Genomic DNA, 57,671 nt, shown 5'->3' with positions numbered 1-57,671 from the left:
CGCACCAGACGCTGATCGACGACATGGAGCGCACGGCCTTTAGCCCTGAACTGGAAAAAGCCGCGATCCGCGACGGGCAAGAGCCGCAGCTGAAATCCTTACAACACTACTGGCACTCCCAGCTGGAGCCAGGGTTAAAGCGGGCAAAAAGCCCCGAAACCGTGGCCCAGGACGTGGCCGGTTTTGTCTCACGCATTGATAAGCTGGTCTCCTCTTTTGATCAAACGACCGAACTGCGTATTGACCGGGTGGTCATGGTCCACCGGGCGATGGCGGCATTTATGGGCCTGCTGCTGATCTTCACCATCGTCTGGCTGCGCGCGCGCCTGCTGAATCCTTGGAAACAGCTGCTGGCGATGGCCCGGGCGGTTGCCGAGCGCGATTTTTCCCAGCGCGCCCACATCAGTGGCCGTAACGAAATGGCGATGCTGGGACAGGCCCTCAACACCATGTCCGAGGAGCTGTCCGAGAGTTACGCCGTGCTGGAGCAGCGCGTGCAGGAAAAAACAGCCGGGCTTGAGCAGAAAAACGAAATCCTCTCGTTTCTGTGGCAGGCAAACCGTCGCCTGCATATGCAGGTTCCGCTGTGCGAGCGGCTCTCGCCGGTGCTTAACGGCCTGCAAAACCTGACGATGCTCCACGACCTTGAACTGCGCGTTTACGACGTGGAAGACGAAGAAAACCATCAGGAGTTCACCTGCCAGTCCGATCTCTCCTGCGATGAGAAAGGGTGTCACCTCTGCCCGCGCGGTCTGCCGCCGCTCTCCACCAGCGGGACCACGCTGAAGTGGCGTCTGACCGACAGCCATACGCAATACGGGATCTTACTGGCTACGCTGCCGGCAGGCCGACATCTCAGCCACGATCAGCAGCAGCTGGTTGATACGCTGGTGGAACAGCTGACGGCCACCCTGGCACTTGACCGGCATCAGGAGAAACAGCAGCAGCTGATCGTAATGGAGGAGCGTGCCACCATCGCCCGCGAGCTGCACGACTCTATCGCCCAGTCCCTCTCCTGCATGAAAATGCAGGTAAGCTGTCTGCAGATGCAGGACACCGGGATGCCCGAGAGCAACAAACAGCTGCTGAGCCAGATCCGCAATGAACTGAACACCTCCTGGGTGCAGTTGCGAGAACTGCTTACCACGTTCCGCCTGCAACTTACCGAGCCTGGCCTGCGCCCCGCGCTGGAGTCCAGCTGCCAGGAATTTAGCGCCCGACTGGGGTTCCCGGTGAAGCTGGATTACCAGCTGCCGCCGCGGTTTGTGCCATCCCATCAGGCCATCCATTTACTGCAAATCGCCCGTGAAGCGCTGAGCAACGTGCTCAAACATGCTAACGCGACGGCGGTCACCGTCACCGTCAGCCCGCACGATAATCAGGTCAGGCTCACGGTTCAGGATAACGGCTGCGGCGTGCCGGAAAATGCCGAGAGAACTAACCACTATGGTTTAATCATCATGCGAGACCGCGCGCAAAGCCTGCGCGGTGATTGCCAGGTTCGCCGGGGAGAGTCTGGTGGTACCGAAGTAGTGGTCACTTTTATACCCGAAAAGTCCCTTATCACTTCTCAAGGAGAAAACCATGACTAATCAGGAACCGGCCTCTATCCTGTTGATCGACGATCATCCGATGCTGCGTACCGGCGTGAAACAGCTCGTCAGCATGGCACCGGATATTACCGTCGTCGGCGAAGCCAGCAACGGCGAACAGGGTATTGAGCTTGCCGAATCGCTCGATCCTGATTTGATCCTGCTCGATCTTAATATGCCAGGCATGAACGGTCTGGAGACGCTCGACAAGCTGCGTGAAAAATCGCTTTCAGGCCGCGTGGTGGTGTTCAGCGTGTCGAACCATGAAGAAGACGTGGTCACGGCGCTGAAGCGCGGCGCGGATGGTTATCTGCTGAAAGATATGGAGCCAGAAGATCTGCTCAAGGCGCTGCAGCAGGCCGCCGCCGGTGAAATGGTTCTGAGCGAAGCGTTAACCCCGGTGCTGGCCGCCAGCTTACGCGCGAACCGCGCCACCTCTGACCGCGACGTCAGCCAGCTTACCCCGCGCGAGCGCGACATCCTCAAGCTGATTGCCCAGGGGCTGCCGAACAAGATGATCGCTCGTCGCCTCGACATCACCGAAAGCACGGTTAAAGTGCATGTGAAGCACATGCTGAAAAAAATGAAGTTAAAATCCCGCGTAGAAGCCGCCGTGTGGGTTCATCAGGAGCGTATTTTTTAATTTCAGTCATCAGGCAGCAGCTTCCACCGCGGGTCGTCGTCAGGCATGACCACAAGCGGCTGCACCACCGTTAGCGTGATCTCATTGGAAGAGACGCGCTGCCCGTCTTTATCTTCCGCCACTACCGACAGCCGCCAGCGGTTGGTCGCCCCTTCGCGCGCGTCCCATGCCGGGATAATAATGCTCCAGCCGTCGCTGCTGGTACTGTTGGCCGGCGACGTCAGGCTCAGCGCCTGCGTATCTCCCTGCCAGTGAAGCTGACGAATACCGTGCGTGCTGCGGATCTGCAGCTTGAGCATCACCGTTTCGCCACCTTTTAAATCCCACGGCGGCGTCGCCAGGTAGACCGACAGCGTTTTGCGCTGGCGGAACTCCATTACCGGCAGGCTGTTACGTTCGGCAGGATCATAGCGGCTGCCCCGAAGCGATCGCGTTGCCGCCACCTCTCCGGCAGACAACTGCTTCGCCAGCGGTACGCCAAACCGATAGTTGAGCTTCAGCCCAAGGTTGTTCTGGCTGACCCCGCTCTCCCCCTGCTTGTGGGCGGCAGAGATTGTCACCAGCGGCACGGGGGTGTAGTCCAGCCCCAGATTGACCGCCATCGGATTGTGATAGCCGGTTCCGCTGTTAAAGAGATCCACGCTGTCGCCAAAATACTGCTCGAAGCTGACGCTGGTATTCAGATGATGGAACCACGGCAGCCAGGCTTTAGCCGTGACGTCGTACCCGCGGGCCATACGCTGCTCCTGCACGTCTGAATCGTCTCGCCAGCCGGCAAACGGCTGATAGTAGTTGGCGGAAAGCCGCAGGTTTTGCCCCCAGGCCTCTGCCCCCAGCCCGGCGCGCTGAAGATTTTCGTCCAGCAGGTTGTCATAAAAGGTGTTGTAGCCCAGCAGCCAGTTTCCGGCGACCCAGCGCTGGCCGACCCCGGCGTTGCTTACCAGCCCGTCGGTTTGCTGCGTCAGGCCAAGCTGACTCCAGCTCAGATAGCGGTTGTTATCGTTCCAGGGGATAAACCAGCTCCCGCTGCTGCCGTTGAAGGTTCCGTTATCGTCCACCCGCACATTGACGCTGGCGTTGCCCCAGGGCGAAAGCCAGGATTCAATCTGCTCATTCACCTCGCCGCTCACCGCATCACGCACCTTGCCAAACGCAAACTGCCGGGCCTGCTCGCCCGTCGTCAAGCCGTTATCGGTCATGCTGGCCTCGCCAAACGCCTTTGCCATTTCGGCGAGGTGCTTTTCGCCTTCGGAAGTGGGTTTGGCAAGTCCGAGGTCCGGCAGCGAATCTCCGTTGTTATCAAACGGATTTTGCGCCTGCTGGACAAAGGAATTCGGCGCACCGTAAACGGCTCCGGCCGACAGGAGAGGAAGGAAAAACAGCGAACGAATGCGGGGCGATACAACCATCAACGTCGTGATAAGCGCCTGTTTGAGTAAGAAGACGGTTATAGCTTAACGTCCCGGGCGAAGAAATACAGCCTGAACGCGAATTTCAGGAATAACCTGAAACGCCCACCGCCTTTACGCCTTCACCCCAAAGAAGCCTTTCAGCTCCGGCACGCAGGATCCGCAGTTGGTCCCACAGCGCAGCTTTACCCCCAGCGCCGCAGCGGAATCGCAGCCACCGGCAATCGCCTCGCGAATGGTGTTTTCGCCGACGTTAAAACAGCTACAGATGATGCGCCCCGGATCCAGGCGTGCGCCGGGCGGCTGGCCGTGGAGCAACGCATGACGTTCCGCCAGCTGAACGGGGGCGGCGCGGAACGCCTCTTCGATAAACCCGTGCGCCAGTTCCGGCAAACCGGAGCTTTCCCAGAAGCCGAGCATCAGCGCCCCGTCGTGCCAGGCCAGTACGCTCCCCCGCTCACCGGCACGGGCAATTTGTACCTGCCAGCCCTGCGCGGTGCTGTAATCAATAGCCCACGCCAGCAGCGGCTTATCTCCCGCGACCGTCAGCCGTGTCGCCTTGCGCCACCCGTGTACGAAAGGTGGCAGCGCGGGCATTTCGCGGGCATACAACTCGCCCTGCCAGGCGGGCTGCCAGGGCGCGATCCGCACGGCGGTTTGCTTGCTCTCCGGCTGGCCGGATAACGGGTCGCAACGCCCGGCAACCAGGGCGTTCACCTTGCCCTGCCGGGCAAACTGGTTGTTCCAGTGCATCGGGGCAAACAGTTCCCCTTCGCGCGGGTGGGTAGTGATGCACACTCTGGCGACCATCACGCCGCGCGGCGAGCTGATCCGCGCCAACCCGCCGTCGTGCAGGGCAAAACGCAACGCGTCGGTCGGAAACACCTCAACCTGCGGCTCGGCAATGTGCTGCATCAGCCTGGGAACGTAGCCCGTGCGGGTCATGGTATGCCACTGATCGCGGATGCGTCCGGTGTTCAGCACCAGCGGATAGAGCACATCCGGCGTTGCGCCGTGCGGCTGAGGCTCTACCGGTACGATGTCCCGGCGCGGGAACGCCCCTGTCGGCCACTGGTACGGTTCCAGGTCATCCCACGCCTCGCGCGTCAGGGCGGCAAGCGCGTGCAGGTTTAGCGCCCGCTCGCCGTTGTTCTCAAAGGCGGTCAGCGCGGCATGCTCGCAAAAAATCTCATGGGGATGTTCCCAGCCAAACGCCGCGCTGTAGCCGAGGGCCGTGGCCACCTGCGCGATAATCCACCAGTCCGCTTTCGCCTCGCCGGGTGCGGGCAGAAAGGAACGCTGGCGCGAGATGCGACGCTCCGAGTTGGTCACCGTTCCGTTTTTCTCTCCCCATCCCAGCGCCGGGAAGCGAATGTGGGCCAACCGGCTGGTATCTGTCTCCTGCATGACCTCAGAGACGATCACCAGCGGGCAGGCTGCCAGCGCCTGACACACGGCGTGGCTGTCCGGCATCGACACCGCAGGGTTGGTGCCCATGATCCACACCGCTTTCACCTCCCCTCGCGCGATGGCGTCGAATAACTCCACCGCCATCAGCCCCGGCGTTTGCGCCAGCCTTTCCGTTCCCCAGAAGCGGGCGACCCGCGCGAGATCGTCCGGCTCGAAATGCATATGTGCCGCGAGCTGATTCGCCAGCCCGCCGACTTCCCGGCCCCCCATGGCATTTGGCTGACCGGTCAGAGAAAACGGGCCGCAGCCCTGCCGGGCGAATTTACCGCTGGCGAGATGCACGTTAATGATGGCGTTACATTTATCACTGCCGCTGGCCGACTGGTTGATCCCCATGGTGTAAAGCGTGATGGCGCGGGGTGCGGTGATAAACATGTCGTAAAACTGGTTAATCGCTGCCGCTGAAAGATCGCAAAATTCCGCTACCCGCTCAGCCGGCCAGTCAGCGGTTCCCTGGATGCGATTGAGCAGGCCGACGAACAGCCCGGCGTCGCTGCCGGGTCTGAGCGCCAAATGCAGGTCGGCGATATCGCAGGTAGCGGTTTTACGCGGGTCGATCACCACCACCCGCATCGCCGGATGACTCTGGCGCGCCTGCACCAGCCGCTGATACAGCACCGGATGCGTCCAGGCCGCGTTCGACCCGACCAGCACCACCAGATCGCTGTTTTCGATGTCCTCGTAACTGCACGGCACCACGTCTTCGCCAAACGCCCGCTTGTAGCCCACGACGGCGGAGGACATACACAGCCGGGAGTTGGTATCGATATTGGCCGCGCCGATAAACCCCTTCATCAGCTTGTTGGCCGCGTAGTAATCCTCGGTGAGCAACTGGCCGGAGGCGTAAAAGGCCACCGCCTGAGGGCCATAGCGGTCGATAATGTCCCGCAGCCGCTCGCCCGCGGCGTGCACCGCCTGCGGCCAGTCGGCCTCCTGGCCGTCGACAACGGGCCGCAATAAGCGCCCCTGCAGGCCGGTGGTTTCCCCTAACGCCGAGCCTTTCACGCAGAGCCTGCCATAGTTGGCGGGATGGCGCTCGTCGCCGCGCACGGTGACCTTCTCACCTTCCGTTCGGGCGATCACCCCGCAGCCCACCCCGCAGTAGGGGCACGTGGTCCGGGTCTCGTTCATGATGCCTCCGCGCGCATAACCAGCTCTTCGTTGCCCACCCACACTTTGCCGTTCTCAATTTTTACCGGCCACGCGCGCACGGCAGGCTCGCCGCTGTCAAACTGACGCCCGTCGCGCAGGCGAATACGCAGCTTATACAGGGGCGAGATCACCACGGGTTCGCCGCCCGCATCGCCCAGAATACCGCGCGAGAGCACGTTGGCGCGGCTGCCTGGCTCGCGGTCATCAAGGGCATAAACCGACTGACCAAAGCGGAACAGCGCGATCGATTTCCGCCCCAGGCGCGCGCCGATCCCCGCCTGCTCGGGAATATCCTCCAGTCCGCAGATCGCCTGCCAGCGTTTGTTTTCATCCGTGGGCTGACTGTTCACTTCGGTGCGGAACAGCGCCAGGCGGTTTGGATCGCTGAGCGTGGTTTGCCATTCGCACTGGTAGGTGTCCACCACCCGGGCCATCTCCTGCTCCAGTTCGTGCGCAATACCCAGGCTGTCATCAATAATGACCTGGCGCAGATAGTCGAGGCCGCCCTCAAGATTGTCCATCCAGGTGCTGGTGCGCTGCAGGCGATCCGCCGTGCGGATATAGAACATCAGGAAGCGGTCGACGGTGCGGATCAGCGTCTCTTCATCCAGGTCGCTGGCGAAGAGATCCGCGTGGCGCGGTTTCATCCCGCCGTTGCCGCAAAGGTAGAGATTCCAGCCTTTGTCCGTGGCGATCACCCCGACATCTTTGCTCTGCGCCTCGGCGCACTCGCGGGTACAGCCGGAAACCGCCATTTTTATCTTATGCGGTGCCCGCAGGCCTTTGTAGCGGTGCTCCAGTTTTACCGCGAGACCCGTGGAGTCCTGCACGCCGTAGCGACACCAGGTGGACCCCACGCAGGATTTCACCGTGCGCAGCGACTTACCGTAGGCGTGCCCGGTCTCAAACCCGGCCTCCACCAGCGCCTGCCAGATCGCCGGCAGCTGGTCGAGCGTCGCGCCAAACAGGTCGATACGCTGCCCGCCGGTGATCTTACTGTACAGGCTGTAGCGCTTCGCAATCTGGCCGATGGCAATCAGCCCGTCGGCAGAGACCTCCCCGGCAGGCATACGCGGCACGATGGAGTAGGTACCGTCTTTCTGGATGTTGGCAAAGTAGCGGTCGTTGGTGTCCTGCAGCGGCAGATGTGCCGGTTTAAGCAGATACTCGTTCCAGCACGAGGCCAGCACCGAGCCAACCAGCGGTTTGCAAATTTCACACCCGTGCCCGTGACCATAGCGACCAATCAGCTGTTCGAAGGTGCGTATATGATTCACGCGAACGAGGTGGTAGATCTCCTGACGCGAGTACGGGAAGTGTTCGCAGATATCCTTTTTCACCTCTACGCCCTGCCCGGCAAGCTGGAACTCCATCACCTGTTTAACCAGGGCACTACAGCCGCCGCAGCCCGTAGCCGCTTTGGTGCACTGTTTAATGGCTCCCATATCCATCGCCCCGTCGCTTACGGCCCGGCAGATATCGCCTTTGCTGACGTTATGGCAGGAACAGATCTGCGCGTTTTCCGGCAGCGCCGCGACGCCCAGCGCTTTTGGCGCACTGCCGGACAACGCAGGCAGAATCAGCGTTTCCGGCTCTTTCGGCAGGCTAATCCCGTTGAGCATCATCTGCACCAGGGTGGCATATTCACTGGCATCGCCCACCAGCACGCCTCCGAGCAGGGTTTTCCCGTCGTGGCTGACCACAATTTTTTTATAGACTTGCTGCGGGCCGTGGGTCCACTGGTAGCTTAACGCCCCCGGCGTACGGCCATGGGCATCGCCAAACGAGGCCACGTCCACGCCGAGCAGCTTCAGTTTGGTGCTCATGTCGGCACCCGTAAACTGTGTTTCTTCTCCTGCCAGCGCCGCCGCCGCGACGCGCGCCATCTGGTATCCTGGTGCCACCAGGCCGAAGATTTTACCTTCCCACAGCGCGCACTCCCCGACGGCGAACACGTCAGGATCGGATGTCCGGCACTGGTCATTAATGCCAATCCCTCCGCGCTCGCCTGTCGTCAGGCCGCTGGTGCGCGCCAGCGCATCCTGCGGGCGGATCCCGGCGGAAAAGACCACGATATCCGTTTCAAGCGTGCCACCGTCGGCGAAACGCAGAACCAGACCATCATCGGTGCGCGCAATCTCAGTGGTGGCTTTCCCGGTGTGGACCCCTACGCCGAGCGCCTCAATTTTCTTACGCAGCATTGCCGCGCCGTCGTTATCGAGCTGCACCGCCATCAGATTGGGCGCGAACTCCACCACGTCGGTCTTAAGCCCAAGCTGCCTGAGGGCGTTGGCGGCCTCCAGCCCCAGCAGGCCGCCGCCGATCACCACACCACGACGCGCATGCTTAGCCCGTGCGGCAATGCTATCGAGGTCGTCGAGGGTGCGGTAGACAAAGCAGCCCGGCAGATCGTTGCCCGGCACCGGCGGAACGAACGGATACGAGCCGGTGGCGAGCACCAGTTTGTCCCAGTGGGTTTCGTGCCCGCTGGCGGTTCGCACTACGCGTGCGTCGCGATCGATAGCCACCACCTGCTGCGACAGGCGCAGCTCAATGCCGTTATCGGCAAAGAAATCGCCTTCGACCAGCGAGAGGGAGTCGGCGCTGCGCCCGCCAAAATACTCTGACAGGTGGACGCGGTCGTAAGCGGCATGGCGCTCTTCGCCAAGGACCACAATCTGATAAGCCGTGTGCACGTTACGGTTAACGCACTCTTCAAGGAAATGATGGCCGACCATACCGTGTCCAACCACCACCAGCGTAGGTTTTGTCATAGCGTTGTGTCCTGCAACCTGCGGTTGCGTCGTCGTGAATTGATCGAACAGCCAGTCCACGCGTGCGGGAGCAGCCGTAGCCAGTAAATCGGTAAATGTCGCCGCGCTGCGGCAGTCCCCCATCAGCAGCACCCCTGCCAGCGCGCCGCGATGGATCAGTAAACGCCGGTAGTGCCGGGTCAGCGGGTCCCACGTGCTCCAGACCACATCGTCAGGCTGCATGGCCGCGCGTCCGGCGGTGAACAACTCCACGCCGGTAACCTTGAGACGCATGCCGCCGTCGGTCAGCGCAAAGGGTGACGCCACCTCTCCGGCAAGCCGGGCGGCGAGGATATCCGCCTGGGCAAGACAGGGGGCGACCAGGCCAAACGTCTGCCCGTCAATTTCGCAGCATTCGCCTATGGCGCTCACCTGCGGGACGGAGGTTTGCATCTGATGGTTAACCACAATGCCCCGGGCGCAGCGCAGACCGCTGGCCTTTGCCAGGGCGACGTCGGGCTGAACGCCGGTAGCGAGAACAACGCGAGCGGCATCAAGTCGCCGCTGGTTAAGCAACGTGACCGAGTCGGTCGCCACGGCTACGATCCCGGTTGAGAGTTCGCAGCGAACGCCGCGCGCCGCCAGCGCCTCTTCCAGCAACAGCCCTGCCTGCTGGTCAAGCTGCTGATCCATCAGCCACGGCCCGCGATGCACCAGCGTGACGTTGTCACCGGTTCGCGCCAGCGCGGCAGCCGCCTCGACGCCCAGCACGCCGCCGCCCAACACCACCGAAGGACCGTCCGTGGCGAGAATCGCGCGGGTATCCTCTAGGGTGCGAAACGTGAAGACGTGCGGTGCCTCAAGCCCGGGTATCGGCGGAACAATGGGCTGTGATCCGGTGGCAAAGACCAGTTCATCCCAACGCAGGGTCTGGTGCCGGGTGTGCACTTCCCGCCGCACCCTGTCCACTGCAATTGCCTTTTCCCCTCTGAGGACGGTGACGCCGCGCTGGCGATACCAGTCATCGTCCTGCAGGCGAAGGGTCGCCGCCTGTTTTTCCCCGCCAAGCACCGGCGAAAGCTGGATGCGGTTGTAGGCGTGTTCAGGCTCGTCGCCAATGACCGTGATGGCAAAGCGACCGGGCGCGCGCTCGGTCAGGGAGGCAATCAGCCGCGTTGCTGCCATTCCATTACCGATAATCACCAGTCGCATCGTGGCCTCCTCGTTACGCCGCCTTAGGCTGTTTTTCATAGAGGAAATGCAGGATCTGCTGGCGCATGTGGTGATAGCGGCTGTCGTCAGCCAGCTGCACCCGGTTTCGCGGACGCGGCAGGTCAACCTGGAGGATCTCCCCGACGGTGGCCGCCGGGCCGTTGGTCATCATCAGCACACGGTCAGAGAGCAGCACCGCCTCGTCGACATCATGGGTGATAAGCACGATGGTGGTGTTCAGCGCCTGCTGAATTTTCATCACCGAGTCCTGAAGGTGCGCGCGGGTCAGGGCATCCAGCGCGCCGAAAGGCTCATCCATCAGCAACACTTTGGGCTTCATCGCCAGCGCGCGGGCGATGCCGACGCGCTGTTTCATCCCACCGGAGATCTCCGACGGACGCTTGTGCAGCGCATGGCCCATCTGCACGCGATCGAGATTGTGTTCGATCCACTCCCTGCGCTCGGCCTTACTCATGGTGCGGCGAAACACCTGGTCCACCGCCAGCGCCACGTTGTCGAAGCAGGTGAGCCACGGCAGCAGCGAATGGTTCTGAAACACCACCGCCCGCTCTGGCCCCGGCCCGGCGATTTCACGGTTATCGCAGATAATCCCGCCCTCCGTCGGCAATGCGATCCCGGCGATAAGGTTCAGCAGCGTGGATTTACCGCACCCGGAGTGACCAATCAGGCTGACGGTTTCCCCTTCATGGATATCAAACGAGACGTTTTGCAGCGCCAGAAACTCACCGCTGGCGGTGGAAAAACGCTGGCTCACGGCCTGCACCTGAATTAACGGTTTCATAGTCACTCCTTATTTTTCCTGCCAGCTAAAACGGCGGGCGATCAGCATCAGCCCCTGCTCCAGCATCAGCCCGACCACACCAATGATGACGATGGCGATGAGAATGTTTTCAACGTTGAGGTTGTTCCACTCGTTCCAGATCCAGAAGCCGATCCCGACGCCACCGGTCAGCATTTCGGCGGCGACGATCACCAGCCAGGCGATCCCTATCGACAGACGCACCCCGGTCAGTACCGCAGGCAATACCGCCGGGAAAAGAATGCGGCGCAGGATGGTCCATTCGGAAAGCTGCAGCACGCGGGCAACGTTAAGGTAATCCTGCGGGATCCGGCGCACCCCTTCGGCGGTGTTGATCACCATCGGCCAGATGGAGCAGATGAAAATGGTCCAGCTGGAGGCCGGCTCCGCTTTCTGGAACAGCAGCAGGCCGATGGGCAGCCAGGCCAGCGGGCTGACGGGGCGCAGCAGCGCAATCAGCGGGTTGAACATGCGCGAGAAAAAGGTGAAGCGGCCAATCAGAAAGCCCAGCGGAATACCGGCTATCGCCGCCAGGCCAAAGCCCACCGCCACGCGCTGGAGCGAGGCCAGCACGTTCCAGCCGATGCCCATATCATTCGGTCCGTCGCGGTAGAAGGGATCGGCAAACAGGGTTAACGCTGAATCCAGGGTGCTGAGCGGCGTCGGAAAGCCTTTACTGTTAATGGCGGCGAGCTGCCAGAGCACCACCATCAGCCCGAGACCGAGAAAAGCCGGGATAATACGTTGCAGGAGGTCATTCATCCGGCGCGTAAACCCCGGTCCACGGCGGCGAACCGGCACCGGTGGCAGCGCGATCACCTCAGCGCTGACCGGCGTCTCTTGTGGCTGTGTATTTTGCAGATGCGACATAATCAGGCCCCTTTACGGTGAATAGCGAAGCGGTTGGCGTAACCGTCCGGATCGGTGCCGTTCCAGACGGTACCGTCCATCAGCGTGCTGCTGCGAAGCGGTGATGACGGCGTGGAGATGCCGCCGACGGCGGTTGCCGCGTCCTGCCAGACCGCGGTCTGGTTGATGCGTTGCGCGATGGCGTGATAGTCCGGGGCGGTCTTTAGCAAGCCCCAGCGGCGGAACTGGGTTAAGAACCAGGTACCGTCGGAGAGATACGGGTAGCTGACGGCCCCGTCATTGAAGAAGCGAATCGGGTAGTCATCCTGCCAGCGCTGCCCCAGACCGTTGTCGTACTCGCCCAGCATACGCCCGGTGAGATACTGCTCTTTGCAGTTAAGCCATGCCCGACGGGAGAGGATCTGCGCGGTTTCGCGTTTGTTTTCCGGCGAGGCGTCTATCCAGCGGGCGGCTTCCAGCACCGCGCTCACCAGCGCCCGTGCGGTATGCGGGTTCTTCTCTACCCAGGCGCGGCGGGTGCCGAGGATTTTTTCCGGATGATCGGCCCAGATGGACTGGGAGGTGGCGGCGGTAAACCCGATGCGGTCATTAATGGCGCGCGCGTTCCACGGCTCACCGACGCAAAAACCGACCATGTTGCCAATGCGCATGTTCATCACCATTTGCGGGGGCGGCACCACCACGGTACGCACATCGTCAAACGGATTGATCCCGGCGCTTGCCAGCCAGTAGTACAGCCACATGGCGTGGGTGCCCGTCGGGAAGGTGTGGGCAAAGGTGTAGGTGCCGGGAGGCTGCTGAGCGACCCGCTTTTTCAGCCCGTCGAGATCGCGCACGCCCTTCTCTGCCAGATCGCTTGAGAGCGTAATCGCCTGGCCGTTCTGGTTAAGGGTCATCAGGTTTGCCATCTCCTGCGGCTTGCCGGCGATGCCCAGCTCAAGCCCATACAGCAGGCCGTAAAGAATGTGTGCGGCGTCCAGTTCACCGGCAACCAGCTTGTCGCGTACAGCCGCCCAGCTCGCCTCTTTGGTCGGCACGATGGTGATGCCGTACTTTTTATCAAACCCCTTCAGCGCCGCGATAACCACCGGCGCGCAGTCGGTGAGCGGGATAAATCCGATCCGCACCGTCTGCTGCTCCGGCCTGTCCGACCCCGCCGCCCACGCGGCCTGCATGATGCCGGGTAACAGCATTGCGCCGCTCGCCAGCATGCTGGCCTGCAAAAACCGCCGTCTCGACAAATCCGCCATAACCACTCCCGAAAAAAAGCCAAAAAAAAGCGCCCGTCGGTGCCGGAGCACCGCTGGACGCCTTTATCCTGAAAACGCATGCGCCGCCGTTGGCGCACCGTCAATCTTTGTTAATCTGATAATGCAAAGGGGATGCCAGGTTTTAAACTGTTGTTTTCAGGGCTTCCCCGCCCGTTGCCCTCTCACGGCGCACCTCAATCAGGCATGACATGCCCGCTGATTGTGCAACTACGCTTTCGGCACGGGCTGCCAGAGGTTCTTCACGGTGAGCAGCGCATGGGCGATATCCACCATGCGCTGATTTTTGTCCATCGCCATTTTGCGCAGCGTTGTCCACGCCTGCTCTTCGCTCATAGCGTGATGCGTCATCAGGATGCTTTTGGCTTTGTCGATGGTCTTGCGCTCCTCCAGCGTTTCGCGCAGGGAGGCCAACTGACGGGAAAGACTGTCGATCTCACGTGCCTGCTCGCGCACCAGCGGCAGCAGAGGTTTATCCGGGAAATGGGTAAACGCCTCGTTGTCCTCGCAGACCCGCAGCGTGCGTTCATTCGCCCCGTGAATACGTTCATCCACCATCGCCATGAGATCGGCGATGGCTAACTCCTCCAGCGTGCGAAGGTGTTCCAGGCGTGCCGTCTGCAACGCAAACCACCTCAGGGCGGTGTTTCCCTTGTCCGCCGCCGGCTGACGGGTACAGGCCACGCGCCTGAGCTGCTCTGTTTCGAGGTCCGGCATACAGTTAAGCGCAAACGTCTCCTGCACGTCGGCCCGGCTGTAAGACAAAAAAACCTCGAAGCAGGCCTGCTGCCCGTCGATACGGTCCACCAGCCGCTGGCGGGTTTCATCATCAAAAAAGCCCTGCGTGAAGCCCGTTGCGCCCAGCGCACGCTCCTGCCCTACCCACTCTTTGCCCTGCATCAGGCTATAAAGTGCGACAAACCGGCCCGCGATTTGCGGATCGTCAATGCTGTCATTGAGCTGAGGAATGATACTGAGCAGATGGCGAAGTATCCGGCTGTAGCGTTCCATCGCCTGCGGGGCCGTCACGTTTTGCCGTTCGACGTCGTCACGCAGCGCCGGAAGCGACGCCAGCGCGTGAAGCGCACCGGCAATGCGTTCGCACACCGCGCTGCCGGGCATCGGCGTTTGCAGGTTAAGCTGACGGTTGAACGCCGTCAGATTTTCATCGACCAGCGCCTTGCTGGCCCGACATTCCGGGCCGTAGAGCTGCCCCCGGGAGCAGAGCCAGACGTTTGACGCCCCGCGCTCGCACTGTAGCATATGCACCAGTCGGCTGATGCCGTTGACCAGCGCCCCCAGAACCGCCAGGGTATTAAGCTGCTCGCGGCGCATCACCGTGGCACGATGAAGCCATTCATTTGCGCCCGATAAACTGTCAGCCTTTATCGTCATACTCGCTCTCCGGTTCCCTATTCCCCGTAGAGCTAAGCAATATTCATGCCTTTTAACCGAACAGGAGTTTCCATGCAGAAGATTACGATTGTCGCCAACGGAGCGGCCTACGGCAGTGAATCCCTTTTTAACAGCCTGCGCCTGGCAATCGCCCTGTGCGAGAAAGAGCATCGCCCTGAACTGCGCCTCTTTTTGATGTCGGATGCGGTCACCGCCGGGCTGAAGGGGCAAAAACCTGCCGAGGGGTACAACATTCAGCAGATGCTCGAGATCCTGACGGCGCAAAACGTGCCGGTTAAGCTGTGTAAAACCTGCACCGACGGGCGCGGCATCACCGGGCTGCCGCTGATTGACGGGGTGGAAATTGGCACGCTTGTTGAGCTGGCAGACTGGACTCTGTCCGCCGATAAAGTATTAACTTTTTAATAATAAACCCGGTTTAATATTATTTTCTAATGGACGCGGTTTCAGCATCAAGTTTGCCTGCCACATTGCCGATAGGCATGGAAACAACACAGCAGGTATTTCACTTATGTTCAGATCCATTCGCGCTCGCATTATCGCCGCGACGACGGGTTGTCTCGTCGTCGCCCTTCTTCTCAACACCATCATCAACTTTCAGGTCACGCGTCAGGATAACCAGCAGTCGCAGCGGGATATCCTCGCCAGCACCAGCGCCAGCCATAACATGGCCATTGCGGAGTGGGTAAAGGGTAAAATGACCGTGATCGCTTCCGCCCAGACCGTGGCGCTGAGCGACGATCCGGTTCCGACCTTTAAGCAACTCGCGCAGGCGGGTGGATTCACAAACGTCTACGTTGGCTATGCCAGCAAAACGGCAAAGTTCTCGGATCCTGCGGGGGTTCCGGCGGATTACGACCCGACCATCCGGCCGTGGTATCAGCAGGTGGTCACCGCCGACGCGCCTGTGGTTACCGCCCCGTACGTCGACGCCGGCACCGGCAAGCTGGTTGTGACGTTTGCCGTCCCGGTGAAAGAGAATGGCGTGCTGAAAGCGGTTGTTGCCGGTGATGTGGCCATGGACAGCGTGGTGGCGAACGTGCGCGGTATTCATCCTACGCCTGAGAGCAGCGGGCTTTTGGTCGACAGCGATGGGACCGTGATTGCCGCCAACGACGCGGCGCTCACGCTCAAACCGCTCGGTGAATCCGTTAAAGGGATTGATTTTGCCGCCCTGAAAAACGGTGCGCCCGTCGACGGCACGTTTAACGGCATAGCGAAAACCTTTGTGGCGACGGCCATTCCCGGCACGCACTGGATGCTGATTGTGGCGCTGGACAACAACGATGCCACTTCCGGCATGCGCGCGCTGCTGAAGGCCTCTGCGCTGTCGCTGGTGATCCTGGTCTTGCTGAGCGGCGCGGTGGTTCACATTGCCATTGCCCGTCTGCTGAAAAGGCTGTCGGATATCCGCGACGCGATGCACAGCATCGCCAACGGTACCAACGACCTGTCGCAGCGTCTGCCGGACAACGGCGACGATGAGGTAGCGCAAATCGCCCAGGCGTTTAACGCCTTCAGCGACAAACTCTCGGTGGTGATGGTGCAACTGCGCGATGCCAGCGCATCCGTAAAAAATGCGGCGAAGGAGATTGCCGCAGGCAACCAGGATCTTTCGGGGCGCACCGAGCAGGCCGCCTCCAGCCTGCGTGAGACGGCCAGCGCCGTAGAGCAGATCACCGCGTCGGTGACCCAGTCCAATGCGTCAGCGGCGCAAGCCAACGATCAGGCGAGCAAGGCCTCCGCCGCCGCTTCTCGCGGGGGCGAGGTGGTCTCTCAGGCCATCAGTACCATGCAGTCGATTGAGGTGGCGTCAGCAAAAATTGGCGATATCACCAGCGTGATTGACGGTATTGCCTTCCAGACCAACATTCTGGCGCTGAATGCCTCGGTCGAAGCGGCGCGCGCCGGCGAGCAAGGACGTGGGTTTGCCGTGGTGGCCGGGGAAGTGCGTAACCTTGCCAGCCGCAGTGCGCAGGCGGCGAAAGAGATCAAATCGCTTATCGACTCCACCACCGACAGCGTGGCAACCGGATCGCGCTATGTGCATCTGGCGGGTGACAGCATGAATGAGATCCGGGCCAGCATCGGCAGCGTCTCGGGCATCATGCGCGAAATCTCCATCGCCACCAGTGAGCAGATGAAAGGTATTCACGAGATAAACCACGCGGTGACGCATCTGGATCGGATGGTGCAGCAGAACGCGGAACTGGTGGTCGAGTCGGCCGCTGCGGCCAGCGCCCTGCAGAGCCAGGCGGGCGATCTGGCGGAAACGGCCGGGCATTTCCGCATTTAAACCTTCTGGCGCGCGAAGGCGTTAACGCGCGCCCGCCGGGGTCAGGCATAGCCCCGGCGCATTTCCTTCCAGCAGCGCTTTCACCTTCACCACCAGCTCATTCAGGCAATCATCTTTCATGCCGAGGCGGGTCAACTCCTGGTCGAGGGAGAAAAGGTACTGCGCGTTAGTGCCCAGTGGGCCGCTGGCGGCCGCGATCAGCGGAGCAATCACCTGCGTGCGGGTATCGGCTTCATACAGTGGATGGCGTGGGTCCATGATAAACACCAGCGCGTTGACGGTGCGGCCGTCGTCGAGTTCCAGCTTGCACCAGCTGGGCATGTAGCACCCGGTGATCATCTCGCGCTTCCAGAGCAGCGTCAGCTCCTCCTGCAGCGTGGCATCCGGCAGGCGGTAGGCCACGCCCGTGGTGCGCCCGCCCTCTTTCAGTGCAAGCATGCGCCCTGGCTGACAGGCACTGCCGCGGCCCGCGGTCAGGCGCAGGCAAAACGCGCGATGCCAACCGGGCAGCGTGCCCGTCGCCGATTCGACAAATTCGAGGGCCGGGTTCCACATCAGCGAACCATAGCCAAAGATCCATACCGGGCCATCGTCAGGACGGCAGGAAAGCGTGGCAGCGAGCGACGCCGCACGTTGTTCAGCCGACCAGAGAAGCGATTCCTCAATAGCACCAAATGCCGTCTTACAATCCGCTTTCATCAAGAAATCACGCGTTAACACTTTATACCTCCGCCACTGCATGCTTCCTTGCGACCGCTGTAATCCGCCTTCCCGACATTATCTACTGGTCATTTTACCAGCAGGGGATTAACGATAAGCAATTCGCGGGCCAGTTGCAATACAACGGAAGTTCAACCGCCTTAAAAGTCAAAACCGGGCCAGGTAAGGGTTTCGCGGCTATTTCTTTTTATGCCATTTATCATCGTCTCCTTTCTCGTAATCATTTTTCACTGCCGCCCAGGCGACTTTATGAGCGGTCTCTTCCCGGCTGGCATCATCCCGGCGGTCGTCTTTATCTTTATACTGATCCCAGGCGCTGTTAAACGCTTCTTTGTAGATATCCTGGGCATGGGCTGGCAGGACGTGCTGTACGCTATCGGGCAGTTCGCTTTTCGATTTATAGGGCATGGTTTACCTCACTTTTGTGTAAAAGGTTAAGTGTGGACGACGATGCCACAGGTTGCCACGCCGATGAGTAATTTGGATTAACATAAAGATTAATTAGCTGTTATTTATGAAGTATTCTTTTAAAAATGATCTTTTTAACCATCAGCCTTAAATTTCTGCTAAAAGGGTAAAATTAAGTAAAAAATAAAGGGGAAATAGCAGAATTCTGTTAGTTTATTGACCTTAAAATTCTATCTATAATGACAACACCTGCATTGATGGAGAAGCACATGACAGCAGCACACGAGGCGGTTAAGACCCGCCACAAGGAGACGTCACTCATTTTCCCGGTTCTGGCACTGGCTGTGCTGCTCTTCTGGGGAAGCAGTCAGTCACTGCCAGTGGTGGTTGGTATCAATATCCTTGCGCTGGTCGGGATCTTAACCAGCGCCTTTAGCGTAGTCCGCCATGCCGACGTATTAGCCCACCGCCTGGGCGAACCTTACGGCTCCTTAATCTTAAGCCTTTCGGTCGTTATTCTCGAAGTCAGCCTGATCTCCGCCCTGATGGCAACGGGCGACGCCGCGCCTACGCTGATGCGCGACACCCTGTATTCCATCATCATGATTGTGACCGGCGGTCTGGTGGGCTTTTCGCTGTTACTGGGCGGGCGTAAATTCGCGACCCAGTATATGAATCTGTTTGGCATTAAACAGTACCTGATCGCCCTTTTCCCGCTGGCAATCATTGTGCTGGTCTTCCCGATGGCGCTGCCGGGGGCGAACTTTACCACCGGGCAGGCGCTGCTGGTTGCCCTGATTTCCGCAGCCATGTACGGCGTGTTCCTGCTGATCCAGACCAAAACGCACCAGAGCCTGTTTGTCTATGAGCATGAAGATGACGGCGACGACGATGATCCGCATCACGGCAAACCCTCGGCCCACAGCAGCGCGTGGCACACCGTCTGGCTGATCGTGCATCTGGTTGCGGTTATCGCCGTGACCAAGATGAACGCAAACCCGCTTGAAACGCTGTTAACCGAGCTGAATGCCCCGGTTGCCTTTACCGGCTTCCTGGTAGCGCTGTTGATTCTCTCTCCGGAAGGACTGGGCGCGCTGAAAGCGGTGCTGAACAATCAGGTGCAGCGCGCCATGAACTTGTTCTTCGGTTCGGTGCTGGCAACGATCTCCCTCACCGTGCCGGTGGTGACCTTAATTGCCTTTATGACGGGTAATGATTTGCAGTTTGCGCTGGGCGCGCCGGAGATGATTGTGATGCTGGCCTCCCTGCTGCTGTGCCAGATTTCGTTCTCGACCGGGCGCACCAACGTGCTGAACGGTGCGGCGCACATGGCGCTGTTTATTGCGTATTTGATGACGATATTTGCGTAGCGTGTTTGCCGGGTAAGCGCAGCGCCACCCGGCAATAAACGCCATAAAAAAACCCGCCGAAGCGGGTTTTTTTATTAGTTGCTGGTATCCAGCTCGTCGAAGCTCTTCACCAGATCGTCAATCGCTTTGATCTGTTTCAGGAAGGGTTCCAGTTTGTCCAGCGGCAGTGCGGACGGGCCATCGCACTTGGCGTTGGCAGGATCCGGGTGCGCTTCAATGAACAAGCCCGCCAGACCTGTCGCCATACCGGCGCGCGCCAGTTCGGTAACCTGAGCACGACGGCCGCCGGACGCCGCACCAAACGGGTCGCGGCACTGCAGGGCGTGGGTTACGTCGAAAATCACCGGAGACTGGTTAGAGACGTTCTTCATCACGCTAAAGCCCAGCATATCAACCACCAGGTTGTCATAGCCGAAGTTGGCTCCGCGATCGCACAGGATAACTTGGTCGTTACCGCCTTCGATAAACTTATCCACGATGTTGCCCATCTGCCCTGGGCTCACGAACTGCGGCTTCTTCACGTTGATGACGGCACCGGTTTTCGCCATCGCCGCCACCAGGTCGGTCTGGCGCGCCAGGAACGCAGGCAGTTGGATAACGTCTACCACGTCTGCCACAGGCTGCGCCTGTGAGGCTTCATGCACGTCGGTGATCACTTTAACGCCAAAGGTCTGCTTCAGCTCCTGGAAAATTTTCATCCCCTCTTCCAGGCCCGGGCCACGGTAAGAGTTGATGGAGGAGCGGTTGGCTTTATCAAAAGAGGCTTTGAACACGTACGGGATGCCCAGTTTCTGGGTCACGGTCACGTAGTGCTCGCAGATACGCATCGCGAGATCACGGGATTCCAGCACGTTCATACCGCCAAACAGCACGAACGGCAGGTCGTTTGCCACGTTGATATCACCAATGCTAACCACTTTTTGTTTCATAGGATCGCCTTATTCAGGTGTGAATCGGAATTAAGATTAATGCAGTGTAATTTGTTTGTGCGAGATCGCGTTAATCTGCGCGCGGATCATTTCGCTAATCGGATCTTCCGGGCACTGTTCAACGAAATAACTCAAATCATTCAGCGCCACATGCTCGCAGTCGAGCTGGGCATAAATAAGCCCGCGGTCGCGAATTTCATACGGATCTTCCGGGTTAAACTGCAGCAGCACCTCGCTTGCGCGTAAGGCCAGCTCCATCTGCCGCTCTTCCATCAGCGCGGACTTCAGCGTATCGAGCAGCTTGCGGATCACTTCTGCGTTATCCGCTTCGTCGAGATCTTCGTTAAACAACTCGGCGACCGGGCTGATGTTGCCTTTAAGCCAGACGTCCAGCGTGTGTTCATCCAGCGTGTCGCCGTTAAACGGATTGATTAACCACATCTCACCGTCCAGCCACTCCGCCCGCAGGATCATCTGCGTCGGGAAGATGACCGGCACCAGCGGAATATCCAGACGATGGGCGACCCACAGTAAAATAGCGCCCAGCGCGACGGCGCTACCCTGACGATTTTTCAGAACCTGATCCAGCCATAAGGCGTCAGACAGGCGATACACGCCACGCGTGTCGCAAAAACCCCATTCGCCGTAGAAAAGCTCCACCAGCTTTTCAAGCTGCCAGTCCTGCGGACGCGCCTGATTGATCTCCTCACGCGCCAGGCTGACCAGCTTCTCCAGCTCCGCGTAAACGAACTGCGACGTAAAGTCGTCGCGGATCATCTCTGAAATCAGGATCATGCCATCGCAGAGCGGCACTTTATTAAATTCGAAATTGGCTAAGGACCTCATGACTTACCCCAGTATCGGTATTCTTGTGGTGGCGAGTTTAATGATGATGTACAGCACCACCAAACCCAGCAGAAAGGCGATAAACCCGGTCTGCTGGCTGCGCGGACGACGACGCCCAAGCGCGATAAAACCCAAAACGATGTAGATGATAACGCCAAACAGCTTTTCAGTCAGCCATGCGCCTTTATCAGTAAATGGCAGATAGCCCGTTTTCCACATCAACCCGGCCCCGGAAAGGAACAGCAGCGTGTCGATACAGTGCGGCGCAATACGCACCCAGCGGGCGTCAATCAATGGATTATTGCTGTAACGCCACGCGTAGCGGACGATAAAGAACGCTATCGTCAACGCGACACACACAAGGTGGACGGTAATCAGCACGGTAAAAAGACTCATGCCCATTGACCCAGCGTCAGGCGTTCGTTGCCGCCATAATCACGACAGGTTTCGACGCCCGTGTAGCCCGCGCGGGTGAACAGATCACGCACCGCCTCGCCCTGGGTCCAGCCATGTTCCACCAGCAGCCAGCCGCCGTGAAGCAAATGTTGTCGTGACGTTGTCACAATGTGATCGAGATCGGCAAGCCCCTCACCGGACGCCACCAGCGCCGTGCGCGGCTCAAAGCGGACGTCACCCTGCGCCAGATGGGGGTCATTTTCGTCGATGTAGGGGGGATTACTGACAATCATCCCAAAGCTGCGCGCCTCAAGCGCGCTGAACCAGCTGCTTTGAAGCACCGTCACGTTGCACAGCTCAAGGCGCTGGACGTTACGCTGCGCCAGCGCGACCGCATCAGGCATCAGATCGACGGCCGTTACGCTGCAATCAGGACGCTCGCTGGCAAGCGCCAGGGCAATCGCGCCGGTGCCGGTACCCAGATCGAGGATTGCCGTGCCCTGCTCCGGCAGACGGGCCAGCGCCTGTTCGACCAGACACTCGGTGTCCGGGCGGGGGATCAGCGTAGCGGCAGAGACATACAGCGGCAGCGACCAGAACTCGCGCTCGCCGACCAGGTGCGCCACCGGCTCACCGGTCTTACGGCGGGCAAGCAGCGCCGAAAGCGCCGCTTCCTGTTCAGCGGTCAGCGCCGTCTCGCCGAAGGCAAGCAGCCAGGTACGGGTTTTCCCCGTCACATGCTCCAGCAAAATTTCGGCGTCGCGTTTAGGGCTTTCACTCTCTGAAAGCGCACTGGCGGCGTGGCGTAACCAGTGTTGAAAATCCATTATTCCTGCTCGGACAAGGCCGCCAACTGGTCGGCCTGGTATTCCTGTACGATAGGCTCAATCAGCATATCGAGCTTGCCTTCCATGGTTTCATCCAGGCGGTAGAGCGTCAGGTTGATGCGGTGATCGGTCACGCGCCCCTGCGGGAAGTTGTAGGTGCGGTTACGATCGCTGCGATCGCCGCTGCCCAGCAGGTTGCGACGGGTAGAGGCTTCCGCCTGCTGGCGCTTCGCCACTTCGGCGGCACGGATACGTGCGCCCAGTACGGACAAGGCTTTGGCTTTGTTCTTGTGCTGGGAACGCTCGTCCTGACACTCCACCACGATGCCAGTCGGCAGGTGGGTAATACGGATCGCGGAGTCAGTGGTGTTAACGTGCTGACCGCCCGCGCCCGAGGAGCGGAAGGTGTCGATACGCAGATCCGCCGGGTTAATGTCCGGCAGTTCGGCTTCCGGCAGCTCAGGCATCACCGCAACGGTACAGGCCGAGGTGTGGATACGCCCCTGGGATTCCGTTGCCGGTACGCGCTGCACGCGATGGCCGCCCGATTCAAACTTCAGACGCCCGTACACGCCGTCGCCGCTGATCTTGGCGATAACTTCTTTAAAACCACCGTGTTCGCCTTCGTTGGCGCTCAGGATCTCGACGCGCCAGCGACGCGCTTCAGCATAGCGGCAGTACATGCGGAACAGGTCACCGGCAAACAGCGCCGCCTCGTCACCGCCGGTTCCGGCGCGCACTTCAATAAAGGCGTTACGTTCATCATCCGGATCTTTTGGCAGTAAAAGCACCTGGAGCTGCTGCTCCATCTCTTCAGAACGCGCTTTGGCGTCCTGCAACTCTTCCTGCGCCATTTCACGCATTTCAGGGTCGTCGAGCATCATCTGCGCGGTTTCAATATCGTCCTGGACCTGTCGCCAGTCGGTATAGCATTTTGATACATCACTTAACTGCGCGTATTCCCGCGACAGCGCGCGAAAACGTTCCTGGTCTGCAATGGTCCCGGCATCGCCGAGCAGCGCCTGGACTTCTTCATGGCGCTCGTGCAGAGCTTCCAGTTTGGCGACGATAGAAGGCTTCATAGGCGTAAGTGCACCTTGTAATGGAAAATGGGTATAGGGCGCTATTCCAGCCCGAGGCTGTTGCGCAGAATAGTCAGGCGTTCATCATCCCCGTCCCGGGCGGCCTGCTGAAGTGATTTGGTTGGTGCATGGATCAGGCGGTTGGTCAGTTTCCAGGCCAGATCCTGCATGATAGCGCTTGCGTCTCCGCCCTGTTCAAGGGCAGCCAACGCTTTAGCCGTCAGGTCATCACGCACCTGTTCGGCCTGTCCGCGATAGTCGCGGATGGTCTCGCTGACGCTTTGCGCGCGCAGCCAGGCCATAAACTCGCTGGTTTCCTGCTCAACAATGGTTTCCGCCTGCACCGCCGCCGCTTTACGCTGGGCGAGGTTGTGCGAAATGATGCTTTGCAGATCGTCCACGCTGTAGAGATAGGCGTTTGCCAGTTTGCCGACTTCAGGTTCGACATCGCGCGGGACGGCGATGTCCACCAGCAGCATCGGCTGATTACGGCGGGATTTCAGCGCGCGTTCCACCATCCCCTTGCCAATGATCGGCAGCGGGCTGGCGGTAGAACTGATGATGATGTCTGCCTCTTTCAGGCGTTCATCGATGTCGCTCAGCGCAATCACCTCGGCACCCACTTCTTCCGCCAGAACCTGCGCGCGTTCACGGGTGCGGTTGGCAATAATCATCTTTTTCACTTTGTGTTCGCGAAGGTGTCGCGCCACAAGTTCTATGGTTTCACCCGCGCCCACCAGCAGCACCGTCACGGTCGATAACGACTCAAAGATTTGGCGCGCCAGGGTACAGGCGGCGAAAGCAACAGAAACCGCACTGGCACCAATGTCGGTTTCGGTTCGCACACGCTTCGCCACGGAGAATGATTTCTGGAACATGCGTTCCAGTTCGCTGGCCTTAAGATGCCCTTTATGTGAATCCGCAAACGCTTTTTTCACCTGACCGAGGATCTGTGGCTCGCCCAACACCAGCGAATCGAGACCGCTGGCCACGCGCATCAGGTGGCTGACCGCGTCGTTGTCCTGATGCCAGTACAAACTGTTGCGCAGCTCTTCTTCGTTAAGGTTGTGGTAGTCGCAAAGCCAGCGGATCAGCGCTTCATGCAGGTTGTCCTGCTCTTCTACGCTCAGATAAAGCTCGGTACGGTTGCACGTCGAGAGTACCACGCCCCCCTGCACCATCGGCTGTGCAAGCAGGCTGTCCAGCGCCAGGTCGAGCGTATCCGGCGAAAACGTAACGCGTTCTCGCAGCGAAACCGGGGCCGTTTTGTGGTTAATGCCGAGTGCTAATAGGGTCATGTGAGCGGGAGTAGTACCAGCGTTAATAAGGTTAGCAGGTCGCATCATACAGGATGCGCGAGATCAATAAAAGAGACCGCATCCTTTCGGAGTAATAGCTTACAACGCGCTTTGAGACAATTTGAACGTAGACGCTGCCACTGCGGGACGCTAGCATTAACAGTTATAACTGCAACTTATCTCAAGGATTTGTCATCATTATGACCCGACTGATTCGCCTGCTGCCTCTGGCGGCCCTGGTTCTGACCGCGTGTTCTATCACCCCTCCTAAAGGGCCGGGCAAAAGCCCTGACTCACCCCAGTGGCGTCAGCACCAGCAGGACGTGCTGAAACTGAGTCAGTACCAGACGCGCGGTGCGTTTGCCTATCTCTCCGACGATCAAAAAGTGTATGCACGCTTCTTCTGGCAGCAAACCGGGCAGGACCACTATCGCCTGCTGCTGCTGAACCCGCTTGGCAGCACCGAGCTGGAGCTTATTGCTAAACCGGGTGAAGCGCAGATCACCGACAACAAAGGCCAGCACTACACCGCGACCGATGCAGAAGAGATGATTGGCAAGCTGACCGGGATGCCGATCCCGCTCAACAGCCTGCGCCAGTGGATCCTGGGCCTGCCGGGCGAGGCGACGGATTACACCCTTGACGATCAATACCGTCTGAGCCAGGTGAACTACACCCAGAACGGCAAAAGCTGGAAAGTAGTGTACAGCGCCTATGACAGCAAAACGCAGCCGTCACTGCCGTCAAATATGGAGCTGACGCAGGGGAGCCAGCGCATCAAGCTGAAAATGGACAACTGGATCGTGAAATGATGACCCAGTGGCCCTCTCCAGCAAAACTGAACCTGTTTTTATACATTACCGGGCGGCGAGCTGACGGGTATCACACCCTGCAAACGCTGTTTCAGTTTGTCGATTACGGCGACACAATAACCATCGACCTGCGTCAGGACGGGCAGATCTGCCTGCTCACGCCGGTGGACGGCGTGGAACAGGAAGATAACCTGATTGTGCGCGCCGCGCGTCTGCTGATGAAGGCAGCGCACGACACCGGGCGTTTACCTTCCGGAAGCGGAGCAGATATTAGCATTGTGAAGCGTCTGCCCATGGGCGGCGGCCTGGGGGGTGGGTCTTCCAACGCGGCAACGATTCTGGTGGCGTTAAATCATCTCTGGGGCTGTGGCCTGTCGAAAGACGAACTGGCGACTCTGGGGTTGACGCTGGGCGCAGATGTCCCGGTGTTTGTGCGGGGCCATGCCGCATTTGCAGAAGGCGTGGGCGAAGTGCTCTCGCCGGTAGAGCCGCCGGAAAAGTGGTATCTGATTGCCCATCCTGGCGTGAGCATTCCCACGCCCGTCATCTTCAACGATCCGGACCTGCCGCGAAATACCCCGACACGGTCAATAGAAACGTTATTAAAATGTGAATTCAGCAACGATTGCGAGGTTATCGCAAGAAAACGTTTTCGCGAGGTTGATGCCGTGCTTTCCTGGCTGTTAGAATACGCGCCGTCGCGCCTGACTGGCACAGGGGCTTGTGTCTTTGCTGAATTTGACACCGAGTCCGCCGCTCGTCAGGTGCTTGAGCAAGCGCCGGTTTGGCTGCATGGTTTTGTAGCGCGCGGGATGAATACCTCCCCGCTACAGCATGCCATTCTGGCGCAGACTGAGTTTCGGTGACAACGTCACCCTGTTCCAGACGTTGCATCGCGCTCTTTAATACACCGCCTGGATAGCTTTCGCTTAGGCCCCGCAGTTTGCGGCGAAGCTATCCACCACTGGACGCATGCCTGAGGTTATCTCGTGCCTGATATGAAGCTTTTTGCTGGTAACGCCACCCCGGAACTAGCACAACGTATTGCCAACCGCCTGTACACTTCCCTCGGCGACGCCGCTGTAGGTCGCTTTAGCGACGGCGAAGTCAGCGTACAAATCAATGAAAATGTACGCGGTGGTGATATTTTCATCATCCAGTCCACCTGTGCTCCAACCAACGACAACCTGATGGAACTGGTTGTTATGGTCGATGCCCTGCGCCGTGCTTCTGCAGGACGTATCACTGCTGTAATCCCTTACTTCGGCTATGCTCGCCAGGACCGTCGCGTCCGTTCCGCGCGTGTACCTATCACCGCAAAAGTGGTTGCTGACTTCCTCTCAAGCGTGGGCGTTGACCGCGTTCTGACCGTTGACCTGCACGCAGAGCAGATTCAGGGCTTCTTCGATGTTCCGGTTGATAACGTATTCGGCAGCCCAATCCTGCTGGAAGACATGCTGCAGCTGAACCTGGACAACCCAATCGTGGTTTCTCCGGATATCGGCGGTGTGGTACGTGCCCGTGCCATCGCCAAGCTGCTGAACGATACCGACATGGCGATCATCGACAAACGTCGTCCGCGCGCTAACGTTTCTCAGGTGATGCACATCATCGGTGACGTTGCTGGTCGCGACTGCGTGCTGGTTGATGACATGATCGATACCGGCGGTACGCTGTGTAAAGCGGCGGAAGCGCTGAAAGAGCGTGGTGCTAAACGCGTATTCGCCTACGCGACTCACCCGATCTTCTCCGGTAATGCGGTGAATAATCTCCGCAACTCCGTTATCGACGAAGTTGTGGTGTGCGATACCATCCCACTGAGCGACGAGATCAAAGCGCTGCCAAACGTGCGCACCTTGACTCTGTCCGGGATGCTGGCAGAAGCGATTCGTCGTATCAGCAACGAAGAATCCATCTCTGCAATGTTCGAACACTAATCGAACACGGCCGAAAAACCCGCTGCGGCGGGTTTTTTTGTCTCTGTATTTTATTTGTATGACTAATGCCTCCTTCACCTGCCATTTATATGACAGATGATGCGCACACGGATGATAGATAATTGTGAAAAACGTCACTTCCTCACATATTCTTCCCTTTCGCGCCCTCATCGACGCCTGTTGGAAAGAGAAATACACCTCGTCACGCTTTGTCCGTGACCTGATTGCCGGGATTACCGTCGGCATTATTGCCATCCCGCTGGCAATGGCGCTGGCGATTGGTAGCGGCGTCGCGCCGCAGTACGGGCTGTACACCTCGGCCGTTGCCGGGATTGTGATTGCCCTGACCGGCGGGTCGCGCTTTAGCGTGTCTGGTCCCACCGCCGCCTTTGTGGTGATCCTCTATCCGGTTTCTCAGCAGTTTGGTCTGGCAGGGCTGCTGGTCGCCACCCTGATGTCCGGCGTCTTTCTCATTCTGTTCGGTCTGGCCCGCTTTGGCCGCCTGATTGAATATATTCCCCTTTCCGTGACGCTGGGGTTCACCTCAGGGATTGGTATCACCATCGGGACCATGCAGATCAAGGATTTCCTCGGCCTGCAGATGGCGCATGTCCCGGAACACTATTTGCAGAAAGTGGGCGCGCTGTTTATTGCGCTGCCAACGGCTAATTTGGGCGACGCCGCCATCGGGATTGTGACCCTCGGCACGCTGATCGTCTGGCCGCGTTTGGGGATTCGCCTTCCGGGGCATCTGCCTGCCCTGCTGTTGGGCTGCGCGGTGATGGGCGTCGTGAATCTGCTCGGCGGCCACGTCGCGACCATCGGCTCGCAGTTCCACTATATTCTGGCAGACGGCTCACAGGGTAACGGCATCCCACAACTGTTGCCGCAGCTGGTGCTGCCGTGGGACATGCCCGGCTCGAGCTTTACCCTGAGCTGGGATTCTCTGCAATCGCTGCTGCCTGCCGCGTTCTCGATGGCGATGCTGGGGGCGATTGAATCGCTGTTGTGCGCCGTCGTGCTGGATGGCATGACCGGCACCAAACATAAAGCGAACAGCGAGCTGGTCGGCCAGGGCCTGGGAAATATCATTGCGCCGTTCTTCGGGGGCATTACCGCTACGGCGGCGATTGCCCGTTCTGCCGCGAACGTCCGCGCAGGTGCAACGTCACCGGTTTCAGCGGTCATTCACTCTGTGCTTGTGATCATGGCCCTGCTGATCCTCGCCCCGCTGCTCTCCTGGCTGCCGCTTTCCGCCATGGCCGCCCTGCTGCTGATGGTCGCCTGGAACATGAGTGAGGCGCATAAGGTCGTGAACCTGCTGCGTCGTGCGCCGAAAGACGACATCATCGTCATGCTGATCTGTATGTCGCTGACCGTGCTGTTCGATATGGTGATCGCCATCAGCGTTGGCATTGTGCTGGCCTCGCTGCTGTTTATGCGCCGCATCGCGCAGATGACGCGCCTTTCAGCGGTTAACGTTGAAGTGCCTGACGATGTGCTGGTGCTGCGCGTGATCGGCCCGCTGTTCTTTGCCGCCGCAGAGGGGCTGTTCAGCGAGCTGGAATCGCGCATCGCGGGCAAACGCATTGTGGTGCTGAAGTGGGATGCCGTCCCGGTACTGGATGCTGGCGGTCTTGATGCCTTCCAGCGCTTTGTTGCCCGTCTGCCGGAAGGCTGCGAGCTGCGGATAAGCAACCTTGAGTTTCAGCCGCTGCGCACCATGGCGCGCGCGGGCGTACAGCCGATCCCTGGCCGCCTCGCCTTTTATCCTAACCGTGACGCCGCATTAGCCGATCTGTAATCCATAAAAAAAAACGACTCCGAAAGGAGTCGTTCGCATATTCTTAAATCCGTTCTGTTAGCTGTGCTTATGCTGGTCGCGGCGGCATCGTTTATCATAATGGCGCACCCACCAGTATCGGTCGCTCACCTGCTCATGGCCGCTGACGCGAGCACCTGCCAGCCACAACACCGCACCGAGGAAAATGCTCAGCACCGCGCCATGCGCGAAGTATTGCGGGAGGTCAAGCTGCGGCAATTGGTTTAAAATAGAATAACCCACACCGGCTACCATCACGAACAGTCCCAACCCCATCAGCACGTTACCGAGTAACGAAGCGTTTTTGCGTTTCATGTGTCACCTCCGGAACCTTGGGTTGTAGGGAATAAGTCCCTATTCCTTGTGTGTAAAGTATAGACAACAGGGCTTATATGAGTTGAGTGAATGATCACATTTACGGAACATGCCCAGACAAAAGTTTACAAATAAGCCCCTGAACAGCTTGAAATTCTAATGGTTCAGATCCGCAATTATTCATCTTTTGGCGTTCCTGGCGCAGAACTTTGTCAAGCGCCTCGCCAGACAGTAAACTACGCCCCGGATCCAGAACCCATTAGGAAATGAATCGTGACGATTAAACTGATTGTCGGCCTTGCTAACCCAGGCGCAGAGTATGCGGCCACCCGCCATAACGCGGGTGCCTGGTACGTCGACCTGCTGGCTGAACGATTACGTGCTCCCCTTCGAGAAGAGCCGAAATTCTACGGCTACACCTCGCGCATCAACCTTGCCGGTGCGGACGTGCGTCTGCTGGTGCCTACCACCTTTATGAACCTGAGCGGAAAAGCGGTCGCGGCGATGGCGACGTTTTATCGCATCAATCCGGATGAAATTCTGGTTGCCCACGATGAGCTGGATCTGCCGCCGGGCGTGGCAAAGTTCAAACTCGGCGGCGGTCACGGCGGCCATAATGGTCTGAAAGACATCATCAGCAAGCTGGGCAATAATCCCAATTTCCACCGTTTGCGCGTGGGAATCGGCCATCCGGGCGATAAAAACAAAGTTGTTGGCTTTGTGCTCGGTAAACCCCCGGTTTCAGAGCAAAAATTAATTGACGAGGCGGTAGACGAAGCCGTGCGTTGCACCGAGATCTGGCTGCAGGATGGCTTAACAAAGGCAACGAACCGTCTTCATGCCTTTAAAGCGCAATAATCCGCGCCGTTTGGCATTTTTACCGCGCACCGTGCGGGTTACGTGTATAATAGGCGTAGTTATTTACTTTTCTTCAATCGGTTAACGCTAACGGATTGATTATCAAGATATTAAGGTGATTTAGAAATGGGATTCAAATGCGGTATCGTCGGTCTGCCAAACGTGGGCAAATCCACCCTGTTTAATGCGCTTACCAAAGCGGGTATCGAAGCGGCGAACTTCCCGTTCTGTACCATCGAACCCAACACCGGCGTCGTTCCAATGCCCGACCCGCGTCTCGATCAGCTTGCGGAAATCGTTAAGCCGCAGCGCATTCTGCCTACCACCATGGAATTCGTGGACATCGCGGGCCTGGTGAAAGGGGCGTCCAAAGGCGAAGGCCTGGGTAACCAGTTCCTGACCAACATCCGCGAAACCGAAGCGATCGGCCACGTTGTGCGTTGCTTTGAAAACGACAACATCATCCACGTTAACAATAAAGTGGATCCGGCTGACGACATCGACGTGATCAACACCGAGCTGGCGCTGTCTGACCTCGACACCTGCGAGCGCGCGATTCACCGCGTGCAGAAAAAAGCCAAAGGCGGCGATAAAGACGCGAAGGCCGAGCTGGCCGCGCTGGAAAAATGCCTGCCACAGCTGGAAAATGCTGGCATGCTGCGCGCGCTGAAAAACCTGACGGAAGAAGATAAGGCGGCAATCAAATACCTGAGCTTCCTGACCCTGAAGCCAACCATGTATATCGCTAACGTCAACGAAGACGGTTTCGAGAACAACCCATACCTGGACAAAGTGCGCGAAATCGCCGCGGCGGAAGGCTCTGTGGTGGTTGCCGTGTGTGCAGCCGTTGAATCTGATATTGCAGAACTGGACGATGCCGACCGTGACGAGTTCATGGCCGAGCTGGGTCTGGAAGAGCCGGGCCTGAACCGCGTGATCCGCGCGGGCTACGAGCTGCTGAACCTGCAAACCTACTTCACCGCTGGCGTGAAAGAAGTGCGTGCCTGGACCATTCCTGTTGGTGCAACGGCTCCGCAGGCGGCAGGTAAGATCCACACCGACTTCGAGAAAGGTTTTATCCGCGCACAGACTATCGCGTTTGAAGACTTCATCACCTACAAGGGTGAGCAAGGCGCGAAAGAAGCCGGTAAGATGCGTGCGGAAGGTAAAGACTACATCGTAAAAGATGGCGACGTGATGAACTTCCTGTTCAACGTCTGACGTTACCGTTTCACGAGAAAATCCACGCCACGGCGTGGATTTTTTTTATCGCGGCGTATTGCGCGTCAGCAGCACAATAATAAACGCCCCGCCTATCCCGGCGGTGATAATGCCGATCGGCAACTCCTGCGGGGCCAGTACCGTCCGGCTGGCGATATCTCCCCCGCACAACAGCACAGCTCCCCACACTCCGCACAGGGGAAGCAGCAGTAAATGCCTTACGCCCGCCACGTGGCGGCACAGGTGCGGCACCATCAGGCCGACAAAGCCGATCACCCCGGTCAGTGCCACCAGAAAAGAGGTCGCCAGAGCGCAGCAAAGGAAAATTTCGCCCCGCAGGCGGCTGACGTTGATCCCAAGGGAGAGCGCCGTTTGCTCCCCGGCCAGAATGCCGTCCAGCGCGCGCCATCGCAGCAGGACGAACCCGCCCAGCAGCAGCACGCTCAAGACAGCGAAAGGCAGGTTGCTCCACGACGCCAGCCCCAGCCCGCCCAGCGACCAGAACAGCACCGAGCTGGCCGCACGCTGATCGCCAGAAAAAATGAGATAGCTGGTCAGCGCGCCAAAGAGAAAAGAGATCGCCAGCCCGCAAAGCACCAGATGTTCCGCCCCACGCTGCTTTTTGAAGTGAAACAGCAGCATGACGGCAACCGCCGAACAGATGCCCCCGGCGAAGGCCGATGCGGGGAGCGTCAACGCGCCCAACCGGTCGCCAAAGCGGGTGATCACCAGCACCGCGCCTGCCGACGCGCCGGAGGAAAGCCCGAACAGAAACGGATCGGCCAAATCATTGCGCGTTGTGGTCTGCAGTAGCGCGCCGACCATGGCCAGCCCCGCGCCCGTCAGGGCGGCGAGGAGCGTTCTGGGCAGCCTAAGGTCAACCACAATGCGGGTCACCATCTCCGATACCGGGACATCCGCCAGCCCCAGGGCACCCAGAACCTGCCCCAGCGTGAGCGTAACGGTGCCCGTTGCCACGCTGAGCGCCATCAGCCCGAGCAGCACCAGCATGGCGCTCCCCAGCGCCCAGTGGTAGCGGTACGGGATGCGCATTACTTCCTGGCCTGCGGGTAGAGCGTCCGGGCCAGTTTTTCAACCGCCGCGATATTCGCCGGTCCCGGAGTCAGCTCGGCGTACTGAAGTTTAAGGTAGCGCCCCTGTTTTACCGCCGGCGTCATCTTCATAAGCGGATGATTTTCCAGCACGCGGCGCAGCGCGTCCGCCCCGCTTCCGGTCTGGTAATCCAGCAGAATAATAACATCCGGCTCGCTTGCCGCGACGTTTTCCCAGGAGGTGGTGCCCCAGCTGATATCCAGCGCCTCCATCGCGTTTTTGCCGCCCGCCGCCTCGATAATCGCCGTTGGCATCGCGTATCGTCCGCTGGTAAACGGCTTGTCCTCCCCGGAATCATAGACAAAGACCTTCAGGGGCCGCGCGCCCGTTGCCGGTTTCGGCAATGCGCTCAGCCGCTGTTTCCAGCCCTCGACCAGCGTTTGCGCTTCATTTCGCTTACCGAAAATGCGTCCCAGCGTCAGGACGTCGCCATAGAGCAGGTCCATGGTGGCCTTCTTTTTGTGGGCTGCGGTAAAGACGCAGCTTTCACTCAGCACAAAAGTCTTCACGCCGTATTTCGCCAGCGTCGCGGGAGTCACTTCCCCGCCGACCTTCATGCCGTAGTTCCAGCCAGCAAAGAAGAAATCAGGCTCGGCGGCCAGCAGAGTTTCCAGCGACGGGTATTTCGGCGCCAGCTCGGGGATCGTCCCCATCGCCTGCCGGAAGTCCGGGGTCATTTTGTACCAGCCGCTGATCCCGGTCAGCCCGACGATGCGATCCTGCAGATGCAGCGCAAAGGCCATCTCCGCCATATTTAGATCGTTAATGATTGCCCGCTTCGGCGGCGCGGAGAAGGTGATCGGTGTTCCGCAGCTTTCAACGGTAACGGGAAAATCCGCGGCGCTCGCGGCGTGGGCCGACGCCATCAGCGTCAGCGCGATTACAAGGTTTTTCATAGCAGGTTCTCAACACAGGGTTCACGCATAGCGCGGAACGTCAAAAATACGCAGCGATTTCCCGGTATGCGGATGCGCTACGGTAAAGCTGGTTAGCCCAAATATGGGATAGAGATGCTCAGACACCAGCACCTTTTCAGGCACGTCACAGACCACCGACCGCCCCCGGGACAGCAGAAGAATGCGGTCGGCAAAAGACTCCGCCAGGGTCAAATCATGCAGAACCGCCACAACGGTGATGCCCTTGCTTTTCACCAGCGACAGCAGTTCCACCCGCCCCGGAGGATCAAGATGGTTGGTCGGCTCATCCAGCAGCACCAGTTTTGGCGTCTGGGCAAGCACCCGCGCCAGCGCCGCGCGCTGGCGTTCACCGCCCGAAAGTGCAAACAGCGATCGTTCACGCAGCCGCTGCAGCCCGGTTTCGCGGATGGCGTCGTCGACGATGGCGTCATGGATATGTCGCGGGGCATCGCCCGCATGCGGTATACGTCCAAGGGCGACGTAATCCTCAACCGAGAGCCTCAAATCCGGCGCGTCGTGCTGGGAGAGCACGGCAACCTGTTTTGCCCGCTGCTGGCGAGTCAACGCAGTTACGGTGCGCCCCATCAGGCGGATGTCACCTTTCAGGTGCGTCAGCTCGCTTCCGATCGCCCGTAGCAGCGAGGTTTTACCGCTGCCGTTAGGGCCGATGACGGCCAGGCACTCTCCGGCTCTGGCTTCAAAACAGACGTCTGACAGCAGCGTCGTGCCGCCAGGGCTGGATAACGCCTGGATGGTGACGTCGAGCACGTTATCAACACTGCCTGATGACAGGCGATGGACGGAAACGGACATGGGGTGATCCTTTTACTTCAACGAAAAGCCAGTTTAAAACGCGTCGAGAAATATATGTTATAACATAACAATTAACAACCCTCTTGTGCTTGCCTCGTTTCTCGTTAAATGATGTTTTTTTGTTGTCATTAGGTTAATAAACGAGGTGTAGAATTGAATGACATACCGCACAGCAGGAGTCCTGATGAACAAGAAATACCGCCCGGTTCCCGGCATTCGCCACTACAACGGTCCTGCCGGCGGCTGGGGCGCGCTGAAAGCGACGGCGATTGCCGTGCGCACGCAAATGGACACCCTGGAAGCGCCTGCCACCCTGCTTCGCACTAACCAGCCCGACGGTTTTGACTGTCCCGGCTGCGCGTGGCCGGATAAAGAGCACAAGTCCACCTTCCAGTTCTGTGAAAATGGCGCTAAAGCCGTCACCTGGGAAGCGACAAACAAACGCGTGACGCCCGAATTCTTTGCCGCCAATACCGTCAGCTCGCTGCTGGCGAAAAGCGATTACGAACTGGAAGGCTACGGTCGCCTGACGCATCCGCTGGTTTACGACCGGGGGAGTGATACATTCCGCCCCATAGAGTGGCAGCAGGCCTTTGCGCAGATTGGTGAGAAACTGCGCGCGCTCGATCCGGACGCCGTGGAGTTTTATACCTCGGGGCGCGCGTCGAATGAGGCTGCTTATTTACTTCAGCTTTTTGCCCGTGAACTGGGAACTAATAATTTCCCGGATTGTTCCAACATGTGCCACGAAGCCACCAGCACCGGTCTGCCGCGTTCCATTGGGATTGGCAAAGGCACCGTTTCGCTCAACGATTTTGATAACACCGAGCTGGTTATCTCGATGGGCCATAATCCGGGCACCAACCACCCGCGGATGATGGGCACTCTGCACGAACTCTCCCGCCGCGGCGTGCCGATTATTGTGTTTAACCCGCTTCGCGAGCGGGCGCTGGAGCGCTTTGCCGATCCGCAAAGCGTGGTCGAGATGGCGACGTACGGTTCAACGGACATTGCATCAACCTACTTCCAGGTGAAAGCCGGAGGCGATGCAGCGGCGCTTAAGGGCATAGCAAAACATCTTCTGCACATTGAAGCAGAGCAAGGCGGCGTGCTCGACCGGGAATTTATCGACACGCATACCCAGGGTTTTGAGGCATTCGCCGCCGATATTCAGGCGACAAGCTGGGAGGCCATTGAGCTGGAATCAGGCTTAGATCGTCAGGATCTGCTGGGCGTGGCGCAGGCCTACGCCAAATCCAACGCCACCATCATTACCTACGGCATGGGCATTACCCAGCACAACAAAGGCACCGCCAACGTGCGCCTCATTGCCGACCTGCTGCTGATGCGCGGCAATATCGGTAAGCCCGGCGCCGGCATTTGTCCCCTGCGCGGGCACTCCAACGTGCAGGGAAATCGTACCGTGGGCATTACCGAGAAGCCAACGGCCGCGTTTCTTTCACGTCTGGAGGCGGAATTTGGTTTTACGCCCCCGGCGAAACATGGGCACGACGCGGTAATGGCGACGCAGGCAATGATCGCCGGGGAAGCCAAAGCGCTGATCTGCCTCGGCGGCAATTTTGCCGTGGCCATGCCCGACCATCAGCAGGCCTTTCCCGCCATGCAGAAGCTGGAACTTAGCGTTCACGTTGGCACCAAGCTCAACCGCACGCACCTGCTGGTCGCGAAAGAGACCTGGATCCTGCCGTGCCTCGGGCGCACGGAGCTGGACATGCAGCGCACCGGGCGGCAGTCGATCACCGTGGAAGATTCAATGTCGATGGTGCATGCGTCGTCCGGCAAGCTGAAACCCGCCTCGCCGCATCTGCTCTCCGAACCGGCAATTGTGGCAGGCATGGCCAGCGCCACGCTGCCTGACAGTCAGGTCGGGTGGGCGGAGCTGGTGGCTGACTACGACAGAATTCGGGATCTGATCGAGCGGACCATCCCCGGCTTTGAACAGTACAACGCCCGTATCCGCATTCCGGGCGGTTTTCGTATGCCGCTGCCGCCCACCGAGCGCGTCTGGCCGACCGTAACTGGCAAGGCGATGTTTTCGGTGTTTGACGGCGTCGACGAGAATGCCAAAGGCGAAGGGGATAACGTCCTGCGCCTGATTACGCTTCGCAGCCACGACCAGTACAACACCACCATCTATGCCCTCGACGACCGTTACCGGGGCGTATTTGGACGCCGCGACGTGTTATTTATGAACGAAGAGGATATGGAAAAGCGGGGCCTTGAGCACGGCGACCGCGTGGATATCACCACCGCACTTCCTGGCAATCAGCAGCGCCTGGAGGATATCACGGTAGTGGCCTACAGCATCGCCAGCGGTTCCGTCGGGGCCTACTACCCGGAGGCCAACGTGCTGGTCCCGCTGGACTATCTCGATAAGGACAGCGGCACGCCCTCCTATAAGTCGGTGCCCATTCGCGTCACGCTGCGCTCAAAGGAGATTCGGCCTTTAACGCAAAATAACGCCTGATGCTGCCGCGTCCTCACGCCAGCCGATTAGCGCGTGATACGGCTGGCGCGTAACGGCGCTAAACCCCTGGATGAGCGCCCCCGCGCAGATCGCCCGATAGTGTTCGGCGCTCACCAGCGTATGCAGCGCATCGCGGAGAGCGAATAGCCTGTCGGCTGGGGTGTCGCGCCCCGTGATAAGCGGTAAACCCGGCGTCAACGGGGTGTGACCGATAATGGACAGCCCCGCCAGCAGCTGCGGTTCATGACGTTGCAACAGCGCCCAGGTTACGCAGTCGATGGCGGCAATATCCCCTGCCCCCTGCTTTAGCCTGATAAGCGACTGGCGGTGGCTACCGCTGGCGGTCGCGTCTGAGAAAAAATGGCCGTTAACCGCGAGAGGGGCCACCCTTTTCATCAGCGCATTGTAGCCAGACTGCGAGTCCGCAGAGTTATATACCGCCCGGCGATGGCGATAATCCGCAAGCTGGCAGTGTTTATCTTCGTCGCGTACCACCAGAAAGCTACGGTAATGCAGGCCCTCGCAGCCCGGTGCCGCATAGTGAAAACAGCCGACGACCTGCACCTGCGGCAGCGCCGTCATCAGGGGATATCCGCAGGTCTGGCTCAGGAGCAGACCCGGCTGTTGCCAGTGGGCCAGCAGGTCATCAGGCGGCGGTTCTGGCTTGACATCGCCTGTCGCGACGCCGCGTTCCTGTAAAAGCGCAATGACCGCCCGCGTCAGGGCCTCGGTATTGTCCCGATCGATGTCATACATCGGAAACGCGACAGGACGACTCATAACGATCCTCTTTTTGGTTTCCCGGATGGACGGTGACATCCACCGGCGTGTTCCAGAACTGGCGCAACCACTGACCATAGCCCTTGACCACAAAACCCTGATTGCGCTGCTGGTACTCGTCACGACTGTGCGCGTAGATCGCTCTGAGGCCATACCAGGGCACGCCCGGCAAATCGTGATGTACTGAATGGTAGTTGAGATTGAGAAACAGCACCCGCCAGAACCCGCCGGCCTCGTTTATCACCGAACGTGCCAGAGGATCGTGCGCCGCGCGATGTTCTAAGAAAGAACGAACCTTCGTCAGGGCCAGCGCCGGATAGCTGACCGCCAGTACGAACCAGACGGGGGAGAAATCGCGCTGCGCCATCCAGGTAAAGAGCCCAGCCAGCAGTACGCCGTGCACCATCCACATCATGATTGAGCGCCAGTGGCGTTGACCAAACGCCCTCGCCGCACCGTTCAGCGTCAGGGTAATATCCAGCAGCGGCCCCAGCAGCAATCTGCCCGTGAAGGTATTGCGTACAAGAATGATTTTTTTCTGCCACGGCAAAAGGCGCGCCCATCTCCGGTCGGTGAAGTAGTAAGACTCCGGATCGTCGACAGGCACGGTCAGGTAATCGTTACGATGGTGAGCAAGGTGGGAATCGCGATACAGGCCGTAGGGAAACCACACCGCCAGCGGTAGCGTGCCGAAAAGCTGGTTGAGCCGGGCAAAGCGCGTGGGATGTCCGTGGATCAGCTCATGCTGGAGCGACATATACCAGGCGGTAAAGCCAATCAGCAGCAGCGTGGCCGGTATTAAACCCAGCGTGCGCCAGAACGTCAGCGTCGCAAACCAGCCGCCGTAGATGACGATAATCAGTATCCAGGTCGGCAGCTCGCTTCGCCACAGCCAGCGACGGGCAAGGTGGTCAATATGCTTTCGCTGCTGCGCGTGTAAGTAGTTTCCCATGGCTTCAGACGCTATCCCGACAGTGGCACACTGCGCTGACAATCCGGGATAGCGCCTGAAATAACAACGAACTTAAATCGCTTTGCTTTGCCAGAATCGCGCGGTGTTTATCGCGCCCCGGCGTCAGGCACGCTTATCTGCCACGTTGACGGCCATCAGCACAATCACCATCGCGCTCACCAGCAGCAGGCCGCTTCCGGCGAAGACGCCGCTGGCCCCGTTGAGATCGAAGATCGCCCCACCGCCCGCGGCACCTGCGCCAATGGCAAACTGAATGGATGCTACCAGCAGCCCCCCGGCGCTTTCGGCTTCGTCAGGCACCGTTGTGGCAAGCCAGGTTGACCAGCCAACCGGCACCAGACCGAAGGCAAAGCCCCACAGCGCAACCAGCAGCCCGTCCAGCATCGCCAGATGTCCAAATGCCACCATCGTGAGCGCCAGCACGCCCATGACGAACGGCACCAGCGCCAGCGTGAGCCGCAGGTTGCGCGCCAGCAGATGCCCGGCAATCGATGTCCCGACAAAATTGGCAAGCCCAAAGCCCAGCAGGATCAGGGAAACGCTCTCAACGCTCGCCTGGCCGACCGTTTCAAGGAACGGGCGCAGGTAGGTGAAGAAGGCAAAATGGCCGCTGAAAATAAGAATGGTCGCCAGCATCCCCCCGACCATCCCCGGGCGGCGCAGCACGCGGAACAACGTCGCCAGACTGCCGCTGCTCTCCGGCTTCATTGATGGCAGAACCCAAAGCTGCCACAGCAGCGCCAGCATGCTCGGCAGAATGCAGAGGATAAACACGTTGCGCCAGCCAATCAGGCTGCCGAGATAGCTGCCGAGCGGCGCGGCAACCACCGTCGCCACCGAGACGCTGGAGAAAATCACCGCCAGCGCCTTCGGCACGTGCTCCGCAGGCACCAGCCGCATCGCCGTGGCGGTGGACATTGCCCAGAATCCGCCAATAGCAATGCCCAACAGCAGACGCCCCATCAGCATGACGTTCAGCGTGGGCGCGAAGGCCACCAGCAGGCTGGAGATAATTTGCAGCACCGAGAAGAACATCAGCACCCAACGCCGGTCGATATTTTTGGTGGCCGGGGTAATCAGCAGCCCTGTGACCAGCGCGACAATCGCCGTTGCGGTCACCGCTTGTCCGGCCATCCCCTCCGTAACACTCAGGCTCGCGGCCATGGGTGTCAGCAGGCTGGCCGGCAGGAACTCTGCCGTAATCAAGCCAAACACCCCTAACCCCAGTGACCAGACGGCTCGCCAGGCCGGTTTTGCGGGGGCCTGCGCCTCTCTCGCCGCGACACATGCACTCATCTGTTGTACTCCCGTTATAAAAATGTGACTAATGTCGCAAAAGCATAGAGCGTTCCCCCTGGACGATCTATGACATATAATCCCCACTTATTGATTATGCGTCCGGAGTTGTGCCGATGACCGTTCAGTCACCCGATTTGATCAGCGAGTTGTTGCGCGGTATGCGCCTGTCCGGGGTGAAGTACCGCCGCATTGAGGCCAGCGCGCCGTTTGGCGTGGCCTTTCATCAGGCGCCCGGTAAAGCCCAGTTCCATTTCGTCAGCCACGGCAAAGCCCTGTTACGGATGGAAAGCGGCGCGAGCTTTGCGCTGAGCGGCGGCGATGCGCTGTTTATCCCCAACGGCAACGCACATGCCCTTCTCTCGGACGAGCAGGCAACCATCACGCCGGTGAGCGCCTTCCCAAGCGAGCCTATCTGCAATTCGGTGTGCGCCATCACCTGCCAACCCTGTCCGGAAAGTGAGCACACCATCATCTTCAGCGGATGCATGGATTTTGAGCTGGGCGGGATGCAGCCGCTGATCAAAGCGATGCCGGAGGTGATGATGGTGAGCCGGTTGATGTCGACCTGGCCGGAGATCCACCCTCTGCTGGCGGCCATGGAGCGTGAATCCATGACCCGGCAGGTCGGTTTCGCCGGGATCCTCGCGCGCCTTGCCGACGTGGTAGCGGCGCTGATCGTGCGCGGCTGGGTTGAAGCCGGATGCGGAAAGGCCACTGGCTGGGTGCAGGTCTTACGGGATCCGCGTCTGAGCCGGGCGATTTACGCCATGCATCAGCAGCCCGGCGTGAACTGGAGCGTGGCGGAGCTGGCAAAAGAGGCCGGAACGTCCCGCTCGGTATTTGCGGAACGTTTCCTGGCCGCCACGGGAACGACCCCGGCGAAATACCTGAGCGAGCTGAGAATGCGGCTGGCGATTCAGTACATCCGCCACGAACATCAGCCCATTGAAACGGTGGCGCTGCGTCTTGGTTACGGCTCGCTGGCAGCATTTAGCCGGGCATTTAAGCGGATTGTCGGCCATGCGCCGGGCACGCTGCGGGACAGCAGTCAGGCCCCGGAAGAAGCCTGACCGCAGGCATTATCAGAAGTAGTATTTGAAGCGAACGCGACCGCCGTAGCGCTCATCGTTATTGGCGTCGCCCTCTTTCGGAGTGGCGTTAACCCATGACGCATAGGCCCCGAGGTAGATATTGAAATTCTTCATCTTCATCACGTTAGGGATCAGATATGACGCATGGATGGTATGAATGTCATATTCTCCCGGATCGGTGATCCAGCAGTCGTTCTCGCACTCGGCGTCGAACGTTGAGGTGTTGAATTGGTCGATCTCATTGTGTGCATAGATGTAGCCCAGCTCAACGTTACGCCACAGCCCGTTGATGGCGCTGGTGAAATCTGTTTCGTCCGCAGCATCCAGGTAGGCCGTGTTGAGGTTGACCACAACGCCGTTTTCCGCATCCGTTTTGAGCCCATCCCAGGTCATTGTAAAACCGTAACCGGTACGATCGGATTGATCGATCCATTGACCGCTGCTGTCGCGATAGCCATAGGCGTTATTCACCAGGTTAGATTCCATGGCTATCGCAGTTGAGAATGGACCGTTCTGCCAGGCGATAACCGGGCGGATGTAGGCCACATTTTTATCGTTTTCAAGCTCAGCCCCGTGATAACGCTGGTCGACAAACAGATCGCTGCCGTCTTTCAGCAGCGTGTTGAGCTCGAAATACCAGTTATCCTGGGTCTTGCTCAGCATGAAATTACCGCCGCTGTCGGCACGCCCACGCCCCTCTTTCAGCATGTAGATATAGCCGTATCCGTCACTGTAGAGATCGTCTGCGGTGTTGCCTGAATATTCAACGAAGGTATCCTGATTGAGCGGGAACATATCGTAGGCTTCAAAACGCCCGACTTTTATCTCCCAGTCATTTTGCTGACCAAAGTAAAACGCGGCATCATCGAGGTACATTTGCCCGGCTAAATCACCGAGAGGCTGAACGGAAAAGCCCGCGTAATTTCCGTTATCCATTTTCCGGTAGCCGTCAAAGCCGAGTAAAATACGGCCATTAATATCCCATCGCTCATTATCCCCGGGTGCCCAGTCGCTATTCGCGCTACGTCTAATAGAGGTCAGACTGCCGGTTTTACTGGCGGCATCCATATTAAGTTCGACGTCACCGTAAAATTTAATATCGCCGTAGCCAGATAACGTCAGTTTTGGCGGTTCCGCCTTGTTTACGGGTTCTTCGGATTGCACGACCACGCGGGTGGCCTGGGATGCCGCCGCCTGCTGCTGTTGCTTAAGCTCCTGAATTTGCGCTTCCAGCTGCGCCAGTTTGTCTTCAATACTTGTTGTCGGCTGCGCCGCGAACAATGAGCCTGAATAAAGCGCGCCCATGAGGATAACCCGTTTTTTTAATCTCATAGAATCCATCCTGATAATAAAAGTGAATACCCAAAAGGTTGAGCCTCCACATTTCGTACAAATACCCCGGGCAACGCTATTATGTTTTTTGGTTTTGTTATTATGATTTTTAGTTTATGTGATCGTCACTGAGCGTTTCCGGCCTTATTAACGGTGAAAAAGCCTGTCAACTCACATTATTATCCGCATTAATTTCTATAAGTCTGATTTATATTTCGTACTCTTTTGTATATCACTAAATAAATCTATAAAAAATAATTATTCATTCACCAATTTAATATTAAAACGCCCAGGCGAGGCTGAACGGTGCGGTAAATTGTCTGGTTGTGCGAAAAATGGGATATCCAACACGCGAAGCGGGCAATATTCGTCTAAGGTTTTCAAGTGATTGACGGCAGTGGACACGCTGCCCAGCGAATACAGGAGATGCACCGATGATAAGACCTCGTACTTTACACCCTGCGCTTTTGCCCCTGACATTGGGCGCCGCGCTACTCGGTTTTACCGTGAGCGGCTATGCAGAGGAGCAAACCACACATGAAAAAAGCTCCCCCGATGTCATGCTTGGCCCCCTTTTTAACGATGTGCAAAGCGCAAAACTGTTCCCCGATCAAAAGACCTTTGCCGATGCGGTGCCAAAAAGCGACCCGCTGATGATCCTGGCGGACTACCGGATGCAACACACCCAGTCCGGGTTCGATCTGCGCCACTTTGTGGAGATGAACTTTACCCTGCCGACGGAAGGTGAAAAGTATGTTCCGCCTGCTGGTCAAAATTTACGTGAGCACATTGATGGCCTGTGGTCGGTGCTGACCCGCACCACCGATAAGGCCAGTCAATGGGATTCCCTTCTCCCGCTGCCAAAGCCCTACGTCGTGCCCGGCGGACGTTTCCGCGAGGTCTACTACTGGGACAGCTATTTCACCATGCTTGGCCTGGCGGAGAGCGGCCACTGGGACAAAATCAGCGACATGGTGGACAATTTCGCTTACGAAATCGACACATGGGGCCATATCCCGAACGGCAACCGCAGCTACTATCTGAGCCGCTCCCAGCCGCCGTTCTTCTCACTGATGGTCGAACTGCTGGCGACCCATGACAGCGACGCGCTGAAGAAGTATCGCCCACAGATGGAAAAAGAGTATGCCTACTGGATGGAGGGGGTGGATGCCCTGCAACCGGGCAGCGCCAACAAGCGGGTGGTAAAACTGGATGACGGGGCGATCCTCAACCGCTACTGGGACGATAACGATACGCCACGCCCGGAATCCTGGCTGGATGACGTGACCACCGCCAAAAACAATCCTGACCGCCCGGCCACCGAGATTTACCGCGATCTGCGTTCCGCCGCCGCCTCAGGCTGGGATTTCAGCTCCCGCTGGATGGACGATCCGAAAAAGCTTGGCACCATCCGCACCACCAGCATTGTGCCGGTTGACCTGAACGCATTGATGTTCAAAATGGAAAAACTGCTGGCCCGGGCAAGCCAGGAGGACGGCGATACCGCCGGCGCCAGCAAATATGACGCCCTGGCTAACGCCCGGCAAAAAGCGATGGAAAGCCACCTCTGGAATGAAAAAGAGGGGTGGTACGCGGATTACGATCTGAAAACCAAAAAGGTCCGTAATCAGCTGACGGCGGCAGCGCTCTTCCCGCTGTATGTTAAAGCTGCAGCACAGGATCGCGCCGACAAGGTTGCAGCAGCGGCCTCATCGCGCCTGCTGAAACCGGGCGGTATCTCCACCACCACCATCAACAGCGGCCAGCAGTGGGACGCGCCGAACGGCTGGGCGCCGCTCCAGTGGGTTGCCGTTGAAGGTTTACAGAACTACGGTCAGGATAAAGTGGCGATGGACGTGACCTGGCGCTTCCTGAAAAACGTGCAGCACACCTACGATCGTGAGCAGAAGCTGGTCGAGAAATATGATGTCTCCTCTACCGGCATGGGCGGCGGCGGCGGGGAATATCCGCTGCAGGATGGCTTTGGCTGGAGTAACGGCGTGACGCTGAAGATGCTGGATCTGGTGTGTCCGAAAGAGAAGCCTTGCGATAGCGTGCCGGAGAATCGCCCTGCGGCAAATGATGATGTGACGCCGGTGAAGGCGTCGGCACAGTAAGTGAGCATTGCCGGGTGGCGGCTACGCGTGACCCGGCCTACATTGAATCTGTTGGCCCGGGAAGCGCCCTCGCGCCACCGGGCTTTTTTCAGAAGCTGTAGCTAGCCCCTACCTGCCAGATACGGTCACGACCAATCCAGCAGTTGGTTGCGTCGTAGCAGGTTAAGGTCTCTTTATTGGTAATGTTTTGCGCGCTGGCTTTTAGGGTTAACCCCGCCAGCGACGGGAACGCTTCACCCATGCGATACGACGCGGCAAGATCGTACTGCGTGGTGCCCCCCAGTTTGCCCGCATCGTTACTCTGGGAGATTTCCATCGGCCCGGTATAGCGTGCCCCGGCCCCCAGCGTCAGCCCTCTCAGCGGCGAACTGTCGAGGGTATAATCCCCCCACAGATTGAACGCATTCTCCGGAACCTGCGTCGGGCGTTTGCCCTGGAATTTATCATCTTCGGTATTGATGGCATGGGTGTAGGCATAGTTGGCAATCAGCGTCAGGTTATCCGTCGGACGACTGATGACGGACAGCTCCGCCCCCTTCGATTCCACTTCACCGGTCTGGCGATAGTTCAGGAAGCCCGGATCGCTGGTGACGACATTTTTCTGACGGATGTTAAATACCGAGGCAGTAAAGGTGGTGGCATATTCTGCCAGAAGGTATTTCACCCCACCTTCCACCTGCTTACTGGTGGTCGGCTTAACGTCTTTGGCCAGGAGCGTGCCCTGCGGCGACACCGGCGCAAAGCCTTCCGAATAGCTGATGAACGGCGAGAGACCATTTTCAAAGGCGTAAAGCGCGCCCAGACGTTTGGTGACGCGGTCCTGAGATACCCAGGCCTTGTCGCCGTTTTGCATGTAGTTGGTATTGACCGAACGATAGTCGTCATAGCGCAGGCTACCGAGCAGATTTAACCCGCCAAATTCCACCTGGTCCTGCAGGTAATAGCCGTTCTGCTGATAGCTCAGGCGGTTTTTCTGCGCGGTATACAGCCCCAGCGCATCCTTACCGATCTGCGCATAGTCAGGGTTGCGCATGTCGATACCCGGCGTGGCCGAGGCGTAACGATAGTGGAAGTGTGAGTTCAGCTTCTGGTAGTCAAAGCCCGCCAGCAGGTGATGTTTCCACTCACCAAGGGCAACGGTTTTGGTTACCTGGTTATCGATGTTAAAACTTTGCAGATCTTCGTCCGTGGTATAGGCGAAGCGGTTGAGTTGATAAACTTCGCTGCCGGTGCCCGTGGCGTAGACGCTGCGCTGATGGGTGTCGACATCAAAGTAGCGGGCTTTCTGGTTGAACCCCCAGCCGCTGTCAAACTCATGTTCGAAACTGAAGCCCAGCATCCACTGGCGCTGTTTGAATCCCGCCCATTCATCCCCCGCATAGGCCCGGCGATCGGCGTATTTCGAGCGCAGGAACGACAGCGGTAGCGGGTTAGAAGGTGACAGGCTTGGGGTATTTTGCGCGATCGCATCCAGCGTAAGGCGCGTTTTGCTGTCGGGCTGCCAGGTGACGGAAGGGGCGACCAGATAGTTTTCATAGCGCGTGGTGTGCGGCTGGTCATCGTTTTCCGTGGCTTTGCCCAGCAGACGGTAGTTCCAGTCGCTGTCGGCGATTTGCCCGGTCGAGTCAAGGTAGCCCTCTTTCAGGTTGCGGTTTCCGGTGTTGAAACCCAGCTCGGTTTTCGCCGCTTTCTGCGGTTTTTTGCTCTGGATATTCACCAGCCCACCCGGCGATCCGCCGCCGTAAAGCACGGATGAGGGGCCTTTGAGAATGTCGACGCTCTCAATCAACAGGGGGTCGATACGTGCCTTGGTATTCCCGGTCACGTTGTACGGCAGCTGCAGGCCATTATAAAACTCCTGCTCAACCGTAAAGCCGCGGATCTTGTATTCACTCATGTACGAGGTGTTACCGCGCACTTCAGTCGACACGCCCGGGGCATAGCGCAGGATTTCGTTCACCGAGTTGGCATGACGCTGCGCGATCTCCTCGGCGGAAAGGGTGTTAATCACCTGCGGCGTTTTGCTTTCGGCGACCGCAGATTTGGTCGCACTGTTGGTCCAGGCCGGAAGGGAACTTCCCTCTTCTGTCCCGGTCACGACTATCGTTGACTCTTCGGCAAATGCCGGTCCCTGCAATGCCAGCGCTACGGCTCCTGCCAACGCACAAAACGCGAAACGTGAGGTGTTCATAGTGTGTTCATTATTATAAATGATATTAGGAACGACAATTATTATCATTTCAATTTGCAAATCAAGATAGCCGCAAAAAAAACGGCCCTCCGAAGAGAGCCGTGTTTAGCAGGATTATGCCCGTCTGAGCAATCTGAAGACCACGAGCACGACAATGGCGCCCACGACGGCCACCAGGAAACTGTGCAGGTTGAAACCGCTGATGCTGCCACCCAGGCCAAACATCGTCGCCAGCCAACCGCCCACAACCGCGCCGATGACCCCGAGCACGCAGGTCAGAATAAATCCGCCACCATCGTTACCCGGCATGAGCAGCTTAGCGATTGCACCGGCAATAAGACCAAAAATAATCCAGGCGATGATACCCATAGCGATACCCTCTTTCAGGTTTAACGCACGCGCAGAAAACCCTCCGCGCAGCTATCCTGATTATAGGTCACCGTCATAAAACCGTTTTCATCTCACCGACTTAAATTGCCCTTGCAGTGAAAAAATCTCATCGGTTTGTATTAAGTTTCACCCCAGGCTGCCGATAACCCACAGACAGTCTGTCACACATCGAGGAGCCATCTGGCGTGAGTAATTACAGTGAGCAGTTCCTGAAACAAAATCCGCTGGCTGTGTTAGGGATATTACGCGACCTGCAAAAAGGGAAGGTGCCGCTGCGCATCAGCTGGCCTTCTGGTCAGTTCATTAGCAATATTCTGGACGCGTCGGCAGAACGCCTGGTGGTCGATCTGGGCAGCCAGGAGTACGAGAACCGTGCCGCACTGCGCGCGGAAAAGGTCTCGGTGCTGGCTGAAACCCAGGGCGCGAAGGTGGAGTTTGTTTTACCGCGTCTTGAGCTGAGCGAGTATCAGGGCCTGCCCGCGTTTGTCTCTTCGATTCCGGATAACCTCTGGTTTGTGCAGCGCCGGGAATACTTTCGTATCCACGCCCCGCTCCATCCCGCCTTTTTTTGCAAAGCCAAAATGCCGGACAAAAAAGAGTTCCGCTTCCGTCTGTTCGATCTGTCGCTGGGCGGCATGGGCGCGTTGATGGATACCCCTGCGCCTGACGGGCTGGTCGAAGGAATGCGTTTCTCGCAGATTGAGCTGGATATGGGCGGCTGGGGCCGTTTCTGGTTTGATGCGCAGTTAATTGCGATCGGCGAGCGGACGGTGGTGGACAGTAAAAACGAAACCGTGAGCACGCCGCGTCTTAGCTTTCGCTTTCTCAACGTTGGCCCGGGGGCGGAACGTGAATTGCAGCGCATTATCTTCTCCCTGGAGCGCGAAGCGCGGGAGCGGGCAAATAAAGTGTTGTAACACGCGTCGGGCAGCAGCGCCGCCCGACACTCGTCTTACATGGCATCCATCGCTTTCTGAACTTTCCAGATATAACGCGGCGCCTGCGGAGCCGGATGGTTTTTCACCACATGTTCAAAGAACTCGTCTTTGTCCATGTCGTTGATCTCTTCAATGGCTTCTTTGCGATCGGAGGAGAAGGTTCTCAGCAGCGCGCCCGCGCCATTAACGTACGACACCACCAACGCATACTGCATCACTTCCGGATCCTCGATACCTTTCAGTATGCCGTGTTCCAGAATGCTCAGATAAGCTGTCCCCATGGAGATATTACGCTCCGGATTTTTCAGCTCGCTGGTTGATGGCTGACCGCTCCAGCCCATGTAGCGATACACTTCTCGCCCGGCCGTGGACGCCTTCAGCTGCATCAGCCCAACCGCGTTCGATTTACTGACCAGCGTCGGATTCCCGCCGGATTCCACTGCAATAATCGCCGTGACCAGACGCGGGCTGACACCCCATGCCTTACCGGCTTGTTCGCTGATCGGCATCCACTGCATCGCCCGTTTCACGGGCACTTCAGGGTTCCAGGGTGGATTTTGATAGTCATGTTTTGAACTACAGCCAGCAAGCAACACAATCAAAAAAGCAAACCATCTCAATTTCACGTCTTCTATCCTTATAGCCGGTCTTCGCGGTTACGCTGCCCCTTGAAGCGGGCAGCGGATAAGCGGCATCATATAGACAATTAGCGTCTCATTCAGCAAGGAATTGCCATGCCACAGTTTCATCTCATTGCCCCTTCCGGCTACTGCATCAACCAGGACGCGGCACAGCGCGGGGTTCAGCGCTTACTGGAATCCGGCTATCGGGTAGAAAATCAGACAATTATCCCCCGTCGGTCGCAGCGTTTCGCCGGCACCGAGGCGCAAAGGCTGAACGATATCAACGGCCTGGTGAACCTGCGTGGCAGCAATAACATCGTGCTGGCGGTGCGCGGCGGTTACGGTGCGAGTCGGTTGCTGGAGAGCATCGACTGGGTGGGGCTGGCCAAACGCCAGCAGCAGGATCCGCTGCTGATTTGCGGACACAGCGATTTCACGGCGATCCAGCTTGGCCTGCTCGCCCTGCATAACGTCGTCACCTTCAGCGGCCCGATGCTGGCCGGTAATTTTGGCGCGCCGGAACTTGATGCTTACACCCAGGAGCACTTCTGGCGGGCGCTGGAAAACCCCACCTTCAGCGTGGAGTGGCAGGGTAACGGGCCGCACTGGTCGTGCGAGGGTCAGCTGTGGGGTGGCAACCTGGCCATGCTGGTGTCGCTGATTGGCACCCCGTGGCTGCCGCAGATCGAAGATGGCATTCTGGTGCTGGAGGATATTAACGAGCATCCGTTCCGCGTCGAGCGCATGTTATTGCAGCTTTATCATGCCGGAATTCTTGCCCGTCAGTCTGCTATCGTGTTGGGCAGTTTTAGCGGCGCACAGCCCAATGATTACGATGCGGGTTATACGCTTGAAACCATGGTCGACTTTATCCGTTCGCGGCTGGATATTCCGGTGATCACAGGTCTTCCGTTCGGCCACGAACAGCAGACGGTCACCCTGCCGCTGGGGGCGCATGCGCAGCTGATTCATGGAGATTCGGGCAGTCAGTTAACAATGGGCGGCCATCCGGTTATAAAAGCATAAAAAAGCGGTGATACCGCCTTAATTAAACGTTGTCTCTGCCGTTAATATGTTAGGGTTTTAACAGAGACAACAACATTGAGGTGGGAGTAAGAGAACATTGGATGCCACAGCGATAATCAGCCTTTTCATTCTGGGTTCGGTCCTTGTAACCTGCAGTATTTTATTGAGTTCATTTTCATCGCGTCTTGGCATACCTATTCTTGTTATTTTTCTTGCCATCGGCATGCTGGCTGGCATCGATGGCATCGGCGGTATTCCATTCGATAACTACCCTTTCGCCTACATGGTGAGCAACCTGGCCCTGGCGGTGATCCTGCTTGACGGCGGGATGCGTACCCAGGCCAGTTCGTTTCGCGTTGCATTAGGCCCGGCGCTGTCGCTGGCGACCGTTGGCGTGCTGATCACCTCCGGCTTAACCGGGATGATGGCGGCATGGCTGTTTCACCTGAATATGATGGAAGGGCTGCTGATCGGCGCCATTGTCGGTTCCACCGATGCGGCAGCCGTATTTTCCCTGCTCGGCGGCAAGGGGCTTAACGAACGCGTCGGCTCCACGCTTGAGATTGAATCCGGCAGCAACGACCCGATGGCGGTGTTTCTCACCATCACGCTGATTGAGATGATCCAGCAGCATGAGAGCAGCCTGAGCTGGATGTTTGCCTGGCATATCATTCAGCAGTTCGGTCTTGGGATCATCCTCGGCCTGGCCGGTGGTTATCTCCTGCAGCAGATGATTAACCGGATTTCGCTCCCGGCGGGCCTTTACCCGCTGCTGGCGCTGAGCGGCGGCATTCTGATTTTTGCCGTGACGACGGCGCTGGACGGAAGCGGGATCCTCGCCGTTTACCTGTGCGGCTTTTTACTCGGCAACCGCCCCATCCGCAACCGCTATGCCATTTTGCAGAACTTTGACGGTCTGGCGTGGCTGGCGCAAATCGGCATGTTCCTGGTGCTTGGACTGCTGGTGACGCCGTCGGACCTGCTGCCGATTGCCGTTCCGGCCCTGCTCCTGTCGGCCTGGATGATTTTCTTTGCCCGCCCGCTGTCAGTGTTTGCCGGTCTGCTGCCGTTTCGCGGGTTTAACCTGCGCGAGCGGATCTTTATCAGCTGGGTCGGTCTGCGCGGCGCGGTGCCGATTATCCTCGCCGTGTTCCCGATGATGGCAGGCCTGGATAACGCGCGGCTGTTCTTCAACGTCGCCTTCTTCGTCGTGCTGGTGTCGCTGTTGTTCCAGGGTACCTCGCTGGGATGGGCGGCGAAAAGGGCCAAAGTGGTGGTGCCGCCGGTCGGCTGGCCGGTGTCCCGCGTCGGGCTGGATCTTCACCCGGAAAATCCGTGGGAGCAGTTTGTCTACCAGCTCAGCGCCGACAAATGGTGCGTCGGGGCATCGCTGCGCGATCTGCATATGCCCTCCGAAACGCGCATTGCCGCCCTGTTCCGCGACAATGTCCTGCTCCACCCCACGGGCAGCACGCGCCTGCGTGAAGGCGATATTCTCTGCGTGATTGGTCGCGAGCGCGATCTCCCCGCTCTCGGCAAGCTGTTTAGCCAGTCGCCGCCCGTTGCGCTCGACCAGCGCTTCTTCGGCGATTTTATTCTTGAAGCCAGCGCCCGGTTTGCCGATGTTGCGCTGATTTACGGCCTGGAAGACGGGCTGGAAAATCGCGACAACCAGCAGACGCTCGGGGACATTATCCAGAAACTGCTGGGCGCAGCGCCGGTAGTCGGTGACCAGGTGGAGTTCGCCGGCATGATCTGGACGGTGGCTGAGAAAGAGGATAACGCGGTACGCAAGGTCGGCGTCAGGCCGATGGAAGAGGAGTCGGAGTAAGGATTTGCCGGGTGATGCCTTCACCTCACCCGGCCTGTTACCGCGTGGAAGGTTACAGCGTCACGACCGGTACGCGCGGCGCTAACGCACACATCAGCTCATAGCCCACGGTGCCCGCCGCAGAGGCAACATCGTCGATTTTGACCTCGTTACCCCACAGCTCAACCGGGGTCCCAATGCCTGCCTGCGGGCAAGGCGTTAAGTCAATCGCCATCATATCCATCGAGACCGTGCCAACGGTTCCGGTGCGCACGCCATCCACCCACACGGGCGTACCGCTGGGGGCAATGCGCGGGTAACCGTCGGCATAGCCGCACGCGACAATCCCGATACGCTGCTCCCCCGTCGCACGGTATCGGCTGCCGTAGCCCACGGTATCGCCCGCTTTCAGCGTCTGGACACCAATGATTTCACTGCGCAGCGTCATGACCGGCTTAAGGCCACTGTTGGCAATATCCTGCCACTGGCCGGACGGTGAAGCACCGTAGAGGATAATGCCCGGGCGAACCCAGTCGAAATGCGCTTCAGGATGCCAGAGCGTCGCCGCCGAGTTTGACAGGGAGCGCGGGCAATCCAGCCCTTCCGCCGCCTGCTCAACGCGCACCATCGCATCAGCAATGCCGTCCGGTTTTTCGGCGTCGGCAAAGTGCGCCATCAGCGTCATTTCGCCAACGTTTTTCAGATTACGCAGCTGCTGCCAGACCGTGTGTACGCGCTCAGGCTGGAAGCCCAGGCGGTTCATGCCGCTGTTTACCTTAAGATAGATATCCAGCGGAGCATGCAGCTTCGCATCCTGCAGGGCTTTGATCTGCCAGTTGCTGTGGAGGCTGGTGGTCAGGCGGTATTTATCCAGCAGGGGCAGATCGTCGGCGTGGAAAAAACCTTCCAGCAGTAAAATTGGCCCCTTCCAGCCGCGTTCGCGAAGAAGAATGGCCTCATCAAGGTTCAGTAAGGCAAAGCCGTCGGTCGCGCCAAGCGCGCCCCAGATACGGTCAATACCGTGCCCGTAGGCGTTCGCTTTGACAACCGACCAGACGCGTGAACCCGGCGCAGCACGACGGACAATTTGCAGGTTATCCTTCAGGGCCTGCAAATCGAGCTGCGCCAGAACAGGACGTGACATGGCAACTCCTTATTGATGCGCGCCGTGAAGATGCTGTGGACGCGATGGGTTAAACCCTGATTGATAGCGTGCCACACTCAGGTCGTCAAACGGAATCGCCGGCGTGCGGCCAGAAAGCAGGTCGCTCAACAGCTGGCCCGATCCGCAGGCCATCGTCCAGCCCAGCGTTCCGTGCCCGGTGTTGGTCCACAGGTTTTTATAAGGCGTACGACCCACAATCGGCGTGCCGTCCGGCGTCATAGGACGCAGACCGGTCCAGAAGGTCGCCTGTTCAATAAACCCGCCGCGCGGGAAGAGATCGCCGACCACCATCTCCAGCGTTTCACGACGCGGTTTAAGCAGCTCGGTATTAAAGCCCACAATTTCCGCCATGCCGCCGACGCGGATCCGGTTATCAAAGCGGGTGATGGCGATTTTGTAGGTTTCATCAAGAATGGTAGAGACCGGCGCGCCGCTGTCCTCTTTCACCGGAATGGTCAGGGAGTAGCCTTTAAGCGGGTAAACAGGAATGTCGAGAATGCCCTTGAGCATCGCGGTGGAGTAGGAACCAAACGCCATGACGTAAGCATCCGCTTTAATCACCTCTTCGCCGCACTTCACGCCGTAAATTTTTTCTCCTTCCGACAACAGCTTATCGACCGGCGTATTAAAGCGGAATGTCACCCCCGCCTGCTCGCACATCTGCGCCAGACGCTGGGTAAAGAGCTGGCAGTCGCCGGTTTCGTCGTTTGGCAGACGTAACCCACCGGTAAGCTTGTGCGCCACTTCCGCCAGGGCAGGCTCGACCTGCCCCAACTGGCTGGCCTCCAGCAGCTGATAAGGTACGCCCGCGTCTTCCAGCACGGCGATATCGCGGGTGGCGTTTTCATACTGCTGCGCGGTGCGGAACAGCTGCAGCGTGCCGCCCTGCCGCCCTTCGTACTCAATGCCGGTCGAGGCGCGTAAAGCTTTCAGGCAGTCGCGGCTGTATTCTGCCAGGCGCACCATGCGCCCTTTGTTTTCCATGTAGTGGCGCGTGTCGCAGTTGCGCAGCATCTGCCACATCCACTTGAGCTGGAACGGCGTGCCATCAAGGCCGATCGCCAGCGGCGCGTGGCGCTGGAACATCCATTTGATCGCCTTCAGCGGGACGCCGGGTGCTGCCCACGGTGCCGCATAGCCCGGGGAGATTTGGCCGGCGTTCGCCGCGCTGGTCTCCAGGGCCGGGCCGGATTCACGATCGATAACCGTAACCTCATGCCCTGCCTGACTTAAATACCAGGCGCTGGTTACGCCAACCACACCACTTCCCAGTATGACAACACGCATAGCCACTCCATTATGTGCAAAAGAACAATCATCTGATTACAGATTGATAACCTAGTTGAAAATATTATTCAACATACGACTTTTTTATGGTGACTTGCCTCACATCTTCCCCTGCCCGTGGGGATGGCGCTTATTTGGGATCTCCTGCTGCGCGCTATTTTTAACCAGCATAAAATGCTGCAAGGGCCGCATTTTTTACCTTATTGAAAAGAAGAAATCGCAAAGAAAAAATTTCTCCATCAGCACGCTTTTTAACACGGTGATCTATGCTTGAAAGGAGGCTCTCCAGCCAGAGAGAGCACCAACAATGAGGGCGCGCTAATGGCTACTATTGATTCCATGTCCAGGAACAGCACACGTCTCTGCGATGGACCCGACTGGACCTTCGAGCTGCTGGATGTCTACCTCGCCGAGATAGACCGGGTAGCGAAACTCTATCGTCTGGACACCTATCCGCATCAGATTGAAGTCATTACGTCCGAACAGATGATGGATGCTTACTCCAGCGTCGGGATGCCAATCAATTATCCTCACTGGTCGTTCGGTAAAAAGTTCATTGAAACCGAGCGGCTCTATAAACACGGTCAGCAGGGGCTGGCGTATGAGATAGTCATTAACTCCAACCCGTGTATCGCCTATTTGATGGAAGAGAACACCATTACCATGCAGGCGCTGGTGATGGCGCATGCCTGCTACGGGCATAACTCCTTCTTCAAGAATAACTACCTGTTCCGCAGCTGGACGGATGCCAGCTCGATCGTCGATTACCTGATCTTTGCCCGCAAATACATTACCGACTGCGAGGAGCGTTACGGCGTGGATGAGGTAGAGAAGCTCCTCGACTCCTGCCATGCGCTGATGAACTACGGCGTCGACCGCTACAAGCGTCCGCAAAAAATCTCATTGCAGGAGGAGAAAGCCCGGCAGAAAAGCCGCGAGGAGTATCTGCAAAGCCAGGTGAATATGCTGTGGCGCACGCTGCCGAAGCGTGAGGAGGAGAAAACCGTGGCCGAGGCGCGGCGCTACCCTTCTGAGCCGCAGGAAAACCTGCTGTACTTTATGGAGAAAAACGCCCCGCTGCTGGAGCCGTGGCAGCGTGAGATCCTGCGCATCGTGCGCAAGGTGAGCCAGTATTTCTATCCGCAAAAGCAGACGCAGGTGATGAACGAAGGCTGGGCGACGTTCTGGCACTACACCATCCTTAACCATCTGTATGACGAAGGCAAAGTCACCGAGCGGTTTATGATGGAGTTCCTGCACAGCCACACCAACGTGGTGTTCCAGCCTGCTTACAACAGCCCGTGGTACAGCGGGATCAACCCGTATGCGCTCGGTTTTGCGATGTTCCAGGATATTAAACGCATCTGCCAGTCGCCAACGGAAGAAGATAAATACTGGTTCCCGGATATCGCCGGGTCTGACTGGCTGGAGACGCTGCATTTTGCGATGCGCGACTTTAAGGACGAGAGCTTCATCAGCCAGTTCATGTCACCGAAGATTATGCGCGACTTCCGCTTCTTTACCGTGCTGGATGACGACAGGAATAACTACCTCGAGATTTCGGCGATCCACAACGAAGAGGGCTACCGCGAGATCCGCTCGCGCCTCTCCTCTCAGTACAACCTGAGCAACCTGGAGCCGAACATTCAGGTCTGGAACGTGGATCTTCGCGGTGACCGCTCCCTGACGCTGCGCTATATTCCGCACAACCGCGCGCCACTGGATAAAGGGCGTAAAGAGGTGCTGAAGCATGTGCATCGCCTGTGGGGATTCGACGTCATAATGGAGCAGCAGAATGAAGATGGCAGCGTGGAACTGCTGGAACGCTGCCCAACGCGGTTGAATACGCTCTGATGCAGCCTTTTTGCCCGGTGGCGCTGCGCTTACCGGGCCTGCAAACCCCACAGGTCGGGTCAGGCGAAGCCGCCACCCGACGAAAAAAAACCTCTCATCTGAGAGGTTTTTCTTTTAGCGCGACTGAATCGCTAAATCACCCGGCAGGGTTTTCTGCATACGATGCCAGATCTCCCCGGAATCCCGGCCATAACGACGCACCGTCTCATACACCTGGTCGTGCTGCGCGGTAGAACACAACTCGCTCAGTTTGTGATAAAAACCGAGCGCCAGGCTGCGCGCTTCTGGGTTCGCAAAGTAGTGACGACCAATGCGGGTATACAGCCCTTTCATGCCGTTGAGGATCAACCCATAGATTGGGTTACCGGAGGCAAACGCCAGGCCGCGGAAGATGTTGTAGTCGAGCGTCGCAAAGGCATCGGCGTGATCTTCTACCGCGTTAGCGCTAGCCAGGACCGCAAGCGCGTCTTCAGGATGCTGACGAAACGCGGTCCGAATAAAGATGGTGGCGATGTTGGTACGCACGGAAAGCAGATTATCAATCAGCTGCGGAACGCTTTCGTGGTCGAGACGCGCCAGCGTTTCAAGAATATTCAGTCCGGACGTTTCCCAGAAGTTATTCACTTTGGTGGGTTTGCCGTGCTGAATTGTCAACCAGCCATCGCGCGCCAGGCGCTGAAGCACTTCTCGCAGCGTGGTGCGGGTGACGCCAATCAGTTCAGAGAGTTCGCGTTCAGCAGGTAGAATGGACCCCGCAGGGAAACGATTATTCCAGATGCTTTCAATGATGTACTCTTCCGCGAAACCCGCCGGGCTCTGCGCCTTAATGACCATAGTGAGATTTCCATTACACAGCTTTTGCAAATTGCACTCATCATACCAGAGGCGTGCAGAGGCAGATAGCGCGTCAAAGTGAGAAAAGAGGGATCGCCGTTTCATTTTAATGAAATTTACATTCCCCTCTTTACGCCGCCTTTCAGGCTAATTATGCGTATACTGGTCACTTATCTTAATTGACGGGGAAGGACGTCTGTCGTGGAAATCTCTTATGGCCGCGCGTTGTGGCGCAATTTTTTAGGCCAGTCGCCTGACTGGTACAAACTCACGCTGCTGGTATTTCTGGTTGTTAATCCTGTTGTGTTTCTGGTGGACCCGTTCGTAGCCGGGTGGTTGCTGGTGGCCGAGTTTATTTTCACTCTGGCGATGGCGCTGAAATGCTACCCGCTTCTGCCGGGTGGCCTGCTGGCGTTTGAAGCCGTCATCATCGGCATGACCAGCGCTGAACACGTTAAAGAAGAGCTCGCATCAAACCTGGAGGTGCTCCTCCTTCTGATGTTTATGGTGGCCGGGATCTACTTTATGAAACAGCTTCTGCTGTTTATTTTCACCCGACTGCTGTTAAGCATCTCCTCCAAAACGATCCTTTCGCTGGCCTTTTGCTTCGCGGCGGCCTTCCTGTCCGCCTTCCTGGATGCACTGACGGTCGTCGCGGTGGTGATTAGCGTCGCCGTTGGCTTCTACGGTATTTATCACCGGGTGGCGTCTTCACAACCGGAAGGCGACCTGCACGATGACAGCGACGTCGATGCCCAGAAGCGCGAAGTGCTGGAACAGTTCCGCGCGTTTCTGCGCAGCCTGATGATGCACGCGGGCGTCGGGACAGCATTAGGCGGCGTGATGACCATGGTGGGCGAACCGCAAAACCTGATCATCGCCAAGGCG

Annotated in this window: 47 protein-coding genes and 2 pseudogenes (2 of these 49 only partly in view); 19 read left to right on the top strand and 30 right to left on the bottom strand. The window is 58.3% G+C overall.

Translation table 11 applies throughout. The features are described from left to right. Both narX and narL read left to right on the top strand, forming a co-directional pair. Positions 1–1,592 carry the 3' portion of a nitrate/nitrite two-component system sensor histidine kinase NarX gene (gene narX, locus I6L58_RS22755; protein WP_042319978.1) on the top strand. It extends 205 nt beyond the left edge of the window, so 1,592 of the gene's 1,797 nt are visible here — the last part of the coding sequence; its start codon lies beyond the left edge, outside the window; it ends in the stop codon at positions 1,590–1,592. Beyond that, entirely contained in the window at positions 1,585–2,235 is a 651-nt protein-coding gene (gene narL, locus I6L58_RS22750; protein WP_003856701.1) for a two-component system response regulator NarL, read from the top strand. The genes narX and narL overlap by 8 nt, the downstream gene beginning before the upstream one ends. A 2-nt stretch (positions 2,236–2,237) precedes the next feature. Here narL and I6L58_RS22745 read toward each other — a convergent pair whose 3' ends face one another. The 7 genes from I6L58_RS22745 to nasR all read right to left on the bottom strand — a co-directional run bounded on the left by I6L58_RS22745 (position 2,238) and on the right by nasR (position 14,584). After that, entirely contained in the window at positions 2,238–3,644 is a 1,407-nt protein-coding gene (locus tag I6L58_RS22745) for a YchO/YchP family invasin (RefSeq protein ID WP_006175871.1), read from the bottom strand. Between the two features lie 114 nt (positions 3,645–3,758). Continuing rightward, a complete protein-coding gene (locus tag I6L58_RS22740) occupies positions 3,759–6,245 on the bottom strand; it encodes a nitrate reductase (RefSeq protein ID WP_088208307.1) in 2,487 nt (828 codons plus the stop codon). Next, on the bottom strand, positions 6,242–10,231 hold the full coding sequence (gene nirB / locus I6L58_RS22735; RefSeq protein ID WP_088208306.1) for a nitrite reductase large subunit NirB: 3,990 nt from the start codon (positions 10,229–10,231) through the stop codon (positions 6,242–6,244). Before nirB ends, I6L58_RS22740 begins: the two co-directional genes overlap by 4 nt. 13 nt (positions 10,232–10,244) lie before the next feature. Further along, entirely contained in the window at positions 10,245–11,033 is a 789-nt protein-coding gene (locus I6L58_RS22730) for an ABC transporter ATP-binding protein (protein ID WP_006175874.1), read from the bottom strand. Positions 11,034–11,042: 9 nt separating this feature from the next. Continuing rightward, positions 11,043–11,921 carry a nitrate ABC transporter permease gene (ntrB, locus tag I6L58_RS22725; protein ID WP_042319982.1) on the bottom strand — a complete coding sequence of 293 codons (879 nt, stop codon included), beginning with the start codon at positions 11,919–11,921 and terminating at the stop codon, positions 11,043–11,045. Between the two features lie 2 nt (positions 11,922–11,923). Continuing rightward, positions 11,924–13,171 (bottom strand): CmpA/NrtA family ABC transporter substrate-binding protein, encoded by a 1,248-nt coding sequence (locus I6L58_RS22720; protein ID WP_088208305.1) that lies wholly within the window; start codon positions 13,169–13,171, stop codon positions 11,924–11,926. A 228-nt stretch (positions 13,172–13,399) separates the two neighbouring features. Then, the gene (gene nasR / locus I6L58_RS22715) at positions 13,400–14,584 is read right to left on the bottom strand and encodes a nitrate regulatory protein NasR (RefSeq protein ID WP_088208304.1); all 1,185 of its coding nucleotides are present in this window, start codon (positions 14,582–14,584) and stop codon (positions 13,400–13,402) included. 72 nt (positions 14,585–14,656) lie between these two features. Here nasR and I6L58_RS22710 point away from each other — a divergent pair, with 72 nt between their 5' ends. Together I6L58_RS22710 and I6L58_RS22705 are read left to right on the top strand one after the other, a co-directional pair. Continuing rightward, entirely contained in the window at positions 14,657–15,010 is a 354-nt protein-coding gene (locus I6L58_RS22710; protein WP_006175879.1) for a DsrE/DsrF/TusD sulfur relay family protein, read from the top strand. A 106-nt stretch (positions 15,011–15,116) separates the two neighbouring features. Further along, on the top strand, positions 15,117–16,901 hold the full coding sequence (locus I6L58_RS22705) for a methyl-accepting chemotaxis protein (RefSeq protein ID WP_088208303.1): 1,785 nt from the start codon (positions 15,117–15,119) through the stop codon (positions 16,899–16,901). Positions 16,902–16,922: 21 nt separating this feature from the next. Here the strand turns inward: I6L58_RS22705 and I6L58_RS22700 are convergent, their stop codons facing one another. Next, the gene (locus I6L58_RS22700) at positions 16,923–17,621 is read right to left on the bottom strand and encodes a gamma-glutamylcyclotransferase (protein ID WP_042320576.1); all 699 of its coding nucleotides are present in this window, start codon (positions 17,619–17,621) and stop codon (positions 16,923–16,925) included. 177 nt (positions 17,622–17,798) lie between these two features. Then, positions 17,799–18,029 carry a putative cation transport regulator ChaB gene (gene chaB, locus I6L58_RS22695; protein ID WP_006175884.1) on the bottom strand — a complete coding sequence of 77 codons (231 nt, stop codon included), beginning with the start codon at positions 18,027–18,029 and terminating at the stop codon, positions 17,799–17,801. Positions 18,030–18,298: 269 nt separating this feature from the next. On the opposite strand from chaB, the gene chaA reads away from it, so the two are divergent. Then, positions 18,299–19,399 carry a sodium-potassium/proton antiporter ChaA gene (gene chaA, locus I6L58_RS22690; RefSeq protein ID WP_042319988.1) on the top strand — a complete coding sequence of 367 codons (1,101 nt, stop codon included), beginning with the start codon at positions 18,299–18,301 and terminating at the stop codon, positions 19,397–19,399. A 74-nt stretch (positions 19,400–19,473) separates the two neighbouring features. Here the strand turns inward: chaA and kdsA are convergent, their stop codons facing one another. The 6 genes from kdsA to hemA are packed head-to-tail and all read right to left on the bottom strand — an operon-like array spanning position 19,474 to position 24,777. Then, positions 19,474–20,328, bottom strand: coding sequence for a 3-deoxy-8-phosphooctulonate synthase (kdsA, locus tag I6L58_RS22685; protein ID WP_058610239.1), 855 nt, complete (start codon positions 20,326–20,328; stop codon positions 19,474–19,476). Between the two features lie 36 nt (positions 20,329–20,364). After that, positions 20,365–21,174, bottom strand: coding sequence for an invasion regulator SirB1 (sirB1, locus tag I6L58_RS22680; protein WP_088208302.1), 810 nt, complete (start codon positions 21,172–21,174; stop codon positions 20,365–20,367). 3 nt (positions 21,175–21,177) lie between these two features. Further along, positions 21,178–21,570, bottom strand: coding sequence for an invasion regulator SirB2 (gene sirB2 / locus I6L58_RS22675; RefSeq protein WP_042320578.1), 393 nt, complete (start codon positions 21,568–21,570; stop codon positions 21,178–21,180). Then, positions 21,567–22,397, bottom strand: coding sequence for a peptide chain release factor N(5)-glutamine methyltransferase (gene prmC / locus I6L58_RS22670; protein WP_088208301.1), 831 nt, complete (start codon positions 22,395–22,397; stop codon positions 21,567–21,569). Before prmC ends, sirB2 begins: the two co-directional genes overlap by 4 nt. After that, complete coding sequence (prfA, locus tag I6L58_RS22665) at positions 22,397–23,479, bottom strand: peptide chain release factor 1 (protein WP_088208300.1); 1,083 nt, start codon at positions 23,477–23,479, stop codon at positions 22,397–22,399. Before prfA ends, prmC begins: the two co-directional genes overlap by 1 nt. Before the next feature lie 41 nt (positions 23,480–23,520). Further along, positions 23,521–24,777 (bottom strand): glutamyl-tRNA reductase, encoded by a 1,257-nt coding sequence (gene hemA, locus I6L58_RS22660; RefSeq protein WP_042319992.1) that lies wholly within the window; start codon positions 24,775–24,777, stop codon positions 23,521–23,523. A gap of 200 nt (positions 24,778–24,977) precedes the next feature. Here hemA and lolB point away from each other — a divergent pair, with 200 nt between their 5' ends. The 4 genes from lolB to dauA all read left to right on the top strand — a co-directional run bounded on the left by lolB (position 24,978) and on the right by dauA (position 29,330). After that, positions 24,978–25,589, top strand: a complete 612-nt coding sequence (gene lolB, locus I6L58_RS22655) for a lipoprotein insertase outer membrane protein LolB (protein WP_006175902.1) — start codon at positions 24,978–24,980, stop codon at positions 25,587–25,589. Further along, positions 25,586–26,455 carry a 4-(cytidine 5'-diphospho)-2-C-methyl-D-erythritol kinase gene (gene ispE / locus I6L58_RS22650; RefSeq protein ID WP_058610237.1) on the top strand — a complete coding sequence of 290 codons (870 nt, stop codon included), beginning with the start codon at positions 25,586–25,588 and terminating at the stop codon, positions 26,453–26,455. The genes lolB and ispE overlap by 4 nt, the downstream gene beginning before the upstream one ends. 123 nt (positions 26,456–26,578) lie before the next feature. Beyond that, complete coding sequence (prs, locus tag I6L58_RS22645) at positions 26,579–27,526, top strand: ribose-phosphate diphosphokinase (RefSeq protein ID WP_003856663.1); 948 nt, start codon at positions 26,579–26,581, stop codon at positions 27,524–27,526. A gap of 124 nt (positions 27,527–27,650) precedes the next feature. Further along, positions 27,651–29,330 (top strand): C4-dicarboxylic acid transporter DauA, encoded by a 1,680-nt coding sequence (gene dauA / locus I6L58_RS22640; protein ID WP_058610236.1) that lies wholly within the window; start codon positions 27,651–27,653, stop codon positions 29,328–29,330. A gap of 57 nt (positions 29,331–29,387) precedes the next feature. On the opposite strand, the gene ychH is transcribed toward dauA, so the two are convergent. Then, the gene (gene ychH / locus I6L58_RS22635) at positions 29,388–29,663 is read right to left on the bottom strand and encodes a stress-induced protein YchH (RefSeq protein WP_006175911.1); all 276 of its coding nucleotides are present in this window, start codon (positions 29,661–29,663) and stop codon (positions 29,388–29,390) included. Positions 29,664–29,936: 273 nt separating this feature from the next. On the opposite strand from ychH, the gene pth reads away from it, so the two are divergent. Together pth and ychF are read left to right on the top strand one after the other, a co-directional pair. Continuing rightward, the gene (pth, locus tag I6L58_RS22630; RefSeq protein ID WP_006175913.1) at positions 29,937–30,521 is read left to right on the top strand and encodes an aminoacyl-tRNA hydrolase; all 585 of its coding nucleotides are present in this window, start codon (positions 29,937–29,939) and stop codon (positions 30,519–30,521) included. A 126-nt stretch (positions 30,522–30,647) separates the two neighbouring features. Further along, the gene (gene ychF, locus I6L58_RS22625) at positions 30,648–31,742 is read left to right on the top strand and encodes a redox-regulated ATPase YchF (protein WP_006175915.1); all 1,095 of its coding nucleotides are present in this window, start codon (positions 30,648–30,650) and stop codon (positions 31,740–31,742) included. A 45-nt stretch (positions 31,743–31,787) separates the two neighbouring features. Here the strand turns inward: ychF and I6L58_RS22620 are convergent, their stop codons facing one another. Genes I6L58_RS22620 through I6L58_RS22610 form a run of 3 tightly spaced genes read right to left on the bottom strand, consistent with a single transcriptional unit; the run spans position 31,788 to position 34,585 of the window. Further along, a complete protein-coding gene (locus I6L58_RS22620) occupies positions 31,788–32,795 on the bottom strand; it encodes a FecCD family ABC transporter permease (RefSeq protein WP_058610235.1) in 1,008 nt (335 codons plus the stop codon). Beyond that, the gene (locus tag I6L58_RS22615) at positions 32,795–33,751 is read right to left on the bottom strand and encodes an ABC transporter substrate-binding protein (RefSeq protein WP_058610234.1); all 957 of its coding nucleotides are present in this window, start codon (positions 33,749–33,751) and stop codon (positions 32,795–32,797) included. The genes I6L58_RS22620 and I6L58_RS22615 overlap by 1 nt, the downstream gene beginning before the upstream one ends. 21 nt (positions 33,752–33,772) lie before the next feature. Next, on the bottom strand, positions 33,773–34,585 hold the full coding sequence (locus I6L58_RS22610) for an ABC transporter ATP-binding protein (protein WP_088208299.1): 813 nt from the start codon (positions 34,583–34,585) through the stop codon (positions 33,773–33,775). A 184-nt stretch (positions 34,586–34,769) separates the two neighbouring features. Between I6L58_RS22610 and I6L58_RS22605 the strand changes: the two genes are divergently transcribed. Beyond that, a complete protein-coding gene (locus I6L58_RS22605; protein WP_088208298.1) occupies positions 34,770–37,073 on the top strand; it encodes an FdhF/YdeP family oxidoreductase in 2,304 nt (767 codons plus the stop codon). Here I6L58_RS22605 and I6L58_RS22600 read toward each other — a convergent pair. From I6L58_RS22600 to I6L58_RS22590, 3 genes are all read right to left on the bottom strand, one after another. Beyond that, positions 37,053–37,853, bottom strand: a complete 801-nt coding sequence (locus I6L58_RS22600; RefSeq protein ID WP_176399420.1) for a phosphate/phosphite/phosphonate ABC transporter substrate-binding protein — start codon at positions 37,851–37,853, stop codon at positions 37,053–37,055. The genes I6L58_RS22605 and I6L58_RS22600 overlap by 21 nt on opposite strands. After that, a complete protein-coding gene (locus tag I6L58_RS22595) occupies positions 37,822–38,805 on the bottom strand; it encodes a fatty acid desaturase (protein WP_088208296.1) in 984 nt (327 codons plus the stop codon). Before I6L58_RS22595 ends, I6L58_RS22600 begins: the two co-directional genes overlap by 32 nt. Before the next feature lie 123 nt (positions 38,806–38,928). Beyond that, a complete protein-coding gene (locus I6L58_RS22590) occupies positions 38,929–40,122 on the bottom strand; it encodes an MFS transporter (protein ID WP_088208295.1) in 1,194 nt (397 codons plus the stop codon). Between the two features lie 116 nt (positions 40,123–40,238). On the opposite strand from I6L58_RS22590, the gene I6L58_RS22585 reads away from it, so the two are divergent. Next, positions 40,239–41,195, top strand: coding sequence for an AraC family transcriptional regulator (locus I6L58_RS22585; RefSeq protein WP_088208294.1), 957 nt, complete (start codon positions 40,239–40,241; stop codon positions 41,193–41,195). Between the two features lie 12 nt (positions 41,196–41,207). On the opposite strand, the gene I6L58_RS22580 is transcribed toward I6L58_RS22585, so the two are convergent. Further along, a complete protein-coding gene (locus I6L58_RS22580) occupies positions 41,208–42,548 on the bottom strand; it encodes a carbohydrate porin (protein ID WP_088208293.1) in 1,341 nt (446 codons plus the stop codon). A gap of 434 nt (positions 42,549–42,982) precedes the next feature. On the opposite strand from I6L58_RS22580, the gene I6L58_RS22575 reads away from it, so the two are divergent. Continuing rightward, complete coding sequence (locus I6L58_RS22575; protein WP_088208292.1) at positions 42,983–44,665, top strand: alpha,alpha-trehalase; 1,683 nt, start codon at positions 42,983–42,985, stop codon at positions 44,663–44,665. Between the two features lie 88 nt (positions 44,666–44,753). Here I6L58_RS22575 and I6L58_RS22570 read toward each other — a convergent pair whose 3' ends face one another. Together I6L58_RS22570 and I6L58_RS22565 are read right to left on the bottom strand one after the other, a co-directional pair. Then, positions 44,754–46,856: a TonB-dependent siderophore receptor gene (locus I6L58_RS22570; RefSeq protein ID WP_088208291.1), complete on the bottom strand. Its 2,103-nt coding sequence runs from the start codon at positions 46,854–46,856 to the stop codon at positions 44,754–44,756. 114 nt (positions 46,857–46,970) lie between these two features. Continuing rightward, positions 46,971–47,225 (bottom strand): GlsB/YeaQ/YmgE family stress response membrane protein, encoded by a 255-nt coding sequence (locus tag I6L58_RS22565; protein ID WP_006175932.1) that lies wholly within the window; start codon positions 47,223–47,225, stop codon positions 46,971–46,973. Positions 47,226–47,431: 206 nt separating this feature from the next. Here I6L58_RS22565 and ycgR point away from each other — a divergent pair, with 206 nt between their 5' ends. Next, the gene (ycgR, locus tag I6L58_RS22560) at positions 47,432–48,163 is read left to right on the top strand and encodes a flagellar brake protein YcgR (protein ID WP_088208290.1); all 732 of its coding nucleotides are present in this window, start codon (positions 47,432–47,434) and stop codon (positions 48,161–48,163) included. A 35-nt stretch (positions 48,164–48,198) separates the two neighbouring features. Here the strand turns inward: ycgR and emtA are convergent, their stop codons facing one another. After that, positions 48,199–48,810: a membrane-bound lytic murein transglycosylase EmtA gene (emtA, locus tag I6L58_RS22555; RefSeq protein ID WP_042320010.1), complete on the bottom strand. Its 612-nt coding sequence runs from the start codon at positions 48,808–48,810 to the stop codon at positions 48,199–48,201. A 108-nt stretch (positions 48,811–48,918) separates the two neighbouring features. Here emtA and ldcA point away from each other — a divergent pair, with 108 nt between their 5' ends. Together ldcA and I6L58_RS22545 are read left to right on the top strand one after the other, a co-directional pair. After that, on the top strand, positions 48,919–49,833 hold the full coding sequence (gene ldcA / locus I6L58_RS22550) for a muramoyltetrapeptide carboxypeptidase (protein WP_088208289.1): 915 nt from the start codon (positions 48,919–48,921) through the stop codon (positions 49,831–49,833). Positions 49,834–49,930: 97 nt separating this feature from the next. After that, positions 49,931–51,598, top strand: a pseudogene (locus I6L58_RS22545) (potassium/proton antiporter); the annotation flags it as partial. On the opposite strand, the pseudogene I6L58_RS23145 reads toward I6L58_RS22545, so the two are convergent. From I6L58_RS23145 to I6L58_RS22535, 3 genes and pseudogenes are all read right to left on the bottom strand, one after another. After that, positions 51,599–51,688, bottom strand: a pseudogene (locus I6L58_RS23145) (hypothetical protein); the annotation flags it as partial. It abuts the pseudogene before it with no gap. Positions 51,689–51,716: 28 nt separating this feature from the next. After that, positions 51,717–52,787: a catabolic alanine racemase DadX gene (gene dadX / locus I6L58_RS22540; protein ID WP_006175937.1), complete on the bottom strand. Its 1,071-nt coding sequence runs from the start codon at positions 52,785–52,787 to the stop codon at positions 51,717–51,719. Positions 52,788–52,796: 9 nt separating this feature from the next. Continuing rightward, positions 52,797–54,095 (bottom strand): D-amino acid dehydrogenase, encoded by a 1,299-nt coding sequence (locus tag I6L58_RS22535; protein WP_088208288.1) that lies wholly within the window; start codon positions 54,093–54,095, stop codon positions 52,797–52,799. A 321-nt stretch (positions 54,096–54,416) separates the two neighbouring features. Here I6L58_RS22535 and I6L58_RS22530 point away from each other — a divergent pair, with 321 nt between their 5' ends. Beyond that, positions 54,417–55,949, top strand: a complete 1,533-nt coding sequence (locus I6L58_RS22530) for a SpoVR family protein (RefSeq protein WP_088208287.1) — start codon at positions 54,417–54,419, stop codon at positions 55,947–55,949. 114 nt (positions 55,950–56,063) lie between these two features. On the opposite strand, the gene fadR is transcribed toward I6L58_RS22530, so the two are convergent. Beyond that, positions 56,064–56,783: a fatty acid metabolism transcriptional regulator FadR gene (fadR, locus tag I6L58_RS22525; protein ID WP_006175945.1), complete on the bottom strand. Its 720-nt coding sequence runs from the start codon at positions 56,781–56,783 to the stop codon at positions 56,064–56,066. Positions 56,784–56,984: 201 nt separating this feature from the next. On the opposite strand from fadR, the gene nhaB reads away from it, so the two are divergent. Continuing rightward, positions 56,985–57,671: the 5' end (the start) of a Na(+)/H(+) antiporter NhaB gene (nhaB, locus tag I6L58_RS22520; protein WP_088208286.1), read on the top strand. Its footprint extends 852 nt past the window's final position; only the first 687 of its 1,539 coding nucleotides appear in the window; its start codon is at positions 56,985–56,987; its stop codon lies off the right edge, out of view.

The sequence above is a fragment of the Enterobacter cancerogenus genome, assembly GCF_019047785.1.
Taxonomy (GTDB): domain Bacteria; phylum Pseudomonadota; class Gammaproteobacteria; order Enterobacterales; family Enterobacteriaceae; genus Enterobacter; species Enterobacter cancerogenus.
This window is presented reverse-complemented; position numbering and strand designations above follow the sequence as displayed.

Excerpts from the sequence above, each read along its gene's own strand:
- narL (WP_003856701.1), top strand. The coding sequence starts at position 1,585 with ATGACTAATCAGGAACCGGCCTCTATCCTGTTGATCGACGATCATCCG.
- I6L58_RS22745 (WP_006175871.1), bottom strand. The coding sequence starts at position 3,644 with ATGGTTGTATCGCCCCGCATTCGTTCGCTGTTTTTCCTTCCTCTCCTG.
- I6L58_RS22740 (WP_088208307.1), bottom strand. The coding sequence starts at position 6,245 with ATGAACGAGACCCGGACCACGTGCCCCTACTGCGGGGTGGGCTGCGGG.
- nirB (WP_088208306.1), bottom strand. The coding sequence starts at position 10,231 with ATGCGACTGGTGATTATCGGTAATGGAATGGCAGCAACGCGGCTGATT.
- I6L58_RS22730 (WP_006175874.1), bottom strand. The coding sequence starts at position 11,033 with ATGAAACCGTTAATTCAGGTGCAGGCCGTGAGCCAGCGTTTTTCCACC.
- ntrB (WP_042319982.1), bottom strand. The coding sequence starts at position 11,921 with ATGTCGCATCTGCAAAATACACAGCCACAAGAGACGCCGGTCAGCGCT.
- I6L58_RS22720 (WP_088208305.1), bottom strand. The coding sequence starts at position 13,171 with ATGGCGGATTTGTCGAGACGGCGGTTTTTGCAGGCCAGCATGCTGGCG.
- nasR (WP_088208304.1), bottom strand. The coding sequence starts at position 14,584 with ATGACGATAAAGGCTGACAGTTTATCGGGCGCAAATGAATGGCTTCAT.
- I6L58_RS22710 (WP_006175879.1), top strand. The coding sequence starts at position 14,657 with ATGCAGAAGATTACGATTGTCGCCAACGGAGCGGCCTACGGCAGTGAA.
- I6L58_RS22705 (WP_088208303.1), top strand. The coding sequence starts at position 15,117 with ATGTTCAGATCCATTCGCGCTCGCATTATCGCCGCGACGACGGGTTGT.
- chaB (WP_006175884.1), bottom strand. The coding sequence starts at position 18,029 with ATGCCCTATAAATCGAAAAGCGAACTGCCCGATAGCGTACAGCACGTC.
- chaA (WP_042319988.1), top strand. The coding sequence starts at position 18,299 with ATGACAGCAGCACACGAGGCGGTTAAGACCCGCCACAAGGAGACGTCA.
- kdsA (WP_058610239.1), bottom strand. The coding sequence starts at position 20,328 with ATGAAACAAAAAGTGGTTAGCATTGGTGATATCAACGTGGCAAACGAC.
- sirB1 (WP_088208302.1), bottom strand. The coding sequence starts at position 21,174 with ATGAGGTCCTTAGCCAATTTCGAATTTAATAAAGTGCCGCTCTGCGAT.
- sirB2 (WP_042320578.1), bottom strand. The coding sequence starts at position 21,570 with ATGAGTCTTTTTACCGTGCTGATTACCGTCCACCTTGTGTGTGTCGCG.
- prmC (WP_088208301.1), bottom strand. The coding sequence starts at position 22,397 with ATGGATTTTCAACACTGGTTACGCCACGCCGCCAGTGCGCTTTCAGAG.
- prfA (WP_088208300.1), bottom strand. The coding sequence starts at position 23,479 with ATGAAGCCTTCTATCGTCGCCAAACTGGAAGCTCTGCACGAGCGCCAT.
- hemA (WP_042319992.1), bottom strand. The coding sequence starts at position 24,777 with ATGACCCTATTAGCACTCGGCATTAACCACAAAACGGCCCCGGTTTCG.
- lolB (WP_006175902.1), top strand. The coding sequence starts at position 24,978 with ATGACCCGACTGATTCGCCTGCTGCCTCTGGCGGCCCTGGTTCTGACC.
- ispE (WP_058610237.1), top strand. The coding sequence starts at position 25,586 with ATGATGACCCAGTGGCCCTCTCCAGCAAAACTGAACCTGTTTTTATAC.
- ychH (WP_006175911.1), bottom strand. The coding sequence starts at position 29,663 with ATGAAACGCAAAAACGCTTCGTTACTCGGTAACGTGCTGATGGGGTTG.
- ychF (WP_006175915.1), top strand. The coding sequence starts at position 30,648 with ATGGGATTCAAATGCGGTATCGTCGGTCTGCCAAACGTGGGCAAATCC.
- I6L58_RS22620 (WP_058610235.1), bottom strand. The coding sequence starts at position 32,795 with ATGCGCATCCCGTACCGCTACCACTGGGCGCTGGGGAGCGCCATGCTG.
- I6L58_RS22615 (WP_058610234.1), bottom strand. The coding sequence starts at position 33,751 with ATGAAAAACCTTGTAATCGCGCTGACGCTGATGGCGTCGGCCCACGCC.
- I6L58_RS22610 (WP_088208299.1), bottom strand. The coding sequence starts at position 34,585 with ATGTCCGTTTCCGTCCATCGCCTGTCATCAGGCAGTGTTGATAACGTG.
- I6L58_RS22605 (WP_088208298.1), top strand. The coding sequence starts at position 34,770 with ATGAACAAGAAATACCGCCCGGTTCCCGGCATTCGCCACTACAACGGT.
- I6L58_RS22600 (WP_176399420.1), bottom strand. The coding sequence starts at position 37,853 with ATGAGTCGTCCTGTCGCGTTTCCGATGTATGACATCGATCGGGACAAT.
- I6L58_RS22595 (WP_088208296.1), bottom strand. The coding sequence starts at position 38,805 with ATGGGAAACTACTTACACGCGCAGCAGCGAAAGCATATTGACCACCTT.
- I6L58_RS22590 (WP_088208295.1), bottom strand. The coding sequence starts at position 40,122 with ATGAGTGCATGTGTCGCGGCGAGAGAGGCGCAGGCCCCCGCAAAACCG.
- I6L58_RS22585 (WP_088208294.1), top strand. The coding sequence starts at position 40,239 with ATGACCGTTCAGTCACCCGATTTGATCAGCGAGTTGTTGCGCGGTATG.
- I6L58_RS22580 (WP_088208293.1), bottom strand. The coding sequence starts at position 42,548 with ATGAGATTAAAAAAACGGGTTATCCTCATGGGCGCGCTTTATTCAGGC.
- I6L58_RS22575 (WP_088208292.1), top strand. The coding sequence starts at position 42,983 with ATGATAAGACCTCGTACTTTACACCCTGCGCTTTTGCCCCTGACATTG.
- I6L58_RS22570 (WP_088208291.1), bottom strand. The coding sequence starts at position 46,856 with ATGAACACCTCACGTTTCGCGTTTTGTGCGTTGGCAGGAGCCGTAGCG.
- I6L58_RS22565 (WP_006175932.1), bottom strand. The coding sequence starts at position 47,225 with ATGGGTATCATCGCCTGGATTATTTTTGGTCTTATTGCCGGTGCAATC.
- ldcA (WP_088208289.1), top strand. The coding sequence starts at position 48,919 with ATGCCACAGTTTCATCTCATTGCCCCTTCCGGCTACTGCATCAACCAG.
- dadX (WP_006175937.1), bottom strand. The coding sequence starts at position 52,787 with ATGTCACGTCCTGTTCTGGCGCAGCTCGATTTGCAGGCCCTGAAGGAT.
- I6L58_RS22535 (WP_088208288.1), bottom strand. The coding sequence starts at position 54,095 with ATGCGTGTTGTCATACTGGGAAGTGGTGTGGTTGGCGTAACCAGCGCC.
- I6L58_RS22530 (WP_088208287.1), top strand. The coding sequence starts at position 54,417 with ATGGCTACTATTGATTCCATGTCCAGGAACAGCACACGTCTCTGCGAT.
- fadR (WP_006175945.1), bottom strand. The coding sequence starts at position 56,783 with ATGGTCATTAAGGCGCAGAGCCCGGCGGGTTTCGCGGAAGAGTACATC.